This window comes from Streptacidiphilus jiangxiensis, from assembly GCF_900109465.1.
Taxonomy (GTDB): domain Bacteria; phylum Actinomycetota; class Actinomycetes; order Streptomycetales; family Streptomycetaceae; genus Streptacidiphilus; species Streptacidiphilus jiangxiensis.
Window position 1 is genome coordinate 460339 of the sequence record NZ_FOAZ01000004.1, and the last position, 57671, is coordinate 518009.

Annotated in this window: 44 protein-coding genes and 2 riboswitches (1 of these 46 running past the window's edge); of the genes, 18 read left to right on the plus strand and 26 right to left on the minus strand. The window is 73.1% G+C overall.

What is annotated here, in order from left to right; translation table 11 throughout:
• The 7 genes from BMY61_RS10970 to BMY61_RS11005 all read left to right on the plus strand — a co-directional run.
• Positions 1-508, plus strand: partial view of an MFS transporter gene (locus BMY61_RS10970; protein WP_042441461.1) — the end only. It extends 917 nt beyond the left edge of the window; 508 of the gene's 1425 nt are visible here — the last part of the coding sequence; the start codon falls outside the window, past its left edge; its stop codon occupies positions 506-508.
• A 10-nt stretch (positions 509-518) separates the two neighbouring features.
• Positions 519-3062 carry an aminopeptidase N gene (gene pepN / locus BMY61_RS10975; RefSeq protein WP_075003856.1) on the plus strand — a complete coding sequence of 848 codons (2544 nt, stop codon included), beginning with the start codon at positions 519-521 and terminating at the stop codon, positions 3060-3062.
• Positions 3059-4144 (plus strand): amidohydrolase family protein, encoded by a 1086-nt coding sequence (locus BMY61_RS10980; protein WP_042441453.1) that lies wholly within the window; start codon positions 3059-3061, stop codon positions 4142-4144. Before pepN ends, BMY61_RS10980 begins: the two co-directional genes overlap by 4 nt.
• Before the next feature lie 190 nt (positions 4145-4334).
• On the plus strand, positions 4335-7037 hold the full coding sequence (locus tag BMY61_RS10985) for an ATP-binding protein (protein WP_052438211.1): 2703 nt from the start codon (positions 4335-4337) through the stop codon (positions 7035-7037).
• A 75-nt stretch (positions 7038-7112) separates the two neighbouring features.
• Complete coding sequence (locus BMY61_RS10990; RefSeq protein ID WP_042441451.1) at positions 7113-7790, plus strand: uracil-DNA glycosylase; 678 nt, start codon at positions 7113-7115, stop codon at positions 7788-7790.
• A gap of 441 nt (positions 7791-8231) precedes the next feature.
• A complete protein-coding gene (locus tag BMY61_RS11000) occupies positions 8232-9254 on the plus strand; it encodes a hypothetical protein (RefSeq protein ID WP_042441446.1) in 1023 nt (340 codons plus the stop codon).
• 481 nt (positions 9255-9735) lie between these two features.
• On the plus strand, positions 9736-10836 hold the full coding sequence (locus BMY61_RS11005; protein WP_042441444.1) for a hypothetical protein: 1101 nt from the start codon (positions 9736-9738) through the stop codon (positions 10834-10836).
• Between the two features lie 76 nt (positions 10837-10912).
• On the opposite strand, the gene BMY61_RS11010 is transcribed toward BMY61_RS11005, so the two are convergent.
• Complete coding sequence (locus tag BMY61_RS11010) at positions 10913-12709, minus strand: acyl-CoA dehydrogenase (protein ID WP_042441442.1); 1797 nt, start codon at positions 12707-12709, stop codon at positions 10913-10915.
• A gap of 35 nt (positions 12710-12744) precedes the next feature.
• The gene (locus tag BMY61_RS11015; RefSeq protein WP_075003840.1) at positions 12745-13515 is read right to left on the minus strand and encodes an SDR family oxidoreductase; all 771 of its coding nucleotides are present in this window, start codon (positions 13513-13515) and stop codon (positions 12745-12747) included.
• 361 nt (positions 13516-13876) lie between these two features.
• Here BMY61_RS11015 and BMY61_RS11020 point away from each other — a divergent pair, with 361 nt between their 5' ends.
• Positions 13877-14935 carry an LAETG motif-containing sortase-dependent surface protein gene (locus tag BMY61_RS11020; protein WP_082014625.1) on the plus strand — a complete coding sequence of 353 codons (1059 nt, stop codon included), beginning with the start codon at positions 13877-13879 and terminating at the stop codon, positions 14933-14935.
• 21 nt (positions 14936-14956) lie between these two features.
• Here the strand turns inward: BMY61_RS11020 and cobC are convergent, their stop codons facing one another.
• The 9 genes from cobC to cobI are packed head-to-tail and all read right to left on the minus strand — an operon-like array spanning position 14957 to position 23697.
• The gene (cobC, locus tag BMY61_RS11025) at positions 14957-16051 is read right to left on the minus strand and encodes an Rv2231c family histidinol phosphate aminotransferase CobC (RefSeq protein ID WP_042441916.1); all 1095 of its coding nucleotides are present in this window, start codon (positions 16049-16051) and stop codon (positions 14957-14959) included.
• The gene (locus tag BMY61_RS11030; RefSeq protein WP_042441440.1) at positions 16041-16985 is read right to left on the minus strand and encodes a sirohydrochlorin chelatase; all 945 of its coding nucleotides are present in this window, start codon (positions 16983-16985) and stop codon (positions 16041-16043) included. Before BMY61_RS11030 ends, cobC begins: the two co-directional genes overlap by 11 nt.
• Positions 16982-17602, minus strand: a complete 621-nt coding sequence (locus BMY61_RS11035) for a precorrin-8X methylmutase (RefSeq protein ID WP_042441438.1) — start codon at positions 17600-17602, stop codon at positions 16982-16984. Before BMY61_RS11035 ends, BMY61_RS11030 begins: the two co-directional genes overlap by 4 nt.
• Positions 17599-17862, minus strand: a complete 264-nt coding sequence (locus BMY61_RS11040; RefSeq protein WP_236655789.1) for a DUF362 domain-containing protein — start codon at positions 17860-17862, stop codon at positions 17599-17601. Before BMY61_RS11040 ends, BMY61_RS11035 begins: the two co-directional genes overlap by 4 nt.
• Positions 17859-19673, minus strand: coding sequence for a precorrin-3B C(17)-methyltransferase (cobJ, locus tag BMY61_RS11045; protein WP_042441436.1), 1815 nt, complete (start codon positions 19671-19673; stop codon positions 17859-17861). The genes BMY61_RS11040 and cobJ overlap by 4 nt, the downstream gene beginning before the upstream one ends.
• Positions 19670-20953: a bifunctional cobalt-precorrin-7 (C(5))-methyltransferase/cobalt-precorrin-6B (C(15))-methyltransferase gene (locus BMY61_RS11050; RefSeq protein ID WP_075003841.1), complete on the minus strand. Its 1284-nt coding sequence runs from the start codon at positions 20951-20953 to the stop codon at positions 19670-19672. The genes cobJ and BMY61_RS11050 overlap by 4 nt, the downstream gene beginning before the upstream one ends.
• Positions 20950-22086: a cobalt-precorrin-5B (C(1))-methyltransferase gene (locus tag BMY61_RS11055; protein WP_042441434.1), complete on the minus strand. Its 1137-nt coding sequence runs from the start codon at positions 22084-22086 to the stop codon at positions 20950-20952. Before BMY61_RS11055 ends, BMY61_RS11050 begins: the two co-directional genes overlap by 4 nt.
• Complete coding sequence (gene cobM, locus BMY61_RS11060) at positions 22079-22951, minus strand: precorrin-4 C(11)-methyltransferase (RefSeq protein WP_143094268.1); 873 nt, start codon at positions 22949-22951, stop codon at positions 22079-22081. The genes BMY61_RS11055 and cobM overlap by 8 nt, the downstream gene beginning before the upstream one ends.
• Positions 22948-23697, minus strand: coding sequence for a precorrin-2 C(20)-methyltransferase (cobI, locus tag BMY61_RS11065; RefSeq protein WP_269083947.1), 750 nt, complete (start codon positions 23695-23697; stop codon positions 22948-22950). The genes cobM and cobI overlap by 4 nt, the downstream gene beginning before the upstream one ends.
• 30 nt (positions 23698-23727) lie before the next feature.
• Positions 23728-23855, minus strand: a riboswitch (cobalamin riboswitch).
• A gap of 255 nt (positions 23856-24110) precedes the next feature.
• Here cobI and fxsT point away from each other — a divergent pair.
• The gene (gene fxsT / locus BMY61_RS11070) at positions 24111-26561 is read left to right on the plus strand and encodes an FxSxx-COOH system tetratricopeptide repeat protein (RefSeq protein ID WP_075003842.1); all 2451 of its coding nucleotides are present in this window, start codon (positions 24111-24113) and stop codon (positions 26559-26561) included.
• Positions 26562-26590: 29 nt separating this feature from the next.
• On the opposite strand, the gene BMY61_RS11075 is transcribed toward fxsT, so the two are convergent.
• The 9 genes from BMY61_RS11075 to BMY61_RS11110 all read right to left on the minus strand — a co-directional run bounded on the left by BMY61_RS11075 (position 26591) and on the right by BMY61_RS11110 (position 39225).
• Complete coding sequence (locus tag BMY61_RS11075) at positions 26591-26983, minus strand: YchJ family protein (RefSeq protein WP_042441430.1); 393 nt, start codon at positions 26981-26983, stop codon at positions 26591-26593.
• Positions 26984-26987: 4 nt separating this feature from the next.
• Positions 26988-28376 (minus strand): cobyrinic acid a,c-diamide synthase CobB, encoded by a 1389-nt coding sequence (locus BMY61_RS11080; protein WP_042441911.1) that lies wholly within the window; start codon positions 28374-28376, stop codon positions 26988-26990.
• Positions 28373-28969: a cob(I)yrinic acid a,c-diamide adenosyltransferase gene (cobO, locus tag BMY61_RS11085; protein WP_042441428.1), complete on the minus strand. Its 597-nt coding sequence runs from the start codon at positions 28967-28969 to the stop codon at positions 28373-28375. Before cobO ends, BMY61_RS11080 begins: the two co-directional genes overlap by 4 nt.
• A 2-nt stretch (positions 28970-28971) precedes the next feature.
• Positions 28972-30993, minus strand: coding sequence for a putative cobaltochelatase (locus BMY61_RS11090; protein ID WP_042441910.1), 2022 nt, complete (start codon positions 30991-30993; stop codon positions 28972-28974).
• Positions 30994-31040: 47 nt separating this feature from the next.
• Positions 31041-34679 (minus strand): cobaltochelatase subunit CobN, encoded by a 3639-nt coding sequence (gene cobN, locus BMY61_RS11095; protein WP_042441909.1) that lies wholly within the window; start codon positions 34677-34679, stop codon positions 31041-31043.
• A gap of 92 nt (positions 34680-34771) precedes the next feature.
• Positions 34772-36271: a cobyric acid synthase gene (locus BMY61_RS11100; RefSeq protein ID WP_042441426.1), complete on the minus strand. Its 1500-nt coding sequence runs from the start codon at positions 36269-36271 to the stop codon at positions 34772-34774.
• Positions 36268-37203 (minus strand): cobalamin biosynthesis protein, encoded by a 936-nt coding sequence (locus BMY61_RS11105; RefSeq protein WP_042441908.1) that lies wholly within the window; start codon positions 37201-37203, stop codon positions 36268-36270. The genes BMY61_RS11100 and BMY61_RS11105 overlap by 4 nt, the downstream gene beginning before the upstream one ends.
• 46 nt (positions 37204-37249) lie before the next feature.
• Positions 37250-37424, minus strand: a riboswitch (cobalamin riboswitch).
• Between the two features lie 24 nt (positions 37425-37448).
• Positions 37449-37604, minus strand: a complete 156-nt coding sequence (locus BMY61_RS46060) for a hypothetical protein (RefSeq protein ID WP_161791186.1) — start codon at positions 37602-37604, stop codon at positions 37449-37451.
• Positions 37605-37824: 220 nt separating this feature from the next.
• Positions 37825-39225, minus strand: coding sequence for an NAD(P)/FAD-dependent oxidoreductase (locus BMY61_RS11110; RefSeq protein WP_042441424.1), 1401 nt, complete (start codon positions 39223-39225; stop codon positions 37825-37827).
• A 235-nt stretch (positions 39226-39460) separates the two neighbouring features.
• Between BMY61_RS11110 and BMY61_RS11115 the strand changes: the two genes are divergently transcribed.
• From BMY61_RS11115 to adhE, 9 genes are all read left to right on the plus strand, one after another.
• The gene (locus tag BMY61_RS11115) at positions 39461-40585 is read left to right on the plus strand and encodes an alpha/beta hydrolase family protein (protein ID WP_042441422.1); all 1125 of its coding nucleotides are present in this window, start codon (positions 39461-39463) and stop codon (positions 40583-40585) included.
• Between the two features lie 290 nt (positions 40586-40875).
• Positions 40876-42213 carry a hypothetical protein gene (locus tag BMY61_RS11120; protein ID WP_042441907.1) on the plus strand — a complete coding sequence of 446 codons (1338 nt, stop codon included), beginning with the start codon at positions 40876-40878 and terminating at the stop codon, positions 42211-42213.
• A 17-nt stretch (positions 42214-42230) separates the two neighbouring features.
• Positions 42231-43604 carry a type I glutamate--ammonia ligase gene (locus BMY61_RS11125; protein ID WP_280520998.1) on the plus strand — a complete coding sequence of 458 codons (1374 nt, stop codon included), beginning with the start codon at positions 42231-42233 and terminating at the stop codon, positions 43602-43604.
• The gene (locus BMY61_RS11130; protein ID WP_042441420.1) at positions 43604-44719 is read left to right on the plus strand and encodes an amidohydrolase family protein; all 1116 of its coding nucleotides are present in this window, start codon (positions 43604-43606) and stop codon (positions 44717-44719) included. The genes BMY61_RS11125 and BMY61_RS11130 overlap by 1 nt, the downstream gene beginning before the upstream one ends.
• A gap of 176 nt (positions 44720-44895) precedes the next feature.
• Positions 44896-47499, plus strand: coding sequence for a glycosyl hydrolase (locus tag BMY61_RS11135; RefSeq protein ID WP_042441905.1), 2604 nt, complete (start codon positions 44896-44898; stop codon positions 47497-47499).
• A gap of 71 nt (positions 47500-47570) precedes the next feature.
• Positions 47571-47954 (plus strand): 5-carboxymethyl-2-hydroxymuconate Delta-isomerase, encoded by a 384-nt coding sequence (locus tag BMY61_RS11140; protein WP_236655788.1) that lies wholly within the window; start codon positions 47571-47573, stop codon positions 47952-47954.
• A 4-nt stretch (positions 47955-47958) separates the two neighbouring features.
• Positions 47959-48363 (plus strand): tRNA (N6-threonylcarbamoyladenosine(37)-N6)-methyltransferase TrmO, encoded by a 405-nt coding sequence (gene tsaA, locus BMY61_RS11145; protein ID WP_143094270.1) that lies wholly within the window; start codon positions 47959-47961, stop codon positions 48361-48363.
• Between the two features lie 77 nt (positions 48364-48440).
• Positions 48441-48935, plus strand: a complete 495-nt coding sequence (locus BMY61_RS11150) for a MarR family winged helix-turn-helix transcriptional regulator (protein ID WP_052438208.1) — start codon at positions 48441-48443, stop codon at positions 48933-48935.
• 136 nt (positions 48936-49071) lie between these two features.
• A complete protein-coding gene (gene adhE, locus BMY61_RS11155; protein ID WP_042441418.1) occupies positions 49072-51687 on the plus strand; it encodes a bifunctional acetaldehyde-CoA/alcohol dehydrogenase in 2616 nt (871 codons plus the stop codon).
• 80 nt (positions 51688-51767) lie between these two features.
• On the opposite strand, the gene BMY61_RS11160 is transcribed toward adhE, so the two are convergent.
• The 6 genes from BMY61_RS11160 to BMY61_RS11185 form a co-directional block, all read right to left on the minus strand.
• The gene (locus BMY61_RS11160) at positions 51768-52964 is read right to left on the minus strand and encodes an MFS transporter (protein WP_042441416.1); all 1197 of its coding nucleotides are present in this window, start codon (positions 52962-52964) and stop codon (positions 51768-51770) included.
• A 75-nt stretch (positions 52965-53039) separates the two neighbouring features.
• A complete protein-coding gene (locus tag BMY61_RS11165; RefSeq protein WP_042441414.1) occupies positions 53040-53648 on the minus strand; it encodes an ArsR/SmtB family transcription factor in 609 nt (202 codons plus the stop codon).
• Between the two features lie 67 nt (positions 53649-53715).
• Positions 53716-54363, minus strand: a complete 648-nt coding sequence (locus tag BMY61_RS11170; RefSeq protein WP_042441412.1) for a leucine-rich repeat domain-containing protein — start codon at positions 54361-54363, stop codon at positions 53716-53718.
• 121 nt (positions 54364-54484) lie between these two features.
• A complete protein-coding gene (gene pssA / locus BMY61_RS11175) occupies positions 54485-55378 on the minus strand; it encodes a CDP-diacylglycerol--serine O-phosphatidyltransferase (protein WP_042441410.1) in 894 nt (297 codons plus the stop codon).
• Positions 55365-56021, minus strand: a complete 657-nt coding sequence (locus BMY61_RS11180; RefSeq protein ID WP_042441408.1) for a phosphatidylserine decarboxylase — start codon at positions 56019-56021, stop codon at positions 55365-55367. Before BMY61_RS11180 ends, pssA begins: the two co-directional genes overlap by 14 nt.
• A gap of 362 nt (positions 56022-56383) precedes the next feature.
• Positions 56384-57592: an acyl-CoA dehydrogenase family protein gene (locus BMY61_RS11185; RefSeq protein ID WP_042441406.1), complete on the minus strand. Its 1209-nt coding sequence runs from the start codon at positions 57590-57592 to the stop codon at positions 56384-56386.
• Positions 57593-57671 lie beyond the last annotated feature (79 nt).

Below are 57671 nucleotides of genomic sequence, written 5' to 3' on the forward strand. Positions count from 1 at the left end.
CGTGCCGGGCAGCTGGCTGTCCGTGCGGCTGATGCGCCGCTACGGCCCGCAGCGCGTGATGACGGGGACCCTGCTGCTGTACGCGCCGGTGCTCGCGGTGCCCCCGCTGGTGCCGGGCGGCGTCGCGGGGCTTGCCCTGATCGGCGTGGCGTGGGCGGTGTTCATCCTGCTGGCGAGCGCCTACAACGCGGCCAACAACGTGCTGCGGCAGGAGCTCACCCCGCCCGACGTCCGCGGCCGGGTCAACGCGCTGATCCGGTCGATGGGCGCCGCGGCCAAGCTGGTGGCCGTGCTCGCGGGTGGTGTGCTGGGCACCGTGGTCGGACTGCGCGGCACGATGCTCGTGGCGGCGGTTGCGGTGCTGGTGCCGACCGCGGTGCTGGTGGGCGCGCGCGGTTTCCGCGCCCGCGGCGGGAGCGGCGCCCTCGCGGGGAGCGGCGGCCTCGCCGGGAGTGGTGTCGCGACGACGCGGCCGCCCGCGCCTTCCATCCGCCCCGGCCGGGAATAGCATGATCCCCATGCCAGCCCTCACTCGCACCGAAGCGGAGGGGCGTCGACGACTGCTCGACGTCCGCTGCGTGTCCGTGGACCTCGATCTGACCGTCGGAGCCGAGGTGTTCCGCTCGGTCACGGTGATCTCGTTCGGGTGCCGGACGCCCGGGGCGGAGACCTTCGTCGACATCAAGCCCGCCGAGCTGCGGCGGGTGGTGCTGAACGGGCGGGAGCTGGACCCGGGCGCGCTGGCCGAGGGCCGGTTCCCGCTGGAGGGCCTGGCCGCCGACAACCAGCTGGTGGTCGAGGCGGACATGGCCTACTCGCGCACCGGCGAGGGCATGCACCGCTACGTGGACCCGGCCGACGGCGAGGTCTACGTCTACACCCAGGCGTTCCTCGACGAGGGCCCGCGGATCTTCGCGGCCTTCGACCAGCCGGACCTGAAGGCGCCCTACGAGGTCGCCGTCACCGCGCCCGCCGAGTGGACCGTGGTCGCCAACGCGGACGCCGCGGGCGAGCGGGAGCCGGTCGCCGACCGCGTGGACGCCGCCCGGACGCGGTTCGCTCCGACGGTGCCGATCAGCAGCTACCTGGTCTGCGTGGTGGCCGGGCCGCTGCACTCGGTGCGCTCCGAACACGACGGCATCCCGCTGGGCCTGCACTGCCGCCGCTCGCTCGCGCCCTACCTGGACGCGGACGCGGAGGAGCTGCTCGCCGTCACCCGGCAGTGCTTCGACGCCTACCACGCGCTGTTCCGCCAGCGGTACCCGTTCGCCGGCTACGACCAGTGCTTCGTGCCGGAGTTCAACGTCGGCGCGATGGAGAACCCCGGCTGCGTGACGCTGCGCGACACCTTCCTCTTCCGCTCCGCCGTGCCGGACACCGAGCGCGAGCACCGCGCGATCGTCGTCGCGCACGAGATGGCGCACATGTGGTTCGGCGACCTGGTCACCATGCGCTGGTGGGACGACCTGTGGCTGAACGAGTCGTTCGCCGAGTACATGGGCTTCCGGGTGATCGCCGACGCGACGCGCTTCACCGACGCCTGGACCGGCTTCGCGGCCACCAAGGCGTGGGGGCGCGACGCCGACCAGCGACCGTCCACCCACCCGGTGGCGCCCGAGGCGGTCGCGGACACGGCCGCCGCGCTGCAGAACTTCGACGGCATCTCGTACGCCAAGGGCGCCGCCGCGCTGCGGCAGCTCGTCGCCTGGCTCGGCGACGAGGCCTTCTTCGAGGGCGTCAACCGTCATTTCGACGCCCACGCCTTCGGCAACGCCACCCTTGACGACCTGCTGCAGTCCCTCGCCGGCTCGGGCGGTCGGGACGTGCACGGCTGGGCCGAGCTGTGGCTGCGCACCACCGGCCTGGACACCCTCCGACCCGCCGGCGGGGTGCTGCGGCAGACGTCCGCCGACGGTGTCCTGCGACCGCACCGGATCACCATCGGCGGCTACGACCGGATGCCCGACGGCACCCTGATGTCGCGTCACCGCACGCCCGTGGAGCTGCAGGACGGCAAGGAGGCCGTCCTGCCGGAGCCGCGCGGCGAGTTGCTGGTGCCGGACGTCACCGACCTGGCCTTCGCCAAGATCCGCCTGGACGAGGGGTCCTGGGACGTCGTGCGGGAGTCGCTCGGCCAGGTACCGGACGAGCTGGCCCGGGTGGTTCTCTGGAACAGCGCCCGCGACCAGGTCCGCGACGGCGAACTGTCCGCCGCCGCCTACCTGGAGCTGGTCGCCGCTCACCTCCCCGGCGAGTCCTCCGTCCACCTGGTGCAGGACGTGCTGGCCTTCGCCCGGACGGTCGCCGCCGACCAGTACCTGCCGCCGGAGCACCGCCCTGACGCGCTGGCCCGCCTCGGCGAGGTGTGCCGGGCGTTGCTGCGCCGCACCGAGGGCGCCGCCGCCGCCGTCGGCCTGCGCCTGGTGGCCGTGCGCGGTCTGATCGACGCCGCGGCGACCCCCGTCGAGCAGGCCGAGCTGCGGGAGTGGCTCGCCGAGGGCGCGGTGCCCGGCGGCCCCGAGCTGGACCCGGCGCTGCGCTGGCAGCTGCTGCTGCGCCTGTGCGTGCTCGGCGCGGCCGGAGAGGCCGAGATCACCGCCGAGGCGGAGCGCGACCCGAGCGCCACCAGCTCCGAGGGCGCCGCCCGCTGCCGCGCGGCCCGCCCCGACCGTGACGCCAAACTGGCCGCCTGGGAGGCGGTGTTCACCGGCGAGCTCTCCAACTATCTGCTGGCCGCCACCATCGACGGCGTCTGGCAGCCGGAGCAGTACCAGCTGCTCGACGAACTCGGCCTGCCGGAGCGCTTCTTCGCGGACGCCGGCGCCGTCGCGGCCCGCCGCGGCGCGGCGGTGGCCCGGCTGCTGACCTCGGCGGGCGGCTTCCCCGCCTACGCCGCCACGGCGGAGGTGCTGGCCGCAGGGGAACGCGAGCTCGGGCGCGAGGAGCTGGGCGTCGCCCTGCGACGCGGCCTGACGGACCGTCTGGACGACCTGCGCCGCGCGGTGCGCGGACGCACCCTGGTCGAGCCTGCTGTGGAGCCTGGTGCGGAGGGGGAACGATGAGCACGGTGCTGCACGTCACCGGTCGGGTGCTGGTGGGCCCGGAGGACGTCCGCGACGAGCTGTGGGTGGTCGACGGCCGGATCAGCTTCACCGCCCCGGTCAGCGGCGAGGTCCGCTCGGTCCGCGGCTGGGTGCTGCCCGGCCTCACCGACGCCCACGCCCACGTCGGCCTCGACGGGCACGGCGCCGTCGACCAGGCCACCAGCGAGAAGCAGGCCCTCGCCGACCGCGACGCCGGCGTCCTGCTGCTGCGCGACGCCGGCTCCCCGGCGGACACCCGCTGGGTCGACGACCGCGAGGACCTGCCGAAGATCGTCCGTGCCGGCCGCCACATCGCGCGCACGCGCCGTTACATCCGCAACTACGCCCACGAGATCGAGCCCGATCAGCTCGTCGCCTACGTCCGCCAGGAGGCGCGGCGCGGCGACGGCTGGGTCAAGCTCGTCGGCGACTGGATCGACCGCGACCTCGGCGATCTCGGGGCCTGCTGGCCCCGTGAGGCGCTGGAGGCCGCGATGGCCGCCGCCCATGAGGAGGGCGCACGCGTCACCGCCCACGTCTTCGGCGAGGACTCGCTGCGCGACCTCGTCGAGGCGGGCATCGACTGCATCGAGCACGCGACCGGTCTGACGGAGGACCTCGTCCCGCTCTTCGCGGAGCGCGGCGTGGCGATCGTGCCGACCCTGGTCAACATCGCCGGGTTCCCCGAGCACGCCAAGGCGGGCGAGGCGAAGTTCCCCGCGTACGCGCAGCACATGCGCGCGCTCCACGCCCGCCGTTACGACACCGTCGCGGCGGCGTACGACGCGGGCATCCCCATCTACACCGGCACGGACGCGGGCGGCTCCCTCCCGCACGGGCTGATCGCCCAGGAGGTCGCCGAACTGGTCCGCGCGGGCCTGCCGCCGATCGCCGCCCTCTCGGCGACCACATGGGGCGCGCGGGCATGGCTCGGCCGCCCGGGCCTGGAGGAGGGCGCGCGGGCGGACTTCGTCGTGTACGAGGAGGACCCGCGGGCCGACGTCCGGGTCCTGGCGGCGCCTGCACAGATCGTTCTCAACGGGCGTCCGCTCTCCGCCTAGGGACGTCGCACCACCCAGGGGCGCGAGGAACTGCGCGACCAGCCACTGACGTGCGGGCGGGCCTCATTGAGCAGGGCCATTCGCACAGGGGGGGTTTCTCGCGCGGTTCCTCGCGCCCCTGGGTGGTGCAACTGCATGCGGCAGCGCATGTGACGGGACTACGCTCGAACGCGAAAGCCAGGAGGTCGGCGTGTACGGTCTGCTCGAACGTGAACACGAACTGGACGCCGTCCGCGCCGCGGTCACGACGTTGCGCGCCGAACGGGCCGGCGCGCTGGTCGTGGTGACCGGAGCGGCCGGACTGGGGAAGACCAGCGTGCTCGCGGCCGCGCGGGACGCCGCGCGGGACGAGGGCCTGTTGGTGCTCACCTCCCGAGGCGGTGAGCAGGAGCAGGGATCGGCCTTCACCGTCGTCCGCGGGCTGCTGCGACCGCTGCTGGAGGACGTCGGGGACGAGGAGCGCGACGCGCTCCTCGGCGGTTGGAACGCCATCGTCGGCGCGGCGTTGGGCGTCGCGCCCAGCGGCGGTGCCGCTCCGGACCCGCAGGGTGTGCGGGACGGGCTGGACTGGGTGGTCACCAACCTCGCCTTCTCACGGGGCCCGCTGGTGCTGGTCGTCGACGACGCGCACTGGGCCGACGCCGAGTCCCTCAGCTGGCTGGCCGGCTTCTCCGCACGCGTGGCCGACCTGCCCGTGCTGCTCGTCGTCGCCTATCGGCCGGACGAGCTGCCGGAGTGGGCCGACGCCTTCCGCGGTATCGCGGGGGACAACGGGGTGACGCCGCTCGGCCTCTCCGCGCTGACGCCGGAAGCGGTGGACTCCCTGGTGCGCTGCATCTACGCGGAGGACGCCGAGGGCGGCGAGGACGGCGATCAGGCCGAGGCCGAGGAACGTATCGAGGAGGTCGTCGGCCTCGATGCCGAGGACGACGACGCCGACCTCCTGGGCGCCTTCGCGCGCGACGTGTGGGCGCTGACCGGGGGCAACCCGTTCGAGACGGTCGAGCTGGTGGCCAAGGCACGGGTGCGCGGCATCGTCCCGAGTGCCGCCTCCTGGGCGGAACTGCGGGCGCTGGCGGCGGAGAACACCGGCAGCGGGCTGATCTCCCGGCTGCGGCGGCTCGGTTCGGGGCCGGTCCGGCTGGCCCGCGCCGTCGCGGTGCTGGGGATCGCGACCCCGGTCGAGCAGGCCGCCGACGTCGCCTGTCTCGGTCCGGCGGAGGCGGACGCCGCCGCCGAGCGGCTGCGCCACGAGCGCGTGCTGACGGGACGGCAGATCCTGGAGTTCGTGCACCCGTTGATCGCCACCAGCGTCTACCGGAGCATTCCGGAGGAGGAGCGGACGGACCTGCACGACCGTGCCGCCCGGACGGTGCTGGAGGCCGGGCGCAGCCCGATGGTCGCGGCGCGGCACTGGCTGGAGGTGCCGCCGCGCGGTGACTCCCGGGTGGTCGGGCAACTACGCGAGGCAGCCCAGCTCTTCATGCAGTCCGGCGCGCCCGAGACGGCCCAGCGCTGTCTGGCGCGGGCGGTGGAGGAGCCGCCGCCGGTGGGCGAGCGCGCGCACGTGCTGTTCGAGCTCGGCTGTTCCACCCTCCTCTACGACCCGGCGGCGACCGCCGACCAGCTGCGCATGGCGCTGGACCAGCCGGTCATCCCGACGCCGCTGCGCGAGGAGGTCAGCGTCCGGCTGGCCCAGTCGCTGGCCCACAGCAACAGCCTCGCCGAGGCGGCGGCCATCATGGCGGACGAGGCGCAGCGCGCCGAGGACGCGGCCGTGCGGCTGAAGATGCAGGTGTGGCAGTTCATGTGGGGCGCGTTCGACGCCTGGGAGGACGGCTCGGAGGAGCGCTCCAAACGGCTCGCCGAGCTGGCCGAGCGTCTCGACGTCGAGGGTGACCGCTCCATCGCCGCCCGGTACGTGCTGGGTCTGCGCGCCTGGGACGCGACGGTGCGCGGCGAACCCGTCGACGTGGCCCTGCACTACAGCGACCGCGCCCTGGAGGGGGAGCTGCGCTGGGCCCACCCGGAGTGGGGCTTCGAGGTGCCGGTGCTGGTCGCGCTGACCTACATGTACGGGGACCGGCGGGAGCGCGCCCTCGAGCTGTTCGTCAAGGGCATCGAGGAGTACGAGCAGGCCGGCTGGCGCGGTGCGCACCTCTCCTTCGGGCACACGATCCTCGGCTACGTGCACTACCGCACCGGAGACCTGGCCGAGGCGGAGAAGGAGGCACGCTACGGCCTGGAGTTGGCCAACCGTGTCGGCGAGGGCACGCCCGTCCACTGGTACGCGGTCGGCACGCTGATCGCCACGCTCACCGCGCGTGGCGCCAACGACGAGGCACGGGCGCTCGCGGAGCGCTACCGCTTCCACGCGCCGTACTCCAACGCCGTCGTCTTCCCGGACTCGCAGACCGTGCGGGGCGGCCTGCTGCTGGCACTGGGTCGGTTCGTCGACGCGGAGGCGGAACTCACCGAGGCCGGTGCACGTCTGGACGGGCGCGGTATGCGCAACCCCGGCTGGTGCGGCTGGCAGCGCGGCCTGGCGGCCGCCTGCGCGGGCCTGGGGGACCTGGACCGGGCGCGGGAGGAGGCGGCGGACCAGCTGGAGCGGGCGGAGCACTACGGCACGCTCTCCGCGATCGGCGTGGCGATGCGCGCCGCGGGCGAGCTGGAGTCCGAGCCGCAGGCGCGTGCGGCGAGCCTGGAGGCCGCCGTCCAGATCCTCGAGCAAGCCCCGGCCCCCTACGAACGCGCCCGCGCGCTCCACGACTTGGCGCTGGCCCGGGCGGCGGCCGGCCAGGATGCCACCGCGGCCTTCCGTCGAGCCGCGGAGGCGGCCGAGGCCTGCAGCGCGGACGAACTGGCCCGCAGCGCCCGCGCGCGGCTGTAGCAGTCCGGTGAGCGTCCTGGGGCGGATCCCGCCCTCCGTCCCGGGGTGTCGGTGCGGGCGACTAGGCTTCTCGCCGTGGCAGCACGTCCTTTGCATGAGATCGTCGAATCAGGTTGGGCGCAGGCCCTCGCTCCGGTCGCGGGCGATGTGGCGGCGATGGGGGATTTCCTCCGCGCGGAGAACGCCGCCGGCCGGGGCTACCTCCCGGCGGGGGCCAACGTGCTGCGCGCGTTCCAACAGCCCCTGGCCGACGTCCGGGTGCTGATCGTCGGCCAGGACCCGTACCCGACGCCCGGGCACGCCGTGGGGCTCTCGTTCTCGGTCGCGCCGGAGGTGCGTCCACTGCCGGGCAGCCTGATCAACATCTTCACCGAGTACCAGCGCGACCTGCAGCTTCCCGCGCCCGGCAACGGCGACCTCACCCCGTGGACGCGCCAGGGCGTCCTGCTGCTCAACAGGGTGCTGACCACGGCCCCGCGCAAGCCCCGCGCCCACAGCGGCAAGGGCTGGGAGGCCGTCACGGAGCAGGCCATCCGCGGCCTGGTCGCGCGTCGCACGCCGATGGTGGCCATCCTGTGGGGCAAGGACGCGCGTGGCCTCAAGCCCCTGCTGGGCGACGTCCCGTGCATTGAGTCCTCCCACCCGAGCCCGTACTCCGCGGACTACGGCTTCTTCGGCTCCCGCCCCTTCAGCCGCGCCAACGACCTCCTCACCAAGCAGGGCGCCGCGCCGGTGGACTGGCGTCTGCCGTAGGGCTGCGTGGCTGTCAGTTGACGTGTCCCCGAACTGGTCGAGGCGCTGCGGGACCGCAAGGAGTTCGAACTCGACCTGTATCCCCAAAGCCGTACCTGCTGGGTACCGGACGCCGCTGTGGAAAACGCGGTTGGCAATCCGGGGCGGCGCGGAGCATCATCCACCTCATGACGACACGAGAGGGCGGTCAGCCCTCCGGCCGATGACCGGCCCGTGGTGGGCGTGCGACGGCGGTACCGCCGTCGGACGTTCCACCCTTCTCGATCACGCGCTCACCCTCCGAGACCGTCACGGACCCGGTCCGTGGCCGAGGTTCGGCGACCCGCTGCGCGATGCCCGTCCCGGCGGTTCCCGCCCCGTCTTCGTCGGCGGCGGTGACGACGCCCTGACGACCCTCACGCGATGGCCCACCGACTCTCTCGCCCCGGAGGAGACACGCCGGTGACCGCTCACCCCCATCGTCTGGCGCACTACGCCTCCCTGCCCGACCGCTACCGCGACCAGCAGGTCGCGGCAGCGACCGTCGATGCGCACGGACGCGTCGTCACCCTGCTCGTCCCACCGGGCGCGACCTGCCATCGCCTTGTACCCCCGGAGCAGCGTCGGCCCTGTGACGCGCTCGTCGTCGTGACGGACGGCAGCGACGTCCACGAAGTGCACCTGCCGGAGCTCGACTTGCACTCTCCCCGGATCGACGCGCTGGGGGACGGGTTCGTCCTGGTCGCCGCACGTTGCCGCATGCCCTCCGGGCCGCCGGCGGCCACCTTCGACGCTCTCGAGCGAGAGATCCCGCACAACGCGCTCGTCGTGGGCGGGGACGGCGCACCGTTGACGACCTTCCACGCGGGTGACGACGTCCAGGACCTGCTCACCGACGAGCACGAGAACATCTGGACCGGTTACGGCGACCAGGGCGTCGTCTGCGCGCAACTCCCCGCCCGCCGCCGACCCGCGCGCAGCTCCGCGGCGACCACGCGTCAGCCCGCGTCGCGGATGACCATGTCGATGCCCGGACTCATCCGTTGGACCCGCGACGGCTCGCCCGCCTGGTACGCCACGTTCGACCCTCTCAGCTACGGCAGTTGGGTCGACTGCTACGCCCTCAACGTCGGCGCCGACAGGGCCTGGGCCTACCCCTACACCGGGTTCCCCCTCGTGGAGATCGACGCCGCCGGCATCCGCTGGACGCGGCGCACGCCCGTCCACTTCGCGTCCGCCGTCCTGATCGACGGGGAAGGAGTCGCCTTCCTCGCAGCGGACTCGGGCCGCAGCAGGATCCCCGGCCACTACACCGTCACCCGAACCCGGGAGCAGGACGGCGTTCTTGAGCCGGTGGCCGCAGCCCCCCTCCTCCTCCCGGACGGAACCCGCCCCGACACGTGGGCTCGCCGCACGGTCTGTCGTGGCGATCAGGTCTGGCTGCAGTTCCCGGACGACCGAACCTGGTACCGCATCGGGCTCTGACCACTGTTCGAGGACCCGATACCTCCTCCCGGCTGCGAGCGAATATCCGGATACGGAATGGACTGAACCATTCCGTATTACTGGTTTCGCCACCACGCGCCGTGGTGGCCGACGGCCCGTCAGGACGGCGTTGTCGCAGTTCGGGTGGGTGGTCGGTGGCGCTCCGTGCACAGTGGAATGGATCCATGCAGCTCGCCGCGCTGGTGGGTCGACCTTCGCTCTCGCTCTCCGGGTGTTCATCGCGATGTCGCCAACCCGTTGACCCCCCTCTCAGTGGTTGCTAACGTCGCCGATCGCAAGGCAGCGGATCTTGGCCGTCCCACCGGTCCGGAGATGCTTGTTCGTCAGCTCAACTCCCTTATTGCGGAGACCGGTTCGTTGCCGCGGCGATCCCGCATGCCTCGACCCGGTGTACCGACCCCTCGACAGTGCCACCGCAAGCACGAGCGGTGGCACACCCCCTCGAATCGAGAGGCAGCACATGACGCTCGGACTGTTCTCGCGCCACCGCACCGGAGCGGCGATCCTCGGCGCGGCCGCCCTGGTGGCCGCCGGCGCCGCGATATCCACCGGTACCGCCTCCGCCGCGACCGCCGGTGACAACGCGTCCCACGCGTTCACCAACCGCGGCCACGGCTACATGCCGGAGCTCGCCAACTGGAAGGCGGCCCAGAAGGGCGCCCGCCACACCTCCGGCACCCTGACCTACGGCGGTGGCACCGCCGGCGTCGGCGTGATGAGCGTCCAGCCCAAGGTCTACCTGGTCTTCTACGGGAACCAGTGGGGCACCCAGGGTACCGACGCCAACGGCAACCTGACCTTCAGCAACGACCCGTACAACGGTGCCCCGGTGGCCCAGAACCTGTTCAAGGGCATCGGCACCGGTGGCGAGCAGTGGTCCGGCACCATGACGCAGTACTGCGAGGGTGTCGCCAAGGGCGCGACCACCTGCCCCTCCACCGCCGCGCACGTCCCCTACCCGAGCAACGGCGTCTACGCCGGCGTCTGGTACGACAACTCGGTGGCCTCCCCTGCCCAGGCCACCGGCAACCAGCTCGGCACCGAGGCGCTCGCCGCCGCCCACCACTTCGGCAACACCACGGCCGCCGCCAACCGTGGCGCCTACTACGTGATCCTGTCGCCCCACGGCACCAACCCGGACAACTACGAGAGCCCCACCACCGGGTTCTGCGCCTGGCACGACTACAACGGCGACACCACCCTGAGCGGCGGCGCCGTCACCTCCGACGTGGGCAACTTCGCCTTCTCGAACCAGCCGTACAACATGGACGCGGGCGCCAACTGCGGCGTCAACTTCATCAACTCCGGCACCACGGGCACACTCGACGGCTGGACGATGACCCTCGGCCACGAGTACTCGGAGACGGTGACCGACCAGTTCCCGTCCGGCGGTTGGACCAACCCGACCAACGGCCAGGAGAACGCGGACGAGTGCGCGTGGCTCAAGACGGGCACCGGCGCCGCCGGCAGCGTCACCATGGGCAACGGCAGCTACACCCTGCAGGGCAGCTGGTCCAACGACACCAACGCCTGCGCGCTGACCCACCCCACCGTGGGCTGAGTCGGCACCTCCTGAGGTAGGCACGACCTGACGGGCTCCCGGGGACGGGAGCCCGTCGGCGTTTCGGGCGCGTGGCTCAGAACCAGTCCGGGGCGGTCTGGGCCGCGGTGCGGTCCAGGGTGTCCAGGAGGTCGAACTGCGGTCCGGTTCGCGGCAGTTCGACGCGGTAGAAGGAGCGGGCGGCCTGGCGCTTTCCCTCGTGGAAGGGGTCCGCGTCCTCGCCGGTGGCGAGGTACTGCTCCAGCCAGATCCACGCCAGGACGACGTGGCCGACCGCCTCCAGGTAGACGGAGGCGTTGGCGAGCGCGGTGTCCGGGTCGCCGGTGGACCACAGGCGGGCGGTGGTGGCTGCGACGCGGCCGGTGGCGCGGGTGAGGGAGGCGGCGAGTTCGGCGGCCTCGCCGCCCGAGGCGGTGGCGCGGTCGGCGGTCGCGGCAATCGTCTCCAGCAGCAGCCGCAGGCCCGCGCCGCCGTCCATGACGACCTTGCGGCCCAGCAGGTCCAGGCCCTGGATGCCGTGGGTGCCCTCGTGGATCGGGTTGAGGCGGTTGTCCCGGTACTGCTGCTCGACGTTGTACTCGCGGGTGTAGCCGTAGCCGCCGTGGATCTGGATGGCCAGGTCGTTCGCGGCCAGGCACCACTGCGAGGGCCAGCTCTTGGCGATCGGCGTCAGCACCTCCAACAGCTGCCGGGCGCGTGTGCGTTCCGCCTCCTCCGGGGCGGTGCGCTCGTCGTCGATGAGCAGGCTGCAGTACAGGCTGAGCGCCAACGCGCCCTCGACGTAGGACTTCTGCGCCAGCAGCATGCGCCGCACGTCCGCGTGCTCGATGATCGGCACCTGCGGGGCCTCGGGGTCGCGGCCGGTGAGCGGGCGTCCCTGCGGGCGGGTGCGGGCGTAGTCCAGCGAGTGGAGGTAGCCGGTGTAGCCCAGGGCCGTCGCGCCCAGGCCGACGCCGGTCCGCGCCTCGTTCATCATGTGGAACATGTAGGCCAGGCCGCGGTGGCGCTCGCCCACCAGGTGGCCGACCGCGCCCGGCGCGCCGCCGGGGCGGTGCACGCCCTCACCGAAGTTGAGCAGCGTGTTGGTGGTGCCGCGGTAGCCCATCTTGTGGTTCAGTCCGGCCAGCACCACGTCGTTGCGCTCGCCGAGCGAACCGTCGTCGCCCACCAGGTACTTGGGCACCACGAAGAGCGAGAGCCCCTTGACCCCGGCGGGGGCGCCGGGGGTTCGGGCCAGCACCAGGTGGACGATGTTCTCGCTCAGCTCGTGGTCGCCACCCGAGATCCACATCTTGGTCCCGAACAGCCGGAAGCTGCCGTCCGCCTGCTCCTCGGCGCGGGTCCGCACGTCCGCCAGCGACGATCCGGCCTGTGGTTCGGACAGGCACATCGTGCCGAAGTAGCGGCCCGCGACCATCGGGCGCACGTAGCGGTCGACCTGCTCCGCGCTGCCGTGCGCCAGCAGCAGGTTGGCGTTGGCGACGGTCAGGAACGGGTACGCCGAGGTGCCGACGTTCGCCGCCTGGAACCAGGCCATGCAGGCGTTGGCGACCACCGTCGGCAGTTGCTGGCCGCCGACCTCGTGGTCCATCGCCGCGCCCATCAGGCCCGATTCGGCGAAGACCTCCAGCGCCGCCTTGACCTCGGGGATGATGTGCACCTTCTCGCCGTCGAACCACGGCTCCTCGGTGTCGTTGCGCTTGTTGTGCGGGGCGAAATGCCGGGTGGCGATGGCCTCGCTGAGGTCGAGGACGGCGTCGAAGGTCTCCCGGTCGTGCTCGGCGAAGCGCGGACGGGTGGTGAGCGCGGTGACGTCCAGCCAGTCGTGCAGCAGGAAGTCGAGGTCGCGCCGGGAGAGGAGCAGGGAGTTCATGGCGTCCGTTCCAGGCGTTGCTGAGGTGGGGAGCGTCAGACGGTGGTGCCGATGCCGCCGTCGACGGGGATCACCGCGCCGGTGACGTAGGAGCCCGCGCGGCTGGAGAGGTAGACGGCGATGCCGGCCATGTCGTCCGGGCGCCCGATCCGGCGCAGCGGCGCGGCCGCGGCGATCTGGTCGCCGACCGCCTCGAGCGTCGCCGCCATCATCTTCGACTCGAACGGGCCGGGCGCGATCGCGTTGACGGTGATGTGCTGCGGCCCGAGCTCCTTGGCCAGCACCCGGGTCAGGTGGTGCAGGCCCGCCTTGCTCGCCGCGTACGAGTACGTCGGCAGCGGGCTGACGTGCAGGCCGTCGATCGACCCCACGTTGATCACCCGTGCCGGGCTGTCGAGCGTCCCGGCGGCGCGCAGCAGCGGCAGCAGCGCCTGGGTGAGCAGGAACGGGCTGCGCAGGTTGAGGTCCATCACCTTGTCCCACCCGGCCGTCGGGAAGGAGTCGAGCGGGGCGCCCCAGGTGGCGCCGGCGTTGTTGACCAGGATGTCCAGCCGCTCCTCGCGGGCCGTGAGCTCCTCGGCGACTCGGGTGATCTCCGCCTCCTCGGAGAGGTCGGCCGGGAGGGCCAGGACCTCGCCGAACACCTTCAGCTCGGCCACCGCGGCCTCGCACGCCTCCGCCTTGCGGGAGCTGACGTAGACCTTCGCGCCCGCCTGCAGCAGACCGCGGGCGATCATCAGCCCGATGCCCCTGGTGCCGCCGGTGACCAGGGCGGTCCGGCCGGAGACGGAGAAGAGATCGCTCACAACTGCTCCCGGGAAGATCTTGGTAGAGGTCTGCGACCCCACGCTAGGGCGCCAGGAGCTGTCCGGCCATGGGCATCCGCACCTCGATGGCGGTCGCGCGTGTGCATTCTGCCCTCGGATCACCGTTCGAGTGCGCGTCACCCGCGCGGGGCGGGTGAGATTCTAGGGGCCCGATTGACCGCCGTCTCCACTGAGCTGCTGGGACAGGTGGTATTCCTGGGCGAGTATCACCCTTAAGAGTGAACTGACTGCGTGTGCTGACCTGGTGACGGACGGTTCGCAAGAATGAACGGCGTCCGACTCCGTGCCTCGCCTGACCGTTCCCGGCGGGCACGTTCGTTCCCAGGTGGGGGTTTACTCCGTGCTGTCCCGTCGTCGCTTCGCCATGCCCTTCGCCGTCTCCGGCGCGCTCGCCGCGGTCTCGCTCCTGGGGGTGGCCGAACCCGCGCACGCGACGGGCGGGTCGGGGACCGCGGCCGCCACCACGGCCGAGGTCGCCCTCGACGTGAAGCTGCTCAACTCCGTCGACATCCCGGTCGACGTGTCCCTCAACAAACTCACCGCTCCCGCGTCACGTAGCGGCGCCGCGCTCACCGCCGTCGTCGGCAGCGGCGTCGAGGCCGACCGCCCGGTCAACCTGCTGATGGCGCAGGTCGGCCAGACCGACGCGACGGTCGACGCGCACGGCTCCCACGCCGCCGTCAACCTCGTCGACGCGCACCTGCACCTGCCCGGCCTGCCGCTGACGGACCTGCTCGGTGTCCGCGCGGTGTCCGCGGTGGCCGACTGCCCGGCCCACGGCATGCCGACGGCGAGCGCGGAACTGGCGGGCGAGGTCACCGTCCTGGGCCTGCACGTGCACCTCAGCGTCGACGGGGTGACGAAGGTGCCGGTGCCGGCGCTCGGCGAGGTCGACCTGAAGCTCTCCCAGCACAGCACGACCTCCGACTCGGCGGCGGCCACCGCGCTGGAGCTGGACGTGAACGTGAACCCGCTGGCGCTGAACGTCGCGGCGGTGAGCGGCAAGATCGTCCTCGCGGACGTCTCGTGCACCAAGGGCCTCGGCTCGGGTGACGGCGGAAGTGGCGGGGCCACCGGCGGCAACGGCGGGGCGACGGGTGGCGGAACGCCGTCCGGCGGTCCGTCGCAGGGGGTGACCGGCGGGACCGGGGGCGACGGCGGCACCGGCGGCGTGAGCGCGACGGGCGGCGGCTCCGGCGGTGACGGCGGCAACGGCGGCACGTCCGCGAGCCCGGTCGCCGCGGTCTCCAACCCGCCCCAGGGCGGCGGGGACGGGACCACGCACCTGGCCATGACGGGCAGCAGCAGCGCGACGCCGGTCATCGGCGGCGCCGCGATCGTGCTCGTCGCGGCCGGCGGCGGCGCGCTCGTCCTCACCCGCCGCCGTCGCCGCGGCTGAGCCCGCGCGGACGCTCGACGGTTACGCGTGCCCGCGCGGCGGAGCCCCGTACGGCGGGGCCTCGCTCCCCTGAACGGCCGCTGTCAGCGCCGCGCAGAACGCGTCCGTCGTGGTGCGGTCGCGGACCGCGAGGCGGAGCCAGTCCGGGCCGAGGCCCGGGAAGGTGTCGCCGCGGCGGACCGCGAAGCCGGCCTCGCGCAGGCGGAGCCGGACCTTGTCCGCGCCGGGGAGTTCGACCAGGACGAACGAGCTCGCGGGGGTGCCGTGCACGCGGAGCCCGGGGATCTCGGCCAGGCGCTTCAGCAGGTACGCGCGGTCGACCGCCGTCGCCCGCGCGGCGGCCTCCGCCTCGGCCAGCGCGGCGGGCGCGCAGGTCGCGATCGCGGCCGCCAGCGCGGGCGAGGAGACCGGCCACAGTGGCTGCGCCGCCTCCAGCCGGGCGATCAGCTCGGCGGAGGCCAGCACGTAGCCGATGCGCAGGCCCGCCAGACCCCAGGTCTTGGTGAGGCTGCGCAGCACGACCAGTCCCGGCAGGTCGCCGCGGGAGGCGAGGCTCTCCGGCTCGCCCGGGATCGTGTCCGCGAAGGCCTCGTCCACCACCAGGACGCGGCCCGGGCGGGCCAGCCCGGCCAGCGACGAGGCCGGGTGGAGCACGGAGGTGGGGTTGGTGGGGTTGCCGACCACGACCAGATCGGCATCGGAGGGGAGCGCCGAGGGGTCGAGTCGGAACCCCGCCTCCGGCAGCAGCGCCAGGCGGTCCACCGGGTGTCCGGCGTCGCGCAACGCGGCCTCGGGCTCGGTGAACTGCGGGTGCACCACGACGGCGCGGCGGGGGTGCAGGGCCCGTGCGAGCAGCACGAAGGCCTCCGCCGCGCCCGAGGTGAGCAGCACCTCCTCGGGCGCCCGCCCGTGTCGGGCGGCCACCGCCGCCCGTGCGGCGGAGCCGTCGGGGTAGGCGGCGAGCCCCCCGAGGCTCGCGGCGAGGACCTCGCGCAGCCACGCCGGCGGTGTGCCGGTGCGCACGTTGACCGCGAGGTCGACCAGGCCGCCGCCGACCTCGCGGTCGCCGTGGTGGCGCAGCAGCGCGTGCGGGTCCGCCGCGGGCTCAGTGGGCATGGGAGTGGCTGCCGTGTCCGTGTCCGTGCCCGTGGTCGTGATCGTGGTGGTGCCCGTGACCGCCGTGGCCGTGGTCGTGGGCCGGGTCGTCCGGGTGGTGGTGCGGGCGCTGTGGCGCACCGACCTTGGCCTCGAAGCCCGGCATCGCGATCCGGTAGACGCAGGTGTCGCAGTTCATCCGCAGGTCGCCCTGCTGGGTCTCGCGGTAGCGCTCCAGGACCAGCTCCGCCAGCTCCTCGGTCGCGCCGAGGACGCCGGCCTGACGCACGTCCAGGTCGGCGTGCGCGGCCGCCCACTCCCGGGTCTGCTCGACGACGCGGTCCGGCAGGATGCCCGTGAACAGGAAGTACGGCAGGACCACGATGCGCTTCGCGCCCAGCAGGCGGCAACGCGTCAGGCCGTCCGGGACGCTGGGCGCGGCGAGGGAGACGAAGGCCGTCTCGACGCCTGCCAGCCCGCGGCCCTCCCAGAACAACCGGGCCACCTTGGCGACCTCGGCGTTCGCGTCCGGGTCGGTCGAACCGCGGCCGACGAGCAGCACGGTGGTCTCGGCCCGCTCCTCCGGTGTGACCACCTCGTCCAGGCGCCGGTCCAGCACCGTCAGCAGGGACGGGTGCGGGCCGAGCGGACGGCCGTAACGGAAGCTGGTGCCGGGGTGCCGCTCGCGCTCACGCACCAGCGCGGCCGGGATGTCGCCCTTGGCGTGGCCGGCGGAGACCAGCACCAGCGGTACGGCGGCGAAGCGGGTGGCCCCCTGGCCGACCAGCTCGGCCACGGCGTCGGCCAGCGGCGGCGGGGACAGCTCGATGAAGCCGCCGCCGACGGGGGTGTCGGGCAGACGGGTCTTCAGGATCTCGACGAACTCGCGGAAGGCCTCCGCGCCGTCGTCGTCGCGGGTGCCGTGGCCGACGAGCAGCAGCGCGGGGGAGGTCACAGGTTCTCCTCGGAGATCGGGGTGGTGAGATCGTCGTACAGGTCGGGGTAGAGCAGGGCGTTGACGGCCGCCGCGGCGACGGCCGAGCCGCCCTTCTCGGAGATGTTGCTCACGCCGGGCAGCCCTGATGCGCGCAGCGCGGCCTTGGACTCGGCGGCGCCGACGAAGCCGACGGGCAGGCCGATCACCAGGGCCGGGCGGGCGTCGAGCACCAACAGCTCCTCCAGGGCGGTCGGCGCGCAGCCGATCACCCAGACCGCACCGGGCCCGACCTCCGCCAGCGCCATCCGGACCGCGGCGGCGGAGCGGGTCAGCCCGGCGGCCGGATCGGCCTTCGCCTGACGCACCCGGCACACGGACTCGCGGGCGGTGATGCCCGCGGCCACCATCTCCACGTCGGCGACGATCGGGGCACCCGCCGCGAGCGCGTCGGCGGCGGCGCGCAGCACGGACTCGTCGGCGAGGACCAGGTCGTCGAAGTACTCGAGATCCGCGCTGGCGTGCACGATGCGCTCCGCGACCGCCCGGGTCAACGGCGGCAGGTGGGACGTGTCGTGACGGGCGCGCAGGCGTCGGTAGGACTCCTGCTCGATCGGGTGGACCTGACGGCGGCTCATGAGGTGGGCTCCTGAAGGGACGCGACGGACGCAGCGGACGCGGCGGACGCGGGAGGCGCGACGGGCAGCAGGTCGATCGCGTCGACCGGGCAGACGTCCAGGCAGTCGAGGCAGCCCGTGCAGAGGTCCGCGAGGACCAGCAGCGGGTTGCCGTGCGGGCGGATGGCGTGGGTGGGACAGGTCAGCAGGCAGGCCCCGCACCCCTGGCAGCGGGTCGACACCCGCACCGGGGCCGTCAGGGCCTGTCCGGCACCCGTCACTCCTGCCACCGGTATCCGCGCGGCGTGACGAAGCGTCCGGCGATCTCGCGCGAGGCGGTGTTGCCGACGGTCACCACGGTGAACATGTCCACCTCGGTCGGGTCCAGGGTCGCCAGCGTGGTGACCTTGTGCCACTCGTCCGGGCGGGAGACGCTGCGGGCGATGCCGACCGGTGTGGTGGGCGCCTCGCGGTGCTCGGCGAGGATGGACAGCGCCTTGGGCAGCTGCCAGTCGCGGGCGCGGCTGCGCGGGTTGTAGAAGGTGACGACGAGGTCCGCCTCGGCCGCCGCGCGGACGCGGCGCTCGATGACCTCCCACGGGGTGTGCAGGTCGGAGAGGCTGATCGAGACGTGGTCGTGCCCGAGCGGCGCGCCCAGCAGCGAGGCCGCGGCCATCGCGGCGGTGACGCCGGGGACGCCGACGACGTCGATGTCGGCGCCCGCCTCCGCCAGCGCAGGGGAGGCCATCGCGTAGACGCCCGCGTCGCCGCTGCCGATCAGCGCGACCGCCAGGCCCTGCTGAGCGAGGCGCACCGCGCTGCGGGCGCGCTCCTCCTCCGCGCCGAGGCCGGTGGCCTCGATGCGGACGCCGGGGCGGAGCAGGTCGCGGATCTGGTCGACGTACTGGTCCAGGCCCACGATGACGGCGGCACGGCGCAGTTCGGCGCGGGCGCGGTCGGTGAGCAGGTCACGCGCACCGGGGCCGAGCCCGACGATGGCGAGCCGGCCGCGCACCGGGCGGCGGGCGACGGCGACGGTGGCCATCGCGGCGCGGCCATCGGGCGTCGACTTCCGCTTGGGGACCAGCAGTTCGCTCGCCTCGGCGGCGAGCAGCGCGGCGGCCTCGGCGACGCTCGGCGTGCCGACGGCCGCGAGCGGCGCGTCCGACGGGTTGGGAACGGTGACGGCGGCCAGCTCCTCGGCGGTGAAGAACTGCACGGGGACGCCGAGTTCGGCGGCGGCCGCGAGCAGGCCGGGCTCCTCGGCCTTGGCGTCGACGCTGGCGAGGCTGCGCAGCGAGCGCGCGTCCAGGCCCGCGTCGGCCAGGGCGGCGCGGACCAGGCCGAGGATCTCCTCGGTCGGCGCGCCCTTGCTGGCGCCCACGCCGACGACCAGGCTCGGCGTGAACAGCCGCACGGTGGGCACGCCGCCCGGGCGCGCGGCGGCGTCGGCGGCAGCGCCATGACGGGCGGTGCCGTCCTCGCCGTCGGATGCGACGGGAGGCGCGGATTCCGCCGGGGCGGGCGCCGGCGCGAGCGCGTCACCGATCACGATGGTCGGGGCGTCTGCGGCGGCGTCCGGCGAGACGTTGTCGGGCAGGGCCGGGAGCGGGAAGAGCTCCGCGCCGACCAGGCGCACCGGGGAGCCGTCCAGCAGGGCGCGGCTGACCGCGGCGAGGTCGCCGGAGACCGGCAGCCCGAGGGTGTCCAGGCCGGGGACGTCGGTGGCGTCGGTCGCGGTGGTGACGACGGCCTGCGCGTCCAGTGCGGCGGCGACGCGCGTGGCGAGCGCGTTCGCGCCGCCCTCGTGGCCGCCGACCAGCGCGACGGCGAAGCGGCGTGCCTCGTCGACGCAGACCACGCCGGGGTCGGTGTGCTTGTCCGAGCCCTCGGCGGCCAGCAGCGGCGCGAGCAGGCGGACGGTCGCGCCGGTGGCCAGGAAGCAGACCAGTTGGGCGCACTCGGCGAAGGCGGCGCGGACGGCGTCGCCGACCGGACTCTCGTAGACGCGGCAGTCGTCGGGCCCGAGGGCCTCGGCGAGCTGCGTGGCGGCCTGGCGGCCTGCGGCGGTGGCGGCGATCAGGCCGATCACGTCGATACTCCCTGGGAGACGTTTGCTGTGGCGGGGCCCGCTGCGACGGGACGCAGACCCCAGAGGACGAAGACGGGGTTGGTGGCGGCGAGCCGGGTGACATCACCGGGCAGCGGCGCCAGCCGGTTGGCCTGCAACTGCACGCCCTCGACGGTCAGTCCGGCCGCCAGCAGGGCGCGCCGGGCCTCCGGCACGCGGTCGAGCGCGGCGAGGGTGACCACGACGGTGCGGCGGGCGCGGGCCGCGGCCAGGGCGACCACGTCGGCCAGGTCCGCGCCGCCTCCGCCGACGAACACGGCGTCGGGGTCCGGCAGATCGGCCAGCGCCTCGGGGGCGTGGCCGTGGACGACGGCGACGGCGTGCGCGACGCCGTGGGCGGCGGCGTTGGCGCGGATGCGCTCCACGCCGTCCGCGGCGCGTTCGACGGCGACGGCCGCCGCGCCCAGGCGCGCGCACTCGACGGCGACGGAGCCGCTGCCCGCGCCCACGTCCCAGACCAGTTCGCCGAGGCGCGGACCGAGCCGGGCCAGCGCCACGGCGCGGACCTCCGCCTTGGTGAGCATCGCGTCGCGGTGCGCGAAGGCGGACTCCGGCAGCGCCCAGCCGCCCTCCGGCGGGCCGGGGTGGCCGGCGACGGAGCGCATGGCGGTGGCGACCGGTGCGGCGGTGTCGGCCAGGCAGAGCACGACGTTGACGACGGGCCAGTCGCGGGCGGCGGCTTCGGCGGGCGTCAGCTCCACCAGGGCCTCGGCGGGGCCGCCGAGGTCGGTGGCGACGACGAGGCGGCGGTGCAGGCCGGGCATGGCCGTGAGGGCGGCGCCGATCTCGGCCGGGCCGGCGCCGGGTGCGGTGAGCACGGCGACCTTGGGTTGCGCGCGGCAGATGTTGAGCGCCGGGCGCGGGTCGCGGCCGTGGGCGCTGACGACGACGGCGTCGTCCCATGGCACGCCGAGGCGGGCGAAGGCCTGCGCGATGCTGCTCACGCCGGGGCGCACGTCGAGCGCGTCCGCGCCGAAGCGTTCGGCCAGGGAGCGGACGATGCCGAAGAAGCCGGGGTCGCCGGAGGCGAGGACGAGGACGCGGGCGTCCGGGTCCTTGGCCAGAAGCGCGGCGACGGTGTCGAGCGCGGGCGCGAGCGGCCCGAGCGCGAGCGCGCGGTCGGCGGGTACGCCTGCCGCATCGAGGTGGCGGCGGGCGCCGATGACGAGGTCCGCCGCGTTGACGAGAGCGGCGCTCTCGTCTGGGGGCGATGTTCCGATCTGTCCCAGGACGGTGATCACGGCAGCAGAACACCGCCCGTCGACGCGATCACTGCTCTCCCGGTGAAGTCCACCATCGCGACCTCGGACGCGAGCCGGCCCTCCGAGAAGCGCGTCATCACGTCCGCGACCCGCTCGCACAGCAGCAGCCCGGCGGGGGCCAGCACCCCGGCCGCGTCCCAGAGTTCGTACGCGTGCCGGGCCGTGTTCGCCGCGGCCACCGCCGCCACGACCTCGGCCGGCGTGCCCACCTCGGCCGTGATCTCGGCCAGCACGTTCGTGTCCACCTTCGAGCGCGTGTAGTGCGTCATCAGCACGCCCGCCGCCAGCTTGGTCAGCTTGCCGACCATGCCGACGAAGACCGCGCGCTCCATGCCGCCCTCCACGGCGCGCCGCAGCGCGGCGCCGGTGAAGTCGCCGACCTCGACGAAGCAGACGTCGGGCAGCGAGGGGATCAGCGCCATCGCGCCCTTCTCGGTGCGCCCGCCCGTGCACAGCACGATCGCCGTCTCGCCCTGCGCGGCCGCGACGGAGACCGCCTGCTCGACCGAGGCCCGCCAGGAGGCGGTGGAGAACGGCCGGACGATGCCGGTGGTGCCGAGGATCGAGATGCCGCCGAGGATGCCGAGCTTGGCGTTGGTGGTCTTGCGCGCCCGGATCTCGCCGTCCGGCACGCTGATCGTCACGTCGACGCCGCGCGTGGCCACGTCCACGACCTCGCCGACGGCCTGAGTGATCATCGCGCGCGGCACCGGGTTGATGGCCGGACCGCCGACCTCCAGGCCCAGGCCGGGCTTGGTCACCACGCCGACGCCGACACCGCCGTGCAGCTCGATGCCCGGCTCCTCGCGCCAGGCGACGGTCGCGGTCAGGTGGGCGCCGTGGGTCACGTCCGGGTCGTCCCCGGCGTCCTTGACCACGACCGCCTCCGCCCGCCCCGGGCGCAGCAGTTCGCACCGCTCGACGGCGAAGCCGACCCGGTTGCCGGACGGCAGCGCGACGTCGACCTGCTGCTGCGGCTCACCACCGACGAGCATCAGCGCCGCCGCGCGCGCGGCGGCCGAGGCACAGGTGCCCGTCGTCCAGCCGCTGCGCAGCGGCCCCTGGCGCACCTTCATGGTGCGCGGAAGATCCGGCTCCCGCAGCTCAGCCATGACCGTGGCCGGCGGCGGCCGTCGAGGGATCGGCCGTCACCGGCGAGGCGCCCTCGGTGCGCAGCTGCCTGCGGGCGGAGCGGTCGGCCTTGCGGAAGGTGTGGAAGTGGCCGGGGTGGTAGAGGTGGGAGCGGGTGCCGTGGGCGCCGAGCGCGGGCCCGACCAGGAACAGCGTGTGCTTCCACAGCTTGTGCTCCTTCACCGTCGCCTCCAGCGTGGCGATGGTGCAGGTCAGCAGCAGTTCCTCGGGCCAGGTGGCCTGGTGGGCCACCACGACGGGCGTCTCGGGCGCGTAGCCGCCCTCCAGCAGCTCTTCGACCAGCTGCTTGCTGCGGGCCGCCGAGAGGAAGATCGCCATGGTGGTGCCGTGGCGGGCGAACTCGCGCACCTCCTCACCCGGCGGCATCGGCGTCTTGCCGCCGCCCAGCCGGGTCAGGATGACGCTCTGGGCGACCTCCGGGATCGTCAGCTCCCGCTGCGCGAGCGCGGCGACGGCGGAGAAGGAGGAGACACCGGGGATGATCTCGGTCGCGAGGCCAAGGTCGCGGCAGCGCTCCAACTGCTCCTGCACGGCGCCCCAGAGCGACGGGTCGCCGGAGTGGATGCGGGCGACCTTGATCCCCTCCTGCGCGGCGCGCTGGTAGACGTCGAGCACGGCCTCCATCGGGACCAGCGAGGAGTCGAGGATCTCCGCGCCCTCGCGGGCGTGCTGGAGCACCTCCTCCTGGACCAGGCTCGCGGCCCAGATCACCACGTCGGCCTCGGCGATGGCGCGGGCGGCGCGGAAGGTCAGCAGGTCGGCGGCGCCGGGGCCGGCCCCGACGAAGGTGACCTTGCCCGTGGTCAGGGCAGTCGAGTCGCTCACAGCTTTCCCCCTCGGCCTTCGCGTCGCACCGGGGCGATCAGCGTGGACAGATACGGCAGTTCGGCGGGCAGCGGCGTTCCGGCGGCGCTGACCTGCTCGTTCGTCAGGCCGAGCGCGGCGCCCCAGACGGCGTCGCCCTCCCGGCCGGATTCGCGCAGGGCGGCGGCGACCTGCTCGGCGAAGCGGCCGAACTTGTAGGCGACGACGGTGCCGGGGCCGGCCAGGGCCTCCTTCAGCACCTCGGCGCCCGCGGTGACGGGCACCAGCGTCAGCGGCTCGGTGCCCTCGGCGAGGACGGTGCCGCTGCGGGCGGCGAGGTCCTGCATGGCGGTGATGCCGGGGACGGTCTCGACCGTCAGGTCGGCGACGAGCTCGCGCAGCGTGTGGGCCAGATAGGTGAAGGTGGAGTACACGTTCGGGTCACCGATCGTCGCGAAGGCGACTGTCGCGCCGTCACTCCCGCGCAGCAGCTCGGCGACCTGTGCCCCGGCCGCGTCCCAGGCGGCCTCGCGCCGGGCCCGGTCCTCGCGCTCGTTCAGGGCGAACACCACCCGGACGATCTTCGCGGCGTCGGCGTGGTGGCGCACGGTGGCCTCGGCCCGCCCGACCTCGCCGGTGTCCATGACCGGCACGACCACCACGTCCGCCTCGCGCAGTACGCGCACGGCCTTGACGGTGACGAGTTCGGGATCACCCGGGCCCATGCCCACGCCGACCAGGCGGGGGCCAGACGCGCGTTCGCGCACGGCAGCAGTCCTCACTCGGGGTCCGCGCCCCGGCTCGTGGTGACGGCGGCCAGAGTTCCTGGCTCACGGGACGGCCTCACGCCTCCCGCTGACAGTGGCGGGACCGCGCCGGATTCGCACCGGACTTCCTCGTCATTGCCGCCGTTTGAAGTGAACAAGCAACAAGCAGAGCCAGTTCTTCTCAGGTCGTGAAATCCCACCATGCTGCGCGTATGGCAGTCAACCGGACCTGTTGTGTGCTGAGCCACGTCTGCGCGCCGCAGCGGCCCGGCGCCCACCAGCCGAGCTCCCGTTCGGTCCAGTGCGCGCAGCACCAGCAAGCCGCTCGCTGTGATCCGCGCGAGGGGGTCTGGTGAGGTGTTCACGTCTCTGCTGTGATGGGCCGCGTCGCTGGTTCTCGGGCAGGGGGACGCATGGCCGACGGTGCCGACGAAAAAACGGTGCGCTTCTTCATCAGCCACGCCGGTCCGGATCGGGCCTGGGCCGAGTGGGTCGCCTGGCAGTTGGAGGAGGCGGGGTACCTCACGGAGCTGGACTGCTGGGATTGGGGTGCGGGGGACAACTTCATTCTCAGGATGAACCAGGCTCTCGAGCGCGGCCGACTACTGGCGCTGTTCTCTGCGGCCTACTTCGACCCCAAGCGCTTCACCACAGAGGAATGGAGTGCCGTGCTGGCTGCGCGGGGCGGACTCGTGGCCGTCCGTCTCGACACCGCTGAAGCCCCTCCCCTTCTTCGTTCCGTTCTCGCCACCGATATCCACGGCCTCGACGAGAGGCAGGCGCGCGCCGCACTCCTGCAGGCCGTGGAGGGTCCAAGGCGGCCCGAACGATCCCCGGGGTTCCCCTTGTCCGATGCGACTGGACGTTTGACCGACCGGGGCCGGACCCACCCGCGTCTTCCCGGTACGTTGCCCGCTGTCTGGAACCTGCCCCCGCGCAACCCGGGTTTCACCGGGCGTGAGCCGCTTCTGCTCGGACTGCGCGAAGCCTTGACTTCCAACGCGACGGTGGCCGTGAAGGCGATGCACGGACGGGGCGGTATCGGCAAGACGCAACTGACGATCGAGTACGCCTACCGTTCCGCCAGTGACTACGACCTCGCCTGGTGGGTCAACGCCGAGGATCCCGCACTGGTCCCGGACCAGTTGGCCGAGCTCGCGACGCGATTGGGCTTAGCGGTGCCTGATGACCCGACCTCGGTCGCGTGCGATGCCTTGATTCAGGAACTGCGTTCCACAGACCGCTGGTTGCTCGTCTTCGACAACGCCGAGGAGCCCGCGTCGCTGGCCCCCTGCCTGCCGGGCGGCGCCGGGCACGTGCTCATCACGTCGCGGAACCCCCACTGGAGCGGGCTGGCGGCCACGCTCGAAGTCGACACCTTCACGCCAGACGAGTCGACAGCGCTCCTGCGATCTCGTGTCGCCGTCCTCAACGAGCCGGAAGCGGCGATGCTCGCGGCGACCCTGGAGAATCTGCCGCTCGCGTTGGTCCAGGCCGCCGGAGTTCTCCTGGACGGGGTCACCCTTGGCGAGTACCACGAGCTGCTCCGGCGGCAGGCCGCCGAGGTCCTCGGGGAGGGGCGGCCCATTGGCTACCCCATCTCACTCGCAGCTCAGATCCGCCTCAGCGCCGAGCGTGTTCGTGCCGAGAGCCGGTCTGCCGCCGCACTGCTCGAGGCATGCGCGCTCCTGGCTCCGGATCCCTTCCCGCTGCATGCATGTACACAGCCGACGGACAGGCCCGGATCGGACATCGCCGAGCTTCTGACGAGTCCTCTGGCTCGGCAGAGGGCGCTTGGGTTGCTGAGCCGAAGCGGCCTTGCCCGGCTACAGGGCGGGGCCGTCCAACTGCACCGTCTCACTCAGGCCGTGGTGAGGGACCAGCTCGGTCGGGAGCAGTACACCGCTGCCGCGGGCGTCGCCGACAGTTTGCTGTCCGCCGCTTACCCGGGCGAGGTCAAGGACCCGTCCACCTGGCCCGCCTGGCCTGCTCTGCTGCCCCACCTGCTGGCCGTGGCTCCGGAAGCACTCAGCTCCGAACGGGCGAAGGACGCGGCCCTGGGTGCGTGCTGGTATTTGATGTCGCGTGGAAACGGTGCGAATGTCCTGGACCGGCTCCAGGAACTGCACCGAGAGTGGACGGACCTCCTCGGCAGCGACGACGTGCACGTGCTGAAGGCGGCCAACTGGCTTGCCCTGGCGTACTTCCGTACGGGCAGTCACACCCGTGCCCGCACGCTCGGCCAAGACACGCTCGAGCGCAGACGGCGCGTTCTGGGGGAGAGCCATCCCGACACCCTGGGCAGTGCCAGTAATCTCACGAACTGGCTTGCCGCCTCCGGGGACGAGAGCGAGGCGTTCGCGCTGGAGCGTGACACGTTCGAGCGTGCACGTCGCGCTTTCGGTGAGGACCATCCGGCCACGCTCAACAGCGCGGCGAATCTGACATTGCGGTTCGCTGCCCTGGGGGACCTCGGGAGCGCGGCCGGGCTGGGCCGTGACGCTCTGGAGCGGCGCAGGCGCACACTCGGAGAGGATCATCCCGACGCGCTCACCATGGCCAGGGTCGTCTCCGAGATTCTTGCCGAGGTCGGCGACCTGCGGGAGGCAGCCGACCTCGCGAGGGACACGTTCGACCGCCAGCGCCGGGTTCTGGGCAGTGACCATCCGGCTACGCTTCGAACAGCTCACAGTCTCGCCGGGCACCTTGCCGCGCTCGGTGAACACGCCGCTGTTCTGGACCTGGGCCGCGACACCCTTGAGCGGCGCCGACGCGTTCTGGGAGACGACCACCCCAGTACGCTCCTGAGTCTGCGTCTGGTGGAACGGTTTGAGGTGCCGAGCGGGAACACCACGGAAGGCTGAGGCGTCAGCGGACGGCCACGGACGGGGCGTCAGTCGCGGATGTCCCCGTCGACGTAGACCCAGGCGCCGTCCTCGCGGCGGAAGCGGCTGTTCTCGTGCAGGATGCCGGTGGTCCGGCCCTCGCGGAAGTGGGCCCGGAACTCGACCGTGCCCTGCTGGTGGAACGGGCCGCCTTCGGTCGTGTCCACGATCTCGAGGCGCTCCCAGCGGAGGGCTGGCTCGAGGTCGATCGCCGGGGGACGGGTCTCCGGGGCCCAGGTGCGCAGCAGGTAGGGGACGTCCCGCCGGGCGAAGGCCGAGAAGCGGGAGCGCATCAGCGCCTCGGCGGTCGGGGCATGGGTGTTGCCCGCGTGGATGGGACCGCAGCAGAAGCCGTACGGGCGGCCGGTGCCGCAGGGGCAGGGAGCGGTGGGGCTGGTCATGGGGTCATTGTGCCGCGTGGGCGCGGGCGTTCCGGACGAGGCGGAGGGCGACGGACGGGGCGGCGGTCCAGTGGAGGTGGAGGTAGGAGGCGTGCAGGGTGGGGGAGGTGAAGCCCTCGGTGGCGAGCTTGCCGTCGTGGGTGCGCCAGCCCCAGGCGGGCGCGGGGCCGGCGGCCGGGGTGGTGCGGGTGCGGTGGAACTCGTGGCCCGGCAGGCGCAGGCCTGCCGGGGCGAGGGGGCTGTCGGTCAGGGCGACGGCCTCGCGGTAGCCGAGGGTGAGGCGCGCGGACATCTGCGCCTCGGCGTCGACGACGCCGCACATCGGGCGGCCGTCCAGGGCCTGGCAGAGGTACAGGAGACCGGCGCACTCGGCCGCGATCGGCGCTCCGGACGCGGCGAGAGCGGTGATCTCGTCGCGGAGCGCCTGGTTCGCGGACAGTTCCGAGGCGTAGACCTCGGGGAACCCGCCGCCGATGACCAGCGCGGACGTGCGCTCGGGCAGCTTCTCGTCGTGGAGCGGGTCGAAGGTGACCACCTCCGCGCCGGCGGCGGTGAGCAGCTCCGCGTTCTCGGCGTAGGAGAACGAGAAGGCAGCACCGCCCGCCAACGCGATCACGGGACGCGGTTGTGACGGCTGCTCGGGATCGAGAGCGGTGATCTCCTCGACCGGATCCCAGGGGAGCTCCGGCAGCGCGGGAGCGCTGCGGGCCAGTGCGAGCAGCGCCTCCAGGTCCACGCCCGCCGCGACCAGCTCGCCCATCGCCCGGACGGCCTCCAGTGCTGCCGCGTCCCGCTCCACCGCGGGCACCAGGCCCAGGTGCCGCGACGGCGTCGCGACCGCGTCGGTCCGCCGCAGCGCGCCGAGCACCGGGACTCCGCCGCCCTCCTCCAGCGCCTCGCGCAGCAGCGCCTCGTGCCGGTCGGAGGCGACCCGGTTGAGGATCACCCCGCCGAGCCGCACCTGCGGGTCCCACGAGGCGAAGCCGTGCACCAGCGCCGCCACCGAGCGGCTCTGCGAGGAGCCGTCCACGACGAGCACCACCGGCGCCCGCAGCAGCTTCGCGACGTGCGCCGTCGAGGCCAGCTCCCCGCGCCCGGACGCCCCGTCGAACAGCCCCATGACGCCCTCGACGACCGCCACGTCCGCGCCCGCCGCGCCGTGCAGGAACAGCGGAGCGATCCGCTCCGGGCCGCTCATGAACGCGTCCAGGTTGCGGCCCGGACGCCCCGTCGCCAGCGCGTGGTAGCCGGGGTCGATGTAGTCCGGCCCGACCTTGTGCGGTGAGACCCGCAGCCCGCGGGCGGTGAGCGCGGCCATCAGGCCGGTCGCCACGGTCGTCTTGCCCGTGCCCGACGCGGGCGCGGCCAGGACGACGCGCGGCACGGCCGTCACCACTCGATGCCCCGCTGTCCCTTGCGGCCGGCGTCCATCGGGTGCTTGACCTTGGTCATCTCCGTCACCAGGTCGGCGGCGGCGACGAGCTTCTCGGGCGCGTAGCGGCCGGTGATCACGACGTGCTGCGAGCCGGGCCGGTTCGCCAGCACCTCCAGCACCTCGTCCACGTCGACCCAGCCCCAGTGCATCGGGTAGGTGAACTCGTCCAGCACGTAGAAGCGGTAGGTCTCGGCGGCCAGGTCGCGCTTGACCTGCTCCCAGCCCTCGCGCGCCGCGTCCTCGGACTCGGCGATCTCGCGCTGGACCCAGGACCAGCCCTCGCCCATCTTGTGCCAGGCGACGGTGCCGCCCTCGCCGCTCGCGCCCAGCACCTTCAGCGCGTGCTCCTCGCCCACCTTCCACTTGGCGGACTTGACGAACTGGAACACCCCGATCGGCCAGCCCTGGTTCCAGGCGCGCAACGCCATGCCGAAGGCGGCGGTCGACTTGCCCTTGCCCGGTCCCGTGTGGACGGCGAGCACGGGTTGGGTGCGGCGCTGCCGCGTCGTCAGGCCGTCGTCGGGCACGCTGGTCGGCTGTCCCTGGGGCATCGCTACGCCGCCTTCTTCTGCATCGTCTTCTGGGTCGTCATCGTCTGCACCAGCGCGGTCATGGTGTCCGCGCGCAGCTCGTCCAGCCGGACGGCCGGGGCCTGGAGCACCCCGGCCAGCTCCCCGGCGAGGCCGAGCCGCACCGGGCCGCTCTCACAGTCCACCACGACGCTCGCCGCCCCGGACGCGGCCAGCAGTCCGGCGGCGCGCCGCGCGTCGTCCAGCGCCGAGCGGGCGCCGGTCGCGCGGCCGTCCGTCACCAGGACGACGAGCGGACGGCGCAGCGGGTCGCGCAGGCGCTCGACGCGCAGCGTCTCGTGCGCGCGGAGCAGTCCGGCCGCCAGCGGGGTCCGCCCGCCCGTCGGCAGCAGCTCCAGCCGTGCCGCGCCCGCCTCGACGGACGAGGTGGGCGGCAGCAGCAGCTCGGCCGAGGCGCCGCGGAAGGAGATCATCCCGATCTTGTCGCGCCGCTGGTAGGCGTCCATCAGCAGCGACAGCACCGCGCCCTTGACCGCCGACATCCGCTGCCGCGCGGCCATCGAGCCCGACGCGTCGACGACGAAGAGCACGAGGTTGCCCTCGCGGCCCTCCCGCACCTGCCGGCGGAAGTCGTCACGGCGCAGCACCAGCGCCCGGCCGTCGCGGCCGCGCGCGAGCTGATGCGGAGCGGCGGCCTGGAGCGTGGCGGCCAGGTGCAGCCGCTGGAGCGCACCGGACGGGCGTGCGGCGCGGATGGTGTGGCCGCCGTCCGTCTCGGCGCGGGAGCGCCGTCCCTGGACGCCCTGGCCGGTACCGGGGACCTTGAACAGCCGGGTCTTGTACGGCTGGTCGGACGCGACCGGTGCCGCCTCGCGCGGCGCGGGCGCGCCGGCGGCGGGCTGCTGCGGCTGGTCCGCGGGGGCGTCCGCCGGGCTCTCGGGGGCGGACGACTCCAGCTCCGGCCCGCTCGGGGCGTCCTGGCCGCCGCCACCGCCACCGCCGTTGTCGGGCCCCGAGTCGTCCGGTCCGTTCCCGTCGGGGTCGCCGTCCGGATCGGTCTCGGGGTCCTCACCCGCGAACTGCTGGAGCGTCTCGTCCAGCTTCTCCTCGTCCAACCCCGGCGCGTCGAACGGGTTGCGACGCCGCCGGTGCGGCAGCGCGAGCTGGGCCGCCACGCGCACGTCCTCCGCGAGCACCTGCGTCCGCCCGTTCCAGGCCGCCAGCGCGACCGCCGTCCGCGCCATCACGATGTCCGCGCGCAGCCCGTCGACCTCGAACGCCGCGCAGACGGCCGTGATCTGCCGCAGCGCCGCGTCGCCGAGCACCACCTGCGGCAGCAGCTCCCGGGCCGCGACGATGTGCTGCGCGAGCGCCCGCTCCTCGTCCTGCCAGCGGGCGGCGAAGCCCTCCGGGTCGGCGTCGTGGCCGAGGCGACGGCGGACGACCTCGGCCCGCTGCTCGGGGTCGCGGGTCGCGGCGATCTCCACCGTCAGCCCGAAGCGGTCCAGCAGCTGCGGCCGCAGCTCGCCCTCCTCCGGGTTCATCGTCCCGACGAGCAGGAACCGGGCGGCGTGCCGCACCGACACGCCCTCGCGCTCGACGTAGGACCGGCCCATGGCGGCCGCGTCGAGCAGCAGGTCGACGAGGTGGTCGTGGAGCAGGTTGACCTCGTCGATGTAGAGCACGCCGCGGTGCGCGGCCGCCAGCAGGCCGGGCTCGTAGGCCTTGACGCCCTCGGCGAGGGCGCGCTCCAGGTCCAGCGAGCCGACGATGCGGTCCTCGCTGACGCCGACGGGCAGCTCGACCAGGGAGGTCGGCCGCTCGTCCGCTGCGGCGTCCAGGTGCGGCCCGTCCGGGCACTGCGGGTCCGGTGAGGCCGGGTCGCAGGCGAAGCGACAGCCGGGCACGACGCCGATCGCGGGCAGCAGCCCGGCCAGCGCACGGACCATGGTCGACTTGGCGGTGCCCTTCTCGCCGCGCACCAGTACGCCGCCGACCTGCGGCGAGACGGCGTTCAACAGCAGCGCGAGCCGCAGGTCGTCCATGCCGACGACGGCGGTGAAGGGGTAACGGGCCTCCACGCGGGTGGTGCTCACTCCGAGTCCCCTTCCAGGTCGCCTTCGAGCTCGAGGTAGGTCGCGCGCAGCTGGTCCAGCGTCTGCTGGTCGGGCTCGGCCCACAGCTTGCGCTCGGCGGCCTCCAGCAGGCGTTCGGTGATGCCGCGCAGCGCCCAGGGGTTGGACTTGCGCATGAACTCCTGGTTGGTGGGGTCGAAGACGTACTCGGCCGCCAGCTTCTCGTACATCCAGTCGTCGACCACGCCCGCCGTGGCGTCGTAGCCGAAGAGGTAGTCGACGGTCGCGGCCATCTCGAACGCGCCCTTGTAGCCGTGGCGGCGCATTGCGGCCATCCAGCGCGGGTTGATGACGCGGGCGCGGAAGACGCGGTGCGTCTCCTCGCCCAGGGTGCGGGTCTTGACCTGGCTGGGCGTGGCGCTGTCGCCGACGTAGGCGGCGGGGGAGTCGCCGGTCAGGTGGCGGACCATCGCCACCATGCCGCCGTGGTACTGGAAGTAGTCGTCCGCGTCGACGAGGTCGTGCTCGCGGGTGTCGACGTTCTTGGCGGCCACCGAGATGCGGCGGAACGCCTGCTCCATGTCCCCGCGCGCCGCCCGGCCGTCGAGGCCGCGGCCGTAGGCGTAGCCGCCCCAGACGGCGTAGACCTCGGCCAGGTCGGCGTCGGAGCGCCAGTTGCGGGCGTCGATGAGCGGCAGCAGGCCCGCGCCGTAGGCGCCGGGCTTGGAGCCGAAGATGCGGGCGGTGGCGCGGCGACGGTCGCCGTGCTCGCCGGTGTCCTCGTCGACGTGCGCGCGCACGTAGTTGGCCTCGGCCGGCTCGTCCAGCTCGGCCACGGCCCGCACCGCGTCGTCCAGCAGCGCGACGACGTGCGGGAACGCGTCGCGGAAGAAGCCGGAGATGCGGACGGTCACGTCGATGCGGGGACGGCCGAGCTCGGCGAGCGGCACGACCTCGAAGCCGGTGACGCGGCGCGAGGCGTCGTCCCAGACCGGGCGGCAGCCGAGCAGGGCCAGGATCTCGGCGATGTCGTCGCCCTGGGTGCGCATGCAGGACGTGCCCCAGACCGTGAGGCCCACGGACTTGGGGTAGGCGCCGGTGTCCTGGAGGTAGCGGGCGACGAGCGAGTCGGCGAGCGCCTGCCCGACCTCCCAACTCAGGCGCGAAGGGATGGCCTTGGGGTCGACCGAGTAGAAGTTCCGGCCGGTCGGCAGCACGTTGACCAGGCCGCGCGTCGGCGAGCCGGACGGGCCGGCCGGGACGTAGCCGCCGCGCAGCGCGCGCAGGATGTGGTCCAACTCGTCCGTGGTGCGGGCCAGCCGGGGCACGACCTCCTCGGCCGCGAACTCCAGCACGGCGACGGCGGTGTCCAGCGGTCCGCCCAGCACCTCCAGCACCAGGCCCGGCGCGGCCTCGACGGCCCAACCCCGCGCCTCCATGCCCTCGGCGAGCCTGCGGCACAGCTGCTCCAGCAGGTCCAGCGCGTCGGCGCCGGTCCGTGCCGGGCCGTCGACGAGCGCCCGCAGGGCGTCGGAGACCACGACGGCCGCGCCCGGCTCGGCCAGCAACTCCTTCTCGACCAGCCCGAAGTGCGCGGCCAGCGCGGCCCGCAGACCGGGCAGCGCGTCGGCGCGCCCACCCCAGATCTGCGCCGAACGCAGCACCGCCAGCACCAGGTTGACCCGCGCCTCGTCCACCGGGCCGCCGCCCAGGATGTGCAGGCCGTCGCGGATCTGCACGTCCTTGATCTCGCACAGGTAGCCGTCGATGTGCATGACGAAGGAGTCGAACTCGTCGTCGTCCGGCTGCTCGTCGACGTGCAGGTCGTGGTGGAGCTCGGCGGCCTTGACGATGGTCCAGATCTGCGCGCGGACGGCCGGGGCCTTGGCCGGGTCCAGGTCGCTGACGAGCGCGTACTCGTCGAGCAACTGCTCCAGCTTGGCCAGGTCGCCGTAGGTGTCGGCGCGGGCCATCGGCGGCACCAGGTGGTCGACGATGGTGGCGTGGCCGCGGCGCTTGGCCTGGGTGCCCTCGCCCGGGTCGTTGACGATGAACGGGTAGATCAGCGGCAGTTCGCCGAGCACGGCGTCCGGTGCGCAGCCACGGGAGAGGCCGAGGCCCTTGCCCGGCAGCCACTCCATGGTGCCGTGCTTGCCGAGGTGCACCACGGCATCCGCGCCGAAAGAGTTCTCCAACCACCGGTAGGCGGCCAGGTAGTGGTGCGAGGGCGGCAGGTCCGGGTCGTGGTAGATCGCGATCGGGTTCTCGCCGAAGCCGCGCGGCGGCTGGATCATCAGCACCACGTTGCCGAAGGCCAGCGAGGCGAGCACGATCTCGTCGCCGTCGACGTAGAGCTGACCGGGAGCCTCGCCCCAGTGCTCCCGCACGCCCTCGCGCAGCTCCTCGTCGAGGGCGTCGAACCACTGCTGGTAGTCCTTGAGCGGTACCCGCGCGGGCGCGGCCCGCAGCTGCTCCTCCGTCAGCCACTCGACGTCGTGGCCGCCGGCGGCGATGAGCGAGTGGATCAGCTCGTCGCCGTTGTCGGGGTAGCGGTCGACGCTGTAGCCCGCGCCGCGCAGCGCGTCGAGCAGCCGCACGGCCGAGGCCGGGGTGTCCAGGCCGACGGCGTTGCCGACGCGCGAGTGCTTGGTCGGGTAGGCGGTGAAGACGATCGCGAGCTTCTTCTCGGCGTTCGGCTTGTGGCGCAGCGCGGCGTGCCGCAGCGCGATGCCCGCGACCCGGGCGGCGCGCTCCTCGTCGGCGACGTAGACGGGGATGCCGTCGGCGCCGGTCTCCTTGAAGGAGAACGGCACGGAGATCAGGCGGCCGTCGAACTCGGGAATGGCGACCTGCATGGCCGCGTCCATCGGCGACAGCGCCGCGTCGGACTCGTCCCAGACGGCGCGGGAGGTGGTCAGGCAGAGGCCCTGGATGACGGGGATGTCCAGCTCGGCGAGCTGCCCGACGTCCCAGCTCTCCTCGCCGTCCCCGCCCGCCGAGGCGTCGGCGGCGACGGTGCCGCCGGCCGCCAGCACCGTGGCGACGAGTGCGTCGCACCGGGCCACCAGCTCGAACAGCCCGGGGTCGGCGCCACGCAGCGAACCGCAGTAGATCGGCACCGCGTTGCCGCCCCTGGCACGGATCGCCTCCGCGAGCGTGTCCACGAACGCGGTGTTCCCGGACAGTTCGTGGGCGCGGTAGAAGAGCACGCCCACCGTGGGGGCTCCAGGCCGCAGTTCGACGCCCCCCCGGACGCCGAACTGCGGCATGGTCTGCGGCGGGGCGAACCCCTCGCCGGTCAGCAGGACCGTGTCGGACAGGAATCGGGCCAGCTCGGCGAGGTTGGCGGAGCCGCCCTCGACGAGATAGCGCAGCGCCTCCGCCACGACACCGGCCGGGGCGGTGGACATCCCCATCAGCTCGGCGTCCGGCACCGCCTCGCCGCCGAGCAGCACCGTCGGCACGCCGGAGGCGGCGACGGCCGCGAGCCCGTCCTCCCACGCGCGGCGGCCGCCGAGCAGCCGGACCACGACCACGTCCGCGTCCGCGAGCAGCGCGGGGAGTTCGGTGGAGACGTCCGTCCTGGTCGGGTTGCCGATCAGGTAGCGCGCGCCGGACGCGCGGGCCGCGAGCAGGTCGGTGTCGGCGGTCGACAGCAGCAGGACTGTGGTCCCGCTCTCCGCCGCGTCCTGCTGGGTCTCGGTCACCCGGTCAACTCCCTCGTCGGTCGTGCTCGTTGTTGATGTGGTCATGACGGCGCCCCCGGCGGGACGAACGGCAGGCCCTGCGGCGCACCGCCCTCGATCAGCCGCCACAGTGCGTCGGTGTCGGCGTGCTCGGCGATCAGATCGCCGAGGCGGTCCAGCCGCTCTTCGCGGGCGGCGGCGAAGCAGGTGTCCGGAGCGGGCACGAAGTCGCGTCCGGTGACCGCGGCGACCTCGCGCAGAAAAGCCCGGCGGAAGCCGTCGTTCTCCAGCGCGCCGTGCCAGGTGGTGCCCCAGACGGAGCCCGCGTGGCAGCCGTCCAGCCAGGGCTCGCCGCCCTCGACGGTGGCGACGCCGTGGTGGATCTCGTAGCCGTGGACGACCTCGCCGTAGCCCTCGCCGACCGGCCGGGCGAGCGTCTTCTCCTGCGCGAAGGCGATTCTGACCGGCAGCAGGCCGAGGCCGTCGACCTCGCCCCGCTTCGACTCGACGGGGTCGTCGATCGTCCGGGCCAGCATCTGGTAGCCGCCGCAGACGCCCAGCACGGGCAGGCCCCGCGCGGCGTGTTCGGCGACGGCCCGATCCAGGCCCTGGTCGCGCAGCCAGGCCAGGTCGGCGACGGTGGCGCGGGTGCCGGGCAGGACGACGAGGTCGGCGTCGGCCAGCTCCTCCGGGCGGGTGGCCCAGCGGACCAGCACGCCGGGCTCCTGGGCGAGCGCGTCGATGTCGGTGAAGTTGGACAGGCGCGGCACGCGCACGACCGAGACCCGCAGCACGTCGCTGCCGGCCGGTGGTCCGGAGGTGCCGCGTGCCATCACACCCGCCAGGTCGAGCGAGTCCTCGGCGTCCAGCCACAGGCCGGACAGCATCGGCAGCACACCCAGCGCGGGACGGTGCGTCACCTGCAGCAGCATGTCCAGGCCGGGCTGGAGCAGCCGGGCGTCGCCGCGGAACTTGTTCACCAGCCACCCGGCGATGTGCGCCTGGTCCTCGGCGGACAGCAGCGCGAGCGTGCCGAACATGGAGGCGAAGACGCCGCCGCGGTCGATGTCACCGACCACGACGACGGGCAGGTCGGCGGCGACGGCGAGGCCCATGTTGGCGATGTCGCGGTCGCGCAGGTTGATCTCGGCGGGGGAGCCGGCACCCTCGCAGATCACCACGTCATGACGGCTGCGCAGGTCGGCCAGGCAGTCCAGCGCGATGCGCAGCAGCGCCGGCTTGCGGTCGCGGTAGTCCAGCGCGCCGACCTCGGCCACCGGCTTGCCCAGCACCACGACCTGGCTGCGCCCGTCGCCGCCGGGCTTGAGCAGCACCGGGTTCATCGCCGCCTCCGGCAGGGCCCCGGCGGCGGCCGCCTGCATCGCCTGCGCACGGCCGATCTCGGCGCCGTCGAGGGTGACGAAGGAGTTCAACGACATGTTCTGCGCCTTGAAGGGCGCGACCTTGACGCCCTGGCGCTTCAGCCAGCGGCAGATGCCCGCCGTGACCACGCTCTTGCCCGCGTCCGAGGTCGTCCCCGCGACCAGCAGCGCCCCGCTCACTTCTGTGCCCCCCTCAGCAGCGCGACGGCGACAGTCGCCGTCAGTGCCAGCGCGCCGACCCGGCGCGAGAGCCGGCACGCGCGTTCCACGTCCGCGACCGCGACCGGCCGCAGCTCGGCCCCGAGCACGGGCCGGTGTTCGGTTCTCGCCCCGTACTGGAGCGTGCCCCCGAGGCGGACGCCCAACGCGCCCGCGAAGGCCGCCTCGGCATGCCCGGCGTTCGGGCTCGGGTGCGCGGCGGCGTCCCGCCGCCACACGCGCCAGGTCCTGGCCCGGTCCTCGCTCGCGGCGACGGCCAGCAGCGCGGTCAGCCGCGCGCCGGGCCAGCCGGCCACGTCGTCGAGGCGTGCGGAGGCCCAGCCGAAGCGGATCAGCCGCGGGTTGCGGTGACCGACCATCGCGTCCAGCGTGTTGACGGCCCGGAAGGCCAGCAGGCCGGGCGTGCCCGCGAGGGCGCTCCAGGTCAGCGCGTTGACGACGGCGTCAGCGGTGTTCTCCGCGACGGACTCCACGACGGCGCGCGCGAGCTGCTGCGCGTCGAGGGCGCTCGGGTCGCGCCCGCACAGGTGCGGCAGGCGCTCGCGCGCCGCCTCCACGTCCCCGCGCTCCAGCGCGTCCGCGATCACACGCGCCTCGCGCGTGAGCGACGCGCCGCCCAGCACCGTCCATGTCGCGGCGGCGGCGAGTGCGGCGTGGGCCGCCGGGCGGCGTCGGGTGGCGCGCTGCGCGAGTGCGGCGGCCGCGGTGACACTGCCGACGGCGGCGAGGGTGAAGGCCGCGCCGACGCCGCGGTGGTCGCGGTACAGGCGCCGTTCCAGCGCGCCCGCGAACCGTCCGAAACCCGCTACGGGATGACCCCGCCGGGGGTCGCCGAACAAGGCGTCGGCGGCGTAACCCGCCACGGCCCCGAACGCGAATGCGCTGCTGCGCATGGTGCTGGTGCGCACCGGTGCGTGTCCTCACTCAGGGTCCGCGCCCTGGATCGACGATCCGAAGGCGAGAGTCTCCTGGCTTCCGGATCGACGCACCGGCGGGCCTTCCAGCAGCGTGAAGCCGCCGTGGCCGTTGTTCGCAGGTACTCCCCGGTGACAGTGGCGGGACCGCGCCGGATTCGCACCGGCTTCCTCTGCTTGCCTCCGATTGGCGTAAAGATCCCACCATGTCGCCGGAGGCAGCGTCAACCGCGCGGTTTGTTGAGGAGCTCGACGGCCTTCTGCAGAGCCTGCTCGGCGGGGCTCGCGGGCGGACGGAGGACGTGGTCCTCGAACCAGGAGAGACCGAGGATCAGGAAGAGTCCCAACGGGGCGACAAGCAGGCACAAGATGACAGACATGGGCACCCCAAGGTGTCGAATGCTGCTGCGGCCTGGACGGACCCCGATCCGTCCTTGCACCAGAATCCGACAAAAGGGTCACCTGCGCACGTTGGGGAGGGAACCCCCAGGGGCGCGGGGAACTGCGCGAGCAACCCACCCGAGGGGGATGGCCCTGTCCGCTCGGGACCTGACCGCACTGGGTGGCTTGTCGCGCAGTTCCCCGCGCCCCTGGAGGTGCCTAGTGCCGTCCCGAGATCACGTCGGCGACGCGTGCCACCGGCGAGGTGTGCGCGCGCCCGCCCCGCTCCTGGGAGTCGGCGAAGTGATAGGCCGCGTACATGCCGTGGACGCCGATCCAGCGGAAGGGCTCCGGCTCCCACTTGCGGACCTTGTGGCCCACCCACGGCAGCGCCGTCAGCTCGGTGTGCTCGCCGAGCACCAGGTCGCGCAGCGTCCGCGCGGCGAGGTTCGTCGTGGTGACGCCGCTGCCGACGTAGCCGCCGGCCCAGCCCAGGCCCGTCGCGGGGTCGGCCGCCACGGTCGAGCACCAGTCGCGGGGGACGCCCAGCACGCCGGACCAGGCCTGCTCGATCGCCACGCCCTGCGCCGCCGGGAAGAACGCGGTCAGGATGTCCGTCAGTTGCGCGATGGTCTTCGCCTGCGTGGAGCCGTCGTTGTCCGTGCGCGAGCCGAAGCGGTAGGGGACGCCGCGTCCCCCGAGCGCGATCCGGTTGTCCGCCGTGCGCTGCGCGTACATGTACGCGTGGGCGAAGTCGCCGAGCGTCTCGCGGCCGTCCCAGCCGACGGCGTCCCAGAAGGAGTCGGGCAGGGGTGCGGTGACGATCATCGAGGAGTTCATCGGCAGCCAGGAGCGCTTCTCGCCCTGCAGGTTGGCGGTGAAGCCCTCCGTGCAGCGCAGTACGAACTTCGCCGAGACGGTGCCGTGCGTGGTGACCGCGCGGGCCGGGGCCGCACCCTGCGCGGGGTGGATCTCGGTCACCGTCGTCTGCTCGTAGATCTTGACGCCCAGCCGCTCCGCCGCCTCCGCGAGGCCGCGCACCAGCTTGGCCGGCTGGATCCGCGCCCCGTGCGGGGTCCAACTCCCGCCCAGCGCACCGTCGACGCCGATCCGCTCGGCCGTCTCCGCAGCCGTCAGCCGCTGCACGTCCTTCTCGCCGTAGGCGTGCTCGCCCGCGACGAACGCGTCCAGGCGCTCGACCTGGGCGGGGGTCCGGGCGACCTCCAGGACGCCGCCCTTGACCTGGTCCGCGTCGATGTCCTCGGCCGTGCAGACGTGCAGCACCTCGTCGACGGCGTCGTTCATCGCCTGCTGCATCGCGATCGCGCGCGCCTTGCCGTAGCGCTTGGCGAACACCGAGCGGCCCGCGAAACCGTTGTAGAGCCAGCCGCCGTTGCGGCCGGAGGCGCCGTAGCCGCAGAAGCGCTGCTCCAGCACGGCCACGCGCAGGGACGGCTCCGCCTGCTTGAGGTAGTACGCCGTCCACAGGCCGGTGTACCCGCCGCCGACGACGGCGACGTCGACCTCGACGGACCCGTCCAGAGCCGGACGGGCCGCGGGGAGGCCGATGGCGGAGTACCAGAAGGAGACGCCGCCGTTGACGGTGCTGGGCGTGGCCACTGCAGACCTGCTTCCGTGCGCACTTTGGTTCGGTCCGGGCACGTTATCCGGGCCCACGAGCTGCGGCAATGCACAGAGTGTCAAGGTCCGCGCGTTCTGTTCGGACAAACCGTCGACTGGACGTCGGGCCCCGTTCGGCCCCGTCCGGCCCTGTCCGGGCCCGCTCCGGTGGCGGACCCGGCCCGGGGGCACTGGGATGGAGAAAACAGGTGCGAGCGTCCGTCGGGAGAGCGACATGGGATGGGGCAAGGCAGCCGCCGTGGTCACGGCCTCCGCCGTCGGCGCGGGTGTGGTGGCTCTCGTGGCGGGGCGGGTGGTCTCCGAGATCTCGGTGCGGTCGAGCGGTTCGGCACCGGCCTCGGTGGGTGGGCTGCGGGTCCACACGGTGTCCCCGGAGCGGGTGGAGCTGACCCGCGCTCCGGAGACCGAGCGGCCCGGCGTCTGGGCGCTGGAATGGGGCACGGACGGCCACGTCGTCGTCGGCGACGTGCTGGCCACGTCGGCGCAGACGGTCGTCCGCGCGATCCGGCCCGGCATGGGCGGCACGGCGCTGCCCGCGCCCGGCGAGACGGTGGTGCTGACGCCGTGGGTGCTGCGCGGCGACCCGCGCTCCGCGCTCGGCATGGAGTACTCCGAGACGGCGGTCGCGACCGAGCTGGGCGCGATGCCGGCCTGGTACCTGCCGGGCCTGCGCGACCCGTGGGTGATCGCCGTGCACGGCATGGGCGCGGACCGGGCCCAGGTGCTGCCGCTGCTGCCGCTGTTCGCACAGTTCAAACTGCCGGTGCTGAGCATCAGCTACCGCAACGACCCGGACGCGCCCGCCTCGCCCGACGGGATCGGCCACTTCGGCGAGACGGAGTGGCGGGACGTCGAGGCGGCGATCCGGCTGGCGGTGGACTCCGGCGCGAGCCGCGTGCTGCTCTACGGCTGGGGTGTGGGCGCGACGACGGCCCTGCAGGCGGCCGAGCGCTCGCCCTGGCGGGAGGCCGTCCGCGGCCTGGTCCTCGACTCCCCGGTCCTGGACTTCCGCGGCTCCGTCCGCCGCCAGGCGCTGCGGCGCGGTGTCCCGCAGCCCCTCGCGGAGCTCGGCATGCTGGCCGCGGAGGGCCGCACGGGCGTCGACACGGCGAGCTTCGACCACCTGGCCTCCGGCGACGGCCTCCACGTCCCGGCGTTGGTGCTGCACAGCCCGGACGACACGATCGCCCCGATCGAACCGGTCCGCAGGTTGGCCTCCCGCCGGGACGATCTTGTCCTCTTCCGCGAGTTCCCGGGCTCCGAGCACGAGGCGCTGTGGAACTCCGACCCTTACGGATACGAGGACATTCTGCGCCGATTCGTCACCCCCTTGCTGTAGTTGCAGCACCCCTGGGTGGTGCAACCGTACGCGGGCGCGAACAGGGGGAGCCTCGCGCTCCTGGGTGGTCCAACGGAGCCGACGAGCGGTAGGGCCCCGCGCCCCCCGGAGTGCAACCATGCGCCTCTTGTGTCACGCCCGCCGCAGGTGGAAGGCCGCCACGCCTGGGAATGTGACAAGTTGCCGTATGACGGGGAAGACTGCACCGCGTGACGTCCCGGAATCCGCGTGACCGTGATGCCGATATCCCTGCCGCCCGTGTGGCCCGGCTGCCCCGCCCCAAGGGGCACGTGCGCCGGACGCCGCCGGCTGACCTGCCCGGGCCGGGCAGCCTCGCGCCCCCGGCGCGGCGGTTGCTCGCGGACGCGGTGCGGATCGCCCGCTGGGCGGGCGAGCTCGCGGCGGTGGACCGCCGTGGGGACCTGATGCCGACCGATGCCGCGGACGCGGCGACCGCGCTGGGCCTGACCGTCGACCAGGCCCTGGCGGCCTGGGAGCGGGCGCGGCTGACGGGGCTGGTCGAACTGCGGGGTGCCGGGGCCGGCCCCGGCTGGCGGTTGCACGCCTGGGCCCACGACGACGAGGCGGTGCTGCGCGGCTGGGCCGCGCTCTTCGACGCGTGGACGCTGCTGGTCTCCGTCCCGGACCGGGCGCTGACCCGGTTGGCCGGCCAGGCCGTCGACCACGCGCCGCAACTCCTCTCCTTCCTGCACCTGGTGGACGGGCCCGTCGCCGAGACGGAGCTGCTGGAGCTGCTGCGTCGCGGCATGGAGGAGCAGTGGCACGCCGGCCTGCACCCCACCGCGGTGACGCCGGTGCCGCACGCCGCGCTCGCGGTCTCCGCGGTGCGCGCCGACGCGCGCGACGGGGACGCGGCGCTGCCGCCCTCGCAGGGCGAGGTCGTGGCGGTGCTGCGCTGGATGCTGGACGGCTTCAGAGCCGTCGGAGCCGTGGTCCGCAGACCCCAGCCCGACGAGGAGGACAGCTTCGAGCTGACCCCGCTCGGCCACTGGGCGGTGCGGGCCAAGCTGGAGGAGATCTGCACGGTCGCGCAGACCGCCGCCGGACACATCGAGCAGTCCGCCCTCGAGCTGCTGGGCGCCTGCGCCGGCTACTCCCCGGGCCCGGCGCGCGCCGAGTACCGGGCCTGGTTGGCGGCCCGTCAGGTGGACCGCGCCGTCGCGGACCTGCTGGACGTCGCGCGCGGCGAGGACGCGCTGCTGCGCGGCCTCGCGTTCGAGGCGCTGCGGGTCGCGGGGCAGCCCGCCGAGCCGTCCGTGCGGCACGCGCTGGACGAGCCGATGCTGCGCCCTTACGCGCTGCTGTGGCTGGCCGAGCAGAGCGACGAGGGCGTGCTGCCCGCCGACGTGCTGGGGCAGCAGGACGCCGCCTGGCTGTGGGTGGACACGGGCGCGGCGGTGCTGGAGCACGGCGACACCGGCATGCTGGTGCGGCACGTGCAGGGCGCGGCCGACGGGGATCCGGGGCGCCTGTTCGCTCTCGCGCGCCAGGTGGGTCACCCGCGCGCCGGGCATGTCCTGGCGGCCGTGGCGTCCGCGCACCCCGATCCTGGAGTGGCACGGGCCGCCCGGCGCAGCGCGTTCAGCGTGCACGACGGCGGCGCCTGACGGACCAGGAGGCGCAGGTGGACCAGGGCGGGGTGCCGCGGGCAGGGGACCAGTCACGTGAGGAGGCCCGCGCGGAGGCGCGGCTGACCGCCGCCCGGCTGAGCGGCGAGGGCGTCGTGGCCCTCGCGCTCACCTGGGTGGACAACGCCGGGATCGCCCGCGTCAAGGGCGTCCCGCTGCGGCGGCTGGCGGAGGCGGCCGTCGAGGGCGTGGGGATGTCGCCCGTCTTCGACGTCTTCCTCGTCGACGACACGATCACCACCAGCCGCTACCTCGGGGGCCCCGACGGCGATCTGCGGCTCTTCCCGGCGCTGGACCGGGCGGTGCCGCTGGCCGCACAGCCCGGATGGGCCTTCGCGCCCGCCGACCGGTACCGCCAGGACGGTCTGCCGCATCCGGCCTGCCAACGCCGCTTCGCCGCACGGATGGTGGAGCGGGCTGCCGAGCGCGGCCTGAGTTTCCGGGCCGCCTTCGAGACCGAGTGGATCGTCCGCCGCGCGGACGAGGACGGCCTTCCCACCGACGGCCTGCCGACCGACGGGCCCGCCTACGGCCTGCACCGCGTCACCGACTGCTCCGACTACCTGCGGGACCTGCTGCTGGCCCTGGAGGCCCAGGGGTTGACCGTGCAGCAGATCCACCCCGAATACTCCGCCGGGCAGTTCGAGGTCTCGGTGGCCGCGAGGGACGCGCTGGGCGCGGCCGACGACGCGGTGCTGGTCCGGGCGACGATCCGGGGCGTCTCGGCCCGGCACGGCCTGCGGGCGTCCTTCGCTCCGGCGTTCGAGCCGGGTGGCGTCGGCAACGGCGGCCACCTTCACCTCAGCGCCTGGCGCGAGGACCGGAACCTGCTGGCCGGGCAGGCCCTCACTCGTGACGGGGAAGCGTTCCTGGCGGGCGTGCTGCGCGAGCTCCCGGCCCTGCTCGCGCTGGGCGCGCCCAGCCCCGCCAGCTACCTGCGGCTGGTGCCCTCGCACTGGGCGGGCTGCTTCCAGTGCTGGGGCGTGGAGAACCGCGAGGCCGCGCTGCGCCTGGTCCAGGGCCCGGACGAGCAGGCGAACGTCGAGGTCAAGTGCTTCGACCAGGCGGCCAACCCGTATCTGGCGGTCGGCGGCGTGATCGCGGCGGGGCTCGCGGGGCTGGACGCCGAGGCGGTGCTGCCCGAGCCGGTCCAGGGCGACCCGGCGCTGCTGCCGCCGGAGCGGCAACCGGCCCGACTGCCCACCGGCCTGGACGAGACGCTGACGGCGTTCCGCGCCTCCACGGTGCTGCGCGACGCCCTCGGCGACGTCCTGTTCGAGGCCGTCGCCGCCGTCCGCGCCGCCGAGAACGCCGCCTACGGCGGGCAGCCGTCGGGCGCCGTGATCGCCGCGACCCGGTGGCGGTACTGATGCCCGCCGACGGCTCCGAGGTCGGCCGGGCGCTGGTCGACCAGCACTGCCACAGCGTCGTCGGGACAGAGCTCGCCGCGGCCGCGTTCGCCTCGCTGCTCACCGAGTCGGACCGGCCGTCGGCCGTCGGCGCCTCGCCGTGGGACTCCGCGCTCGGGCTGGCCGTGCGGCGCTGGTGCGCGCCCGTCCTGGGCCTGGAGCCGTTCGCTCCGGTCGAGGCGTACCTGGAGCGTCGGCGGGAGTTGGGCGTGGCCGAGGCGACGCGGCGGCTGCTGCGCGCGGCCGGGCTCTCGGCGTGCCTGGTGGACACCGGGCTCACCGAGGCGGCCGGGCTGCCGCTGCTCTCCCCGGAGGAGCTGGGCGGCCTCGCGCACGCGGAGGTGCACGAGATCGTCCGGGTCGAGTGGGTCGCCGAGCGGGCCACCACGCCCGACACCGCCGCGCACACCTGGGCGGAGACGGTCTGCGCGGCGCTGCGCCGGGCCGCGCGGCACGCGGTCGGGCTCAAGTCCGTGGTCGCGTACCGGTGCGGACTGGACTTCGACCCGACGCGGCCCTCGCCCGCCGAGGTGGCGAACGCGGCGGCGGAGCACCTGTCCGCGGGCGCCGGCCGGCTGACGCACCCGGTGCTGCTGCGGCACCTTCTCTGGGAGGCCGTCGACCTCGGCCTGCCGCTGCAACTGCACACCGGCTTCGGCGACCCGGACCTCACGCTGCACCGCAGCGACCCCTCGCTGCTGACCGCCTTCGTGCGGGCCGTGGAGCCGTACGGGACGCCGCTGGTGCTGCTGCACGGCTGGCCCTACCACCGGCAGGCGGCCTGGCTCACGCAGGCCTTTCCGCACGTCCACTGCGATCTCGGCCTGACGCTCACCCATGTCGGCACCGGGGCACGCCGCGTGCTGGCGGAGACCCTCGAACTGGCCCCGTTCCACAAGCTGTTGTTCTCCACCGACGGCTACGGTCTGCCCGAGCTCCACCTCGTGGGCGTGGCCGCGTTCACCGACGCCCTCGACGCCTGGCTGGGCGAGGCGCTGCCGGTGGCGTCCGAGGCTACGCGCGTCGCCTCTCTCATCTATGGAGAAAACGCCCGAAGGCTCTACAAACTCTCCTGAGTCGACGTGAGTTGGACAGGTGACTCACCGGTATCAGTAACGTTTGCGTAAACCGTCAGTCCTTTCCGTAGCTGTCACCCTCGCGAGTGTGGTCAAGTCGCTCGCGGCCTGTATGACGGGCCGTGCACGGCGCGCACCAACCGGTGGAGAACACCCACACTCCCGGGGAGGACCCGTTGACCACACCGCACCGCGGCAGAAGGCGCATTGTCCTGCTGACCACTGCCATCGCCGCCGCAGGCGGGCTCGTGGCCACCACGCCCGCGATCGGCATGCCGATCCACCACCGCCACATGACCAGCGGCGGCATGCACGCCCAGGTCAACGGGGGCGGTGACGACGGCGGCGGCGAGGAGTCGGACTCCATCCAGGAGGGCGCCGACCAGCGCACCGAGGAGCGCATGTCTCCCGGTGTCGTGAACCCCGGCGCCTACGGCGCAGCCTGGGCCTCGATGCAGAACCTGCCGCGCACCGGCGGGGACTGGCGTCAGGTCACCAAGCTGCCCTACAACTCCGACGACCCGCGCTACCGCGACTACAACTCCAACTCCACGGCCGGCATGGGCAACGTGACCGGCCGCGCCTCGGCCGTCGTCGCGGACAACCACGGCAACGTCTACGCGGGCGCGGCCGGCGGCGGCGTGTGGCGCTCCACCACCGGCGGCGGCGACTGGAAGTCCATCAGCGACCAGCTGCCCGCCCAGGCCACCGGCGCGCTGGCCCTCGACGGCAAGGGCCGCCTGTGGCTCGGCACCGGCGAGGCCACCACCAACGCCGACGCCTACCTGGGTGCCGGCGTCTACATGCTGGACGACCCGGCGCACAGCCGCTTCTCGCCGCACGACCGCATCGGCGGCGACGAGCTGCAGAGCAGCAGCATCCACGAGCTGCGCATATCCGGCGACAAGATCTGGGCCGCCACCACCGAGGGCCTGTGGTCGCACTCGATCACGAACCTGCGCGGGCCCTGGAAGCTGGAGTTCGCGCCGAACCCGGACTACCTGCCCGGCCACTCGAAGGCGGGCGACCCGAACGCCGCCTACGAGAACATCGTCAGCGACGTCGCGTTCGACCCGGCCGACCCGAGCCACGTGCTCGCCGCCGTCGGCTGGCGCTCCGGCACGCTGGCCAACGGTTCGAACTACAACGGCTACTACAGCAACACCGGCGGCACCTGGCAGCTCGTCACCTCCGGGATGGGCGACCTGCCGACCGACGCCGGCGACGTGGGCGCGGTCACCTTCGCGGCCTCCGCGGACCACCAGCGCTACTACGCGATCACCGAGTCCCCGGCCTCGCTGGCCGCGGGCGGCGGCCTCGGCGGCATCTACGTCTCCAAGTCCGGTTCGCCCTTCGGCCCGTGGACGCTGATCGCGGACGCCGCCAAGCTCGCGGCCTCGGGCTCGGCGCTGAGCAACGTCGGCGGCCAGTCCTGGTACGACGAGTCGCTGACCGTGGACCCGAACAACCACGACCACGTCTACGCGGGCCTGGAGGAGGTGTTCCAGACCACCGACGGCGGCGCCACCTGGACCACCCCCGGCATCTACTGGAACTTCCCGCTCGCCTGCTGGAGCCTCGACCCCAACGCCCAGTCGGGCACCTGCTCGCAGACCACCCACCCCGACCAGCACGGCCTCGCCATCGGCAGCCTGAACGGTCAGAGCTACGTGGTCGCGGCCAACGACGGTGGCCTGTACAAGCGTCCGGTCAACGGCCAGGCCGACTCCCTCGGCCACGCCACCGACTGGACCTCGCTCAACGACGGCACGATCGACACCCTGCAGTACTACTCCGTGGGCGTCGGCACCGACCCGGCGGGCAAGGGCGTCGTCGTCACCGGCGGTCTGCAGGACAACGGCCAGTCGGTGCTGCGCGGTTACGGCTCCAAGGCCGTCGACACGGTGATGGGCTCCAACTTCGGCGGCGACGGCGGCATGACGCTGGTCGACCCGAAGAACGGCTGCAACGAGGCCCAGGAGTACGTCTACCTGGAGATCAACGTCACCCAGAACTGCGCCGTCAACAACGGCCTGGGTGCGCCGACCACCTACGACGTGCCGCCGCCGGACCAGGCCAACTCCGCGGCACGCTTCATCGCCCCGTTCTCCGCGGACCAGCTCAACCCGAACACCTGGGTCGCGGGCGGCCAGCACGTCTGGGTCGAGAACCAGGGCTTCGGCATCCGCTCGTCCTCGCAGTGGACCAGCGCGTTCGACCTCGGCGCGGGCCACGTCGCGACGGCCGTCGCCTCGTCCGGCGGCAAGGTCTACGCGGCCTGGTGCGGCCCGTGCAACTCGCAGGGCTTCACCCACGGCGTGGCGGTCGGCAACGCGGACGGCACCGGCTGGTCGCAGCTGACGCTGCCCGCCAACCTGCCCAACCGCTACATCAGCGACCTCACCATCGACCCGGCGGACAGCTCGCACGTCTACATGACGTTCAGTGGCTTCTCCCGTGAGTGGAACGAGGGCCCGGGTGCGGGCATCGGCCACGTCTTCGAGTCCCACGACTCGGGCGCGACCTGGACCGACATCTCCGCGAACCTGCCGGACGTCCCGGTCAACTCCCTGTCGCTGACCCCGCAGGGCGGCCTCCTCGTCGGCACGGACCTCGGTGCGGTCTACCGCGCCCCGGGCCGCACGAAGTGGCGCGCGATCGCCGAGCTGCCGGCGGTCTCCGTCGACCAGATCCTGCTCGGCCCCGACGGCCGCGTCTACGCGGCCACCCACGGCCGCGGCATCTACGCGATCGAGCTGCGCGACCTCGGCCGCGACTGATCGCACCCGGCGCACGAACCGGATCCCCCGCCCTGTTCCCGGGCGGGGGATCCGTCGTTTCCGATAGCGTCGTGGACGACCTGTCGCCCGCACCGGAGGTTTCCGTGCCGCAGATCCTCGTCGACCACTCCGCCGAACTCCACTTCGACCGCCAGGCCTTCGCGAAGGAGCTGCACCCGCTCGTCGCGGAGGTGATCTCCAGCGACATCGCCGACTGCAAGACCGTCTTCCGCCCGGCCGCCGACCACCTCGTCGGCGACGGTTCCACGCAGCGCCCGCTGGTGCTGGTCGAGATCAAGCTGCTCTCCGGCCGCAGCACCGAGCTGCGCGCCGAGCTCACCTCCCGGGTACTCACCCTGCTGGAGTCCCACGTCACCGCCCCGGTCTCCCTCGCCGTCGAGGTCACCGAACTGGACCGGGCCACCTATCGCGCAGTCCACGCGGCGGGGGAGTAGCCGGATGAGCGACTACCGGATGCGTCCCGTCGGGCACGTCGAATCACCGCTGACCGACCGGTCCACGGCACCGCGGCAACCGGACGAGGGTGCGCCCGACGCCTGGCTGGTCTTCGAGGACCGGTTCGCCCCCGCGCTGCAAGGTCTGGCACCCGGCCAGGACATGCTGCTGTTCACCTGGCTCGACCGCGCCGACCGGGACACCCTGGCCGTGCACCCGCGCGGGGACGCCGACCGTCCGCTCGCCGGCGTCTTCGCCACCCGCGCCCCCGACCGTCCCAACCCGATCGGCCTGCACGACGTCCACATCCTGGCCGTCGCCGGTACCCGGGTCCACGTGCGCAACCTGGAGGCCCTCGACGGCACACCGATCCTCGACCTCAAGCCGGTGCTCACCCGCGACCGGTGAGCATGCACCGCCCCGGAGGGTAGTCGGTGACCCACGGGCTGTAGCGTGTGCCTGGTCCCCTGGGGAAGGAGCGCATCATGCCCGCTACCGCCATCAGCATCGAGACCGCCGCCGACGCCGTCGCCGACGAGCGCGTGCAGGCCTTCGGCGTGCTGTTGACCGCCGCTGCGCGGCTGGAGCGGTTGCTCGGCCTGGCGATGGAGCGGGAGAGCGGCATCTCGCACGCGATGTTCGAGGTGCTGCTGCGGCTCGCCGCCGCGCCCGACGGGGTGACCATGGGCGACCTGTCCCGCGACGCCGTGCTGACCAGCGGCGGTGCGACCCGGCTGGTGGACCGCATGGTCGACGCGGGCCTGGTGCTGCGGCGGCGCTCCCGCACCGATCGTCGGATCAAGGTCGTCACCATCACGCCGCTCGGCGAGCGCAAGCTCGCCGAGGCCGCCCAGCGGCACGCCCGCGCGATCGACGAGCACGTCTTCCAGGTCCTGGAGCCCGAGCAGCTGGCCGCGACCGTCGCCGGCCTGGACCGGCTCGGCCACCACGCCGAGGAGGCGCTGCCGCCGCTCGGGTAGGACCGGCGTGAGGGCGGAAGGGGCCGAACGTCCCGACCGGGACGCGGCCAAGGCCCGTACTGCGCGGCGGCGGCGAGGAGCACGGTGGAGGTAACGAACCGAACGGCTCCCTTCCACTGCCGAGGTGACGAGCGCCATGCCGAAGCCCACCGCAACCCCCACCCCCGCCGAGGCCGTCGACGCCCTCGTCGCCCTCGCCCAGGGCGCCCTGCGCGCCTATGACGGTTTCACGCAGGAGCAGGTCGACCACATCGTCAAGAAGGCCTCGCTGGCCGCCCTCGCCGAGCACGGTCGCCTGGCCCAGCTGGCCGTCGAGGAGACCGGTCGCGGCCTGTTCGAGGACAAGGCGGTCAAGAACCTCTTCGCCTGCGAGCACGTCACCAACTCCATGCGCGAGCTGCGGACCGTCGGCGTCGTCAGCCGCGACGAGCTGAACGGCGTCACCGAGATCGCCGAGCCCGTCGGAGTGGTGTGCGCGATGACGCCCGTCACCAACCCCACCTCGACCACGATCTTCAAGGCGCTGATCGCGCTGAAGACCCGCAACCCGATCGTCTTCGCCTTCCACCCCTCCGCGCAGCGCTGCTCCGCCGAGGCCGCCCGGATCGTGCGCGACGCCGCGATCGAGGCCGGCGCGCCGGCCGGGTGCGTGCAGTGGATCGAGCAGCCGTCGATGGAGGCGACCGGCCTGCTGATGAACCACGACGGCGTCTCCACCATCCTGGCCACCGGCGGCAACGCGATGGTCCGCGCCGCGTACTCGTGCGGCAAGCCCGCCCTCGGCGTCGGCGCCGGCAACGTCCCGGCCTACGTGGCCAAGGACGCCAGGCTGGCCCGGGCGATCCACGACATCACCCTCTCCAAGGCCTTCGACAACGGCATGATCTGCGCCTCCGAGCAGGCCGTCATCCTCGACACCGAGGTCTACGAGGCCGGCCTCGCCGAGTTCCGGCGCCTGGGCGCCCACGTGCTCAGCGCGGCGGAGAAGGCCAAGCTGGAGGAGTACGTCTTCGGCGTCACCGCCGGCGGCGCCAACTGCGGTGGGGCGAAGCTGAACGCGGCCGTGGTGGGCAAGTCCCCGCAGTGGATCGCCGAGCAGGCCGGGTTCGAGGTGCCCGAGGACGCGGCGATCCTGCTGGCCGAGTGCGCCGAGGTAGGCCCGGGCGAGCCGCTGACCCGCGAGAAGCTCTCCCCGATCCTCGCCGCGCTGCGCGCCTGCGACACCGCGCACGGCATCGAACTGGCCGCGCAGATGGTGGAGTTCGACGGGCTGGGCCACTCCGCCGCGATCCACACCGAGGACGAGGCGCTGGCCGAGGAGTTCGGCAGGGCCGTCAAGGCGGTCCGCGTCATCGTCAACGCGCCCTCCACCTTCGGCGGCATCGGCGACGTCTACAACGCCTTCCTGCCCTCGCTGACCCTCGGCTGCGGCTCCTACGGCCACAACTCGGTGTCGAGCAACGTCACCGCGGTCAACCTGCTCAACATCAAGCGGATCGGGCGGCGCAACACCAACATGCAGTGGTACAAGGTCCCGCCGAAGATCTACTTCGAGCGCAACTCGCTGCGCTACCTGGGCGAGATGGCCGGCATCCACCGCGTCTCGCTGGTCACCGACAAGACCATGGGCGCCATCGGCTTCGTCCGACGCGTCACCGAGATCCTGAACTCCCGCAAGGAGCCGGTCGCCCTCCAGGTCATCGACAACGTCGAGCCCAACCCCGAGCTGGAGACGGTCGTCCAGGGCGCCGCGATGATGCGGGACTTCGAGCCCGACACCATCATCGCGCTGGGCGGCGGCTCGCCGATGGACGCCGCGAAGATCATGTGGCTGATGTACGAGCACCCCGAGGTGGCCTTCGCGGACACCAAGGAGAAGTTCTTCGACATCCGCAAGCGCGCCTACACCTTCCCGCAGTTGGGCGAGAAGGCGCAGCTGGTCGCGATCCCGACCACCTCCGGCACCGGCTCCGAGGTCACCCCGTTCGCGGTCATCTCCGACCCGGCCGCGGCCCAGAAGTACCCGCTGGCCGACTACGCGCTGACCCCGTCGGTCGCGATCGTCGACCCGGTGCTGCCGATGAACCTGCCGCCGACCGTCACCGCCGACTCCGGATTCGACGCGCTGACCCACGCGACCGAGGCCTACGTCTCCGCCTATGCCAGCGACTTCACCGACGGCCAGTGCCTGCAGGCGATCCGGCTGATCTTCGAGAACCTGGAGCGCTGCGTCACCGACGGCGCCAAGGACCCCGAGGCGCGCGAGAAGATGCACAACGCGTCGACGATCGCGGGCATGGCCTTCGCCAACTCCTTCCTGGGCCTGGTCCACGCGATGGCGCACACCCTGGGTAACACCTTCCACGTCGCCCACGGCCGCACCAACGCGCTGCTGCTGCCGCACGTGATCCGCCACAACGGCACGGTCACCCACAAGGCCACCCCGTGGCCCAAGGCGGAGACCTACCGCGCCCCGGAGCGCCTGGCCGAGATCGCCCGGATGCTGGGCCTGCCGGCCTCCACCACGGCGGAGGGCGTCGAGTCCTACGCCAGGGCCGTGGAGGAGCTGCGTGACCGCTGCGGCATCCCGCGCTCCTTCCAGGCCGAGGGCGTCGACGAGCAGGCCTTCCTGGCGGCCCTGCCGCAGCAGGCCCTCAACGCCTATGCCGACCAGTGCGCCCCCGCGAACCCGCGGATGCCGATGATCGACGACATGAAGCGCCTGATGACCCGGGCCTACTACGGCAGCTGAGCGCCGTCCGCCCCGCGAGACCCCGAAGTGCCCCGCCGCGAACCCGACCGCGCGACGGGGCACTTCGGCGTCCGCCGCCGTTACGCGAGCGCGGGCCGAACGACGCGCTGTGCGCGGCGGGTGACCAGGTAGAGGGCGCTCAGTGCGAGGAGGGCCGCGCCACCGAGGGCGATGTCCCGGTAGAAGACGGTGGTGATCAGTGCGGAGCCGGTGGCCATGCCGAGAGCCTGGCCCGCGGTGGTGAGGAAGACGTCGGCGCCGGAGACCCGGCCCAGCAGCTCGCTCGGGGTGGTGAGCTGAACCGCCGTCATGGAGCCGACGATGATACACGGCAGGGCGAAGCCCAGCAGCAGCGCGCCGGTCAGCACGACGGGCGTGACCGGGACCGCGAAGGCGAGCGCGCCGCCGCAGCACAGGGCGAGGCCCAGCGCGGTGAGGCGGCCCGCGCCGAGGGGCTTGATCAGCGCGCCGACCAGCAGGCCGCCGACGACGCCGGACACGCCCATCACGGTCACCAGCACGCCCATCCAGGTCGGCGCCCGGTGCAGACCGACCGTCACCACGGCGAAGGCGAGCGTCTCGAACATGCCCGCCACGAAGAGGCCGACGAAGAGCGCGGTGCTCAGCTGGCGCAGCGAGGTGGTTCGCAGCAGGAAGCGGAAGCCCGCTGTGGTCTCCGTGCGCCAGTTGGCGGAGCTCGGCACCGGGCGCGGGTCGTCGACCTTGACGAAGGCCCAGCACAGGATGCCGGCGGCGAAGGAGGCCGCGTCGACCGCGGCCACCGCCCCACCGCCGAAGGCGGCCAGCAGGCCGATCCCGAGGGCCGGCGTGATCAGGCGCTGGCCCTGGGTCAGCGCCTGCGTCAGGCCGTTGGCGGCGCCCAGCAGCTCCGGCTCGACCATGGCGGGGAGCAGGGCGGTCGTCGCGGAGCCGGTGACGGACAGGGCGAGGCCGTTCACGAACATCACCGCGTAGATCAGCCAGACCTGTCCCGGGCCGTGCACGAGGGTGAGGCTCAGCACGAGGAGCCCGGTGACGGCGTTCGTGGCGAGCAGCAGCGGCTTGCGCCGCATGCGGTCGACGAGGTAGCCGCCGGCGGGCGAGAGCAGCGTGCCGAGGATCAGGCTGAGCATGCACAGGCCCGCCTGCGCGGTCGAGCCGGTGAGCTCCTTGACCCAGACGCCCGAGGCGAGCCAGAGGGCGTAGCCGCCGATGGTGCTGAGGGTGGTGCCGAGGAAGTACAGCCGCATACGGGGCTGGGCGAGCAGGGTGCGCATGGAATCTCCCACAGTCAAGGCATGGGCATGACAGGCCGACCCTCGTCGCTGGACAGGGCCGTGGTGCGGTGGGGCTCAGCTCTCCGGGCTCGGCTCGGGCTCGCCGAGGGTGAACGGGACGGCGGACATGACGACCTCGAACGGCAGCGAACCCTCGGGGCGCGCGCCCCGGTCCTCGATCCGGTCGTAGTAACGCATCACGACGGCCAGCAGCTCGTCCTTGACCTGCTCCATCTCCTCCGGCGTCACGAAGAGAATCGCCTGACTCTCGCCGGCCGCGCGGCGCACGGCCTCGGGGTACTGCTCGCGGGTGAGCTGGAACCGGCGCCGCCGCTCGGCCCAGCGCTCGCTGAGCACCTCCGAGAGGGCGGACGCCGCCTGGGCCACGCCGGGATCCTCGTCGTCCTGCTCGAAGGTCATCCCGACACCGTCCAGTCGCCACGGGCGTTCGCGGCCCGCGCCGCCCTCGGCCTGCGTGACGTACCCGTGCGAGGCGAGCGTCCGCAGGTGGTACGAGGCATTGGAGGCGTTCCCGCCGACGAGGGCCGCGGCTTCCGTCGCCGTCAGCGTCCCGTGCAGGGCGAGCGCCTCCAGCAGGGCCATCCGCGTCGGATGCGCCAGCGCGCGCAGGCTCCGCGGATCCTGGACGGACCTCAGCGGCGGGGTGGGCTCGGATCGGCTCATGGAAGGAGCGTAGCGAGCCGCGCGACCGATGGAAAGAGTTCTTTCGAAAGAACTCTTTCGATACTGCTCAGGCCAGCACGAAGCACCCGCGGGCGGAGAGCCCGGCAAGCAGCGGCGCGTCCGGGTCGACATCCGTCCAGCGCAGGTCCAGCTTCTCGAGCGAGGGCAGTCCGGCGATCCAGTCGGGCAGGGTGGCGATCCGGTTGCCGCGCAGGTCGAGGTGGCGCAGCCGTGGAAGCGCCCGGAGGGCGTCCGGGACGGCGGTGAGGGCGTTGTCGCGCAGGTGCAGCTCGCGCAGGTGGACCAGGCGCCGCAGCGAGCCGGGCAGGGCGGTCAGGCCGCAGCCCTGGGCCCGCAGCTCGAGCAGGGCCGTCAGGTCGCCGACCGACTCCGGCAAGGCGCGGAGCGGGTTCTCGCCGACGTTGAGGTAGCGGAGCCCGGTGAGCCGGCCGAGGGAGTGCGGCAGAGCGGTGAGGCGGTTGTCGTGCAGGTAGAGGAAGTCGAGGGCGTCGAGAGCGCCCAGTTCCTCCGGGACGGCGGTCAGCGCGTTGTGCCCGAGGTCCAGGACGCGCAGCCGTCGCAGCGTGCCGATCCGGGCCGGGAGGGAGACGATCCCGGTGTCGGCGAGGATCAGCGCCTCGACCGCCGGGTCTGCCCACGCCTCCTCCGGGACCTCGTCGAGGCGTTGCCGCCAGAGGTTGATCGTCGTTCGCACGGTCGCCGATCGTAGCGGAGCGGCAGCGGTTCGGGTGGGACTGCGCGCTCGAGTGTCCTTCCGCGAACGCCAAGGGCCCGGGACGGAATCCGTCCCGGGCCCCCGGCGTTCGTGGCGAGGCTCAGTTCGTCGCGCTGCGCGCCTCCGCGCGCTTGGCGCGGACGTCGCCGACCTTGCGGCGGATGACCATGAGCGGGGCCATCAGCGCCAGGGCGACCTGGAGCGAGGCACCGATCTGCAGCAGGGTCGCGCCGCCGGGCAGGCCCGTGGCCCACGCGGTGAGGCAGCCCATGGAGACGACGATCCAGCACAGCGTGGCCGTGGCCAGCTTGCCCTGGGGCTTCGGGTACTCGACCTGGCTGACCATGAGCGCCGAGACGGCCACGATGCCGACCGCGCCCAGCGCGAACGGCGGGTTCAGCAGCACGATGGAGATCACCGTCAGCGCGCCCATCGGCGAGGGCATGCCCTGGAAGACACCCGGGCGGGCCGCCGTGCAGGAGAAGCGGGCCAGGCGCAGCACCACGGCCAGCAGCACCATGATCGCGATACCCGCGCTGACGCGGTGGTGCGCGCCGCCCGCGGTCATGCCCCAGACCACGACGAAGTACGCCGGGGCGATGCCGAAGCTGATCAGGTCAGCCAGGTTGTCCAGCTCCGCGCCCAGCGCGGACGAGCGGAGCTTGCGCGCCACCAGGCCGTCGAACAGGTCGCACATCGAGCCGATCAGCAGCAGCGTCACCGCGGCCGCAGCACTACGGCGGTCCCCGCTCGTCGCCACACCGGTGAGGTGCGGGATGAGGACGCCCGTCGTGGTGCAGTAGATCGCCAGGAAGCCGCAGACGGCGTTGCCGAGCGTGAACAGGTCCGCGGTGGAGAGGTGCTGCGGCGAGAGCGGACGGCGCAGCTCGCGGTCGCGCGCCCAGCGCAGCCGGCGGACGACGCGCTCGATCTCCTCGTCGTCCTCGTCCTGGTGGGACTGGTGCGAGTAGGCCTCGGGGTCAGTCACGGTCAAGGCGGGTCACCCCTGCCGTCGTCTTCTGGCCCACCTCGACACCGGGCTCCACGCCCGCCGGGAGGTAGGTGTCCACGCGCGAGCCGAAGCGGATCAGGCCGACCCGCTCGCCGCGCCCGACCTTGGTGCCGCTGGTGACGTAGGGGACGATGCGTCGGGCCACCGCGCCCGCGATCTGCACCATCTCGATGTCGCCGAGCTCGGTGTCGAAGTGCCAGACGACGCGCTCGTTGCGGTCACTGTCCTTGTTGAACGCCGGGACGTAGCCGCCGGGCACGTGCTCGACGGAGCGGACCACGCCGTCCAGGGGGGCCCGGTTGACGTGCACGTTGAGCGGGCTCATGAAGATCGCCACGCGGGTGCGGCCGTCGGGCCAGGCGTCGATGCTCTGCACCACGCCGTCGGCAGGAGAGATGACCCGGCCGGCGCCGAGCTCGCGCTCGGGGTCGCGGAAGAACCAGAGCATGCCCGCGCTGAGCGCGGAGACCGGTACCGCCGCCAGAGCCCACTTGCCGTTGCGCCGGGTGAGGGCGGTGCACGCGGCGGCCGTGAGCACGGTCGGGACGAGCCAGGGGGACGCACCACGGGCCAGGGTCACGCGCGGCCGGGTGGCGTCGGTCGAATGGGACGGACGAAGGGGCATCGAAGACCTTTGTCGCGACCGACAAGGTCGCGGTGTCGAGGGGTTCGGGGACGGATGTGTCATTGGCGACACACGGTCGTCCGAGGGGATGCTATCGGCAGCAGGTGGTGCCGTAGCAAGCTCCGGGAACCCGGGTGGGGTGCTCCCGCGTTTCTCTCTGCTCCGCCAAGGTAAGCCGGTGAGGGGGCCAGGGCCAAGGGTTGTGGGCGAACGGTGACAAAGCACTCAGGTCGCTGGCACGCAAGGCAGTTGGGCAATACACGAAAATGGGGGCGCGAACCGTGTGATCCGCGCCCCCACGTTGCCGAAATGCGCTGTGCTCCCCAGCCCGCGCCCCGGCAAGTCTCCCCTCGCCGTGCGAGTTACTCGGCGAGCTTGTATTCCTCCAGCAGGCGGCGTCCCACGATCATTTTCTGGATCTCCGCCGTACCTTCACCGATGAGCAGCATCGGGGCCTCGCGGTAGAGGCGCTCGATCTCGTACTCCTTGGAGAAGCCGTAGCCGCCGTGGATCCGGAACGAGTCCTCGACGACCTCCTTGCAGTACTCGGAGGCCAGGTACTTCGCCATGCCGGCCTCGAGGTCGTTGCGCTGGCCGGAGTCCTTCTTGCGGGCCGCCATCACCATCATCTGGTGGGCCGCCTCGACCTTGGTGGCCATCTCGGCCAGCTTGAACTGGATCGCCTGGTGCTCGGCGATCTTCTTGCCGAAGGTCTGCCGCTGCTGCGCGTAGCGGATGCCCAGCTCGAACGCGCGCTGCGCGACACCGCAGCCACGGGCGGCGACGTTGACGCGGCCTACCTCGACGCCGTCCATCATCTGGTAGAAGCCGCGGCCGGGGACGCCGCCCAGGATCCGGTCGGCGGGCAGCTTGACGTCCTCGAGCACCAGCTCGGTGGTGTCGACGCCCTTGTAGCCCATCTTCTCGATCTTGCCGGGGACGGTCAGGCCCGGGACCGTCTCGTTCGGGCCGAAGCCAGGCGTCTTCTCGATCAGGAAGGTGGTCAGGTTCTTGTACGGGGAGGCGTGGCCCTCGTCCGTCTTGACCAGGCAGGCGATCACGGAGGACGTGCCACCGTTGGTCAGCCACATCTTCTGGCCGTTGAGGACGTAGAACTCGCCGCTCTCGTCCTTGACGCCCTTGGTGGAGATGGCGGAGACGTCGGAGCCCAGACCCGGCTCGGACATCGAGAAGGCGCCGCGGATCTCGCCGGTGGCCATGCGCGGGAGGAAGTAGTCCTTCTGCTCCTGCGTGCCGTGGGCGTTGATCATGTAGGCCACGATGAAGTGGGTGTTGATGATGCCGGACACCGACATCCAGCCGCGGGCGATCTCCTCCACGGTCAGCGCGTAGGTCAGCAGCGACTCGCCGAGGCCGCCGTACTCCTCCGGGATCATCAGGCCGAAGATCCCCATCTCCTTGAGGCCCTCGACGATGTCGGTGGGGTACTCGTCGCGGTGCTCCAGCTCGGTGGCGACCGGAATGATCTCCTTGTCGACAAAGCTGCGAACGGTCGCGAGGATCTCCTGCTGGATCTCGTTGAGACCTTCGGTCTGGGCGAGGCGTCCCATGGATCGTGTCCTTCTCTTCTGACCGGCCTGTCCGGGCGCTCCACGGGCGTGGCATACACCGTGGAGCGCCCGAGCACTG

What these genes read in the sequence shown, in the direction of transcription:
- BMY61_RS11105 (WP_042441908.1), bottom strand. Translation starts at nt 37,203, where the DNA reads ATGCGCAGCAGCGCATTCGCGTTCGGGGCCGTGGCGGGTTACGCCGCC.
- BMY61_RS11035 (WP_042441438.1), bottom strand. Translation starts at nt 17,602, where the DNA reads ATGAGCCGCCGTCAGGTCCACCCGATCGAGCAGGAGTCCTACCGACGC.
- tsaA (WP_143094270.1), top strand. Translation starts at nt 47,959, where the DNA reads ATGAGCGACTACCGGATGCGTCCCGTCGGGCACGTCGAATCACCGCTG.
- BMY61_RS11010 (WP_042441442.1), bottom strand. Translation starts at nt 12,709, where the DNA reads ATGAACTCCCTGCTCCTCTCCCGGCGCGACCTCGACTTCCTGCTGCAC.
- BMY61_RS11090 (WP_042441910.1), bottom strand. Translation starts at nt 30,993, where the DNA reads ATGGACGACCTGCGGCTCGCGCTGCTGTTGAACGCCGTCTCGCCGCAG.
- BMY61_RS11130 (WP_042441420.1), top strand. Translation starts at nt 43,604, where the DNA reads ATGCCCGCCGACGGCTCCGAGGTCGGCCGGGCGCTGGTCGACCAGCAC.
- BMY61_RS11165 (WP_042441414.1), bottom strand. Translation starts at nt 53,648, where the DNA reads ATGAGCCGATCCGAGCCCACCCCGCCGCTGAGGTCCGTCCAGGATCCG.
- BMY61_RS10980 (WP_042441453.1), top strand. Translation starts at nt 3,059, where the DNA reads ATGAGCACGGTGCTGCACGTCACCGGTCGGGTGCTGGTGGGCCCGGAG.
- BMY61_RS46060 (WP_161791186.1), bottom strand. Translation starts at nt 37,604, where the DNA reads ATGTCTGTCATCTTGTGCCTGCTTGTCGCCCCGTTGGGACTCTTCCTG.
- adhE (WP_042441418.1), top strand. Translation starts at nt 49,072, where the DNA reads ATGCCGAAGCCCACCGCAACCCCCACCCCCGCCGAGGCCGTCGACGCC.
- pepN (WP_075003856.1), top strand. Translation starts at nt 519, where the DNA reads ATGCCAGCCCTCACTCGCACCGAAGCGGAGGGGCGTCGACGACTGCTC.
- BMY61_RS11115 (WP_042441422.1), top strand. Translation starts at nt 39,461, where the DNA reads ATGGGATGGGGCAAGGCAGCCGCCGTGGTCACGGCCTCCGCCGTCGGC.
- BMY61_RS11185 (WP_042441406.1), bottom strand. Translation starts at nt 57,592, where the DNA reads ATGGGACGCCTCGCCCAGACCGAAGGTCTCAACGAGATCCAGCAGGAG.
- cobO (WP_042441428.1), bottom strand. Translation starts at nt 28,969, where the DNA reads ATGCCCCAGGGACAGCCGACCAGCGTGCCCGACGACGGCCTGACGACG.
- cobC (WP_042441916.1), bottom strand. Translation starts at nt 16,051, where the DNA reads ATGCCCACTGAGCCCGCGGCGGACCCGCACGCGCTGCTGCGCCACCAC.
- BMY61_RS11160 (WP_042441416.1), bottom strand. Translation starts at nt 52,964, where the DNA reads ATGCGCACCCTGCTCGCCCAGCCCCGTATGCGGCTGTACTTCCTCGGC.
- BMY61_RS11075 (WP_042441430.1), bottom strand. Translation starts at nt 26,983, where the DNA reads ATGACCAGCCCCACCGCTCCCTGCCCCTGCGGCACCGGCCGCCCGTAC.
- fxsT (WP_075003842.1), top strand. Translation starts at nt 24,111, where the DNA reads ATGGCCGACGGTGCCGACGAAAAAACGGTGCGCTTCTTCATCAGCCAC.
- BMY61_RS11150 (WP_052438208.1), top strand. Translation starts at nt 48,441, where the DNA reads ATGCCCGCTACCGCCATCAGCATCGAGACCGCCGCCGACGCCGTCGCC.
- BMY61_RS11180 (WP_042441408.1), bottom strand. Translation starts at nt 56,021, where the DNA reads ATGCCCCTTCGTCCGTCCCATTCGACCGACGCCACCCGGCCGCGCGTG.
- BMY61_RS11055 (WP_042441434.1), bottom strand. Translation starts at nt 22,086, where the DNA reads ATGGCTGAGCTGCGGGAGCCGGATCTTCCGCGCACCATGAAGGTGCGC.
- BMY61_RS11005 (WP_042441444.1), top strand. Translation starts at nt 9,736, where the DNA reads ATGACGCTCGGACTGTTCTCGCGCCACCGCACCGGAGCGGCGATCCTC.